The sequence below is a fragment of the Mesoflavibacter profundi genome, assembly GCF_014764305.1.
Taxonomy (GTDB): Bacteria; Bacteroidota; Bacteroidia; order Flavobacteriales; family Flavobacteriaceae; genus Mesoflavibacter; species Mesoflavibacter profundi.
The window spans coordinates 2,337,501-2,395,171 of sequence record NZ_CP061703.1 but is presented as its reverse complement, the minus strand read 5'-3'; the positions used below and the strand labels follow the sequence as shown (position 1 = coordinate 2,395,171).

The window sequence follows — 57,671 nt, the reverse complement described above, 5'->3', positions numbered from 1 at the left end:
ATCCAAATCCAGTCGCAAAACTCGTCATAACTAAAGTCTTTAATAGACTTGTACTCTGCTCTATTTTTAGAAAGATTAGTAACCGTAACAATTACATCTTCTTTTGTGGCTCTAATTTTATCGTATTCGTCTTTAGTAAAATTCTCTTTAATATGCTTTCTTAAGTTTTTACTTTCACCAAAAGTTCGTTTTCGTTTAATAAATTGTAAAACCGTATTAAAGTAATTAATAGACACGTATTCTCTATCACCTTTCTTCTTGACTACAAAAGGATTGATATTAAAAATAGAATGCTGATTAACATGCGTATAAATATCATACAGCTTACCAATATCATGTGCTGCCAAATGCGGAATTAACAAACTACCGGTAGATGTGCCCAAATACATATCGTAATCTCTACCTTCTTGCTCTATCAAATATTGTGCAACGCCACCTGCAAATGCACCTTTACTTCCGCCACCAGAAATTACTAAAGCTTTCAAATTTAATCTTGTATTGGGTTACTATTATTTTGCAAATTACTAATTATTGATTGATATCTATCGTCTTCAGACAAGTTTTCTAACAGTGATTTTGCAAAACTTTTAAATCGCCAATTATGATGTTTTGTAGCTTCAATTAAGTGTTTTAAAGCCTCTTCATTAAACACACCAATACTAGACAAATAACCAAATGCATTTTGACGCAAACTAAACGGTTGCTTTGGATTGGTATAACTCACCAATTCCTCAAAAAAATCTTGTTTTTTATCTGTTTGAAAGTCTTGTGTTGCCAACGCCAATGTTAACCATAACGTACGAACATTGTAATCGTTAAACCCAAAAACAGATTGAGTTTGCTCTAAATATTCATTTCGCTTTCGCGGAAAATTTGCCCAAAGGTTATACAAAGCAGTTTCAATAGTGACGTACGATTGATCCTTTAACAAGGTTTCATAATCCTGCTGAAAGTCTTCCGGAATTTCAGACATGTTTAAAGCTAATGTTTGCCTTAAATGAAGATTTTTAGACGCAAACGCTTCTTTTACCAAATCGTTGTAAGTTGGGTATTCTGATGTAGACAACGCCTCTTTTAATACTGCAACTTGTATTGGGTAAAATCCTTCTGGTAATTGCGTTACCAAACTTGATGGTATATAATTATCATCAGCATCGGTTCTGTATGTTAAATACGGATGTTCTTCAATAGTTAATAAAAATGCAGATGTTTCGTTAGATTGTAAAGCCTCTTTCATCTCTTTTATTGGTAACGCTTTATTTTTTAACCAAACTTGTACAAAATTAGACAAGTCCATTTTGGAAGCTTTTTCAACTTCACTTATAAAATCATTAGTCTCTACATTATCATAAGCATGTTTATTTAAATAGCGTTTTACAGCTGTTTTAAACGCCTTATCACCTACTTTTTCTCTTAGCACATGCAAAACCCAAGCACCTTTTTTATAAAACGTCGTACTGCTAGATTTTGGATCTAGTAACGCTGTACTTTGTTCTGCTTGTTCTTGTGCTTCTAATTCTTTAAAATATTGGTACAATTGCCAATAGTAATAATCGTTACCAAAAATATCGCGTTCTGCTAACAGCGCGTAATACGTAGCAAAACCTTCTTGTAGCCAATGGTGCGTCCCAGAAGTTTCGGTAACCAAATCGCCAAACCATTGGTGAGCTAACTCGTGCGCATTAACATTAACGTAGTTTTTATCTACAAAACTAATGGCATCAATCATAAAATCGTCTGAAAAAATCGTACAGCTTGTGTTTTCCATACCAGAATACAAAAAGTCTTTTACAGGAACTTGTTTGTAGTTTTGCCAAGGATATGGTACGCCAATTTCTTCCTCTAAAAAATCAATCATCTGTTTCGTGTAACGGTAAGTTGGCTCTACTTTTGCAGAATCTTCTGGATAGTAATACAATTGGATAGGAATACCGCTTTTTGAAGTGATTTCTTTTTTATCGTATTTGCCTATAGCCAAAGCAACAAGGTAACTTGACATTGGCTGTTGCATATCGTAATGCCAAGTAATTGTTGATTCGTTGATTTGTTTTTCTGTTAGTTTTCCATTAGCAACAACGGTATAATCTTTATCATAAGTTATGTTTAAATCAAACTCAATTTTATCATTCATATCATCAATACTTGGCAACCAATTGCTAGTATATTTACCTTGTCCTTGTGTCCAGATTTGATTAGAGTTTTCTTTTTCGACAAAATACATAGTTTTTTTAGGATTTGACTTATAACTTAACGAAAGCTCATTATCTACCGAAACACCAAGTTTTTTCTTAATTATTAAATGATTTGATGTTAAATTAAACTCAACTTTACTACCATTAACAGACACATCTTCAAACTCGATGTTTTTTGCATCAACATAAAAAGAGTCTATTGGTTTTAAAACAGTAAAATAGTAAGTAACCAAACCAAAAATTGATTTATCCTCTGTCTGTACAGTAATATTTACTTCTGCTCTTTTAAAATCAACAACATCGGTTTGTTGGGCAGTTACAAGACAACTAAAAAATGTAAAAAGAAGTAATAGGTAATATCTCATAGTTTGTTTTTATCAAGGACTAGACCAAAATACATAAAATTTAGAGTTTCATCTTTCAAGTTAAAGATTTATCTTCGTTGCTTATGAGTACCAACTTACAAACTCCTATAGATTATTTAAAAGGCGTAGGACCAAATCGCGCAGATTTACTACGTAAAGAGTTAGGTATTCATACATATCAAGATCTAATCAATCTGTTTCCTAATCGGTATTTAGACCGCACACAGTACTATAAAATTAATCAGTTACAACCTAATGCTAGCGAAGTTCAAATTGTTGGTAAAATTATCAAGTTTGAAGAAGTTGCGCAAAAAAGAGGCAAACGATTAGTCGCTACATTTAAAGACGACACTGGTACTATGGAACTGGTTTGGTTTAGAGGTCAAAAATGGATTAGAGAAAGTTTAAAACTAAATACACCTTACGTTATTTTTGGTAAAACAAATTTGTTTGCAAACAAGTTTAGTATGCCTCATCCGGACATCGAATTATTGTCCGAACATCAGGCAAATTTGCGTAGCAATATGCAAGCCATTTATCCGTCTACAGAGAAACTTTCTAACAAAGGAATTAGCAATCGTGTAATGACAAAAATCATGCAAAATTTGTTCTTAGAAACGAAGGGAAAATTTGCCGAAACTTTGTCTAAAAATTTGCTAAAAGAAAACCAATTAATTTCCAAATCTGAAGCTTTATTCAATATCCATTTTCCGCAAAATCAAGAGGCACTTTCAAAAGCAAAATTTAGGTTAAAATTTGAAGAATTATTTTACATTCAACTGCAATTAATTTTAAAAAATTTAATCAATAAAAAGAAGATAAAAGGACTGCCTTTTGAAAAAGTTGGAGAACACTTTAACAACTTTTACAAACACCATTTACCGTTCGAATTAACCAATGCACAAAAACGTGTGTTGAAAGAAATTCGTTCAGATTTAGGTAGTCATGCGCAAATGAACCGCTTATTACAAGGTGATGTTGGCTCTGGAAAGACCATAGTCGCGCTAATGTCAATATTAATGGCGCTTGACAACGGTTACCAAGCCTGTCTAATGGCGCCAACTGAAATTTTGTCAGTCCAGCACTACAACGGATTAGCTGAACTATGTAAGGAGTTGAAAATCAGAATAAAACTACTTACTGGTTCAAGTAAAACTTCAGAACGAAAAGAAATTCATAATTTACTAGAAAATGGCGAATTAGACCTCTTAATTGGCACACATGCATTGCTTGAAGATAAGGTAAAATTTAAAAATTTAGGACTCGCCATTATTGACGAGCAACATCGATTTGGAGTTAAGCAACGTTCAAAATTATGGAAAAAAGGTCCGTCCATAATTTTAGAAAATGGCGAACAATCTGCTCCTATTCCACCGCATATTTTGGTGATGACAGCAACACCAATTCCGCGTACTTTAGCCATGTCAATTTATGGTGATTTAGACATCTCGATTATCGACGAATTACCACCTGGTAGACAAGCCATAAAAACCGTTCATCGATACGATAATAATCGACTAAAAGTGTTCCGATTTATACGTGATGAAATTGCCAAAGGAAGACAAGTTTATATCGTCTATCCTTTGATACAAGAAAGTGCTCAAATGGACTATAAAGATCTAATGGATGGATACGAAAGTATCGCTCGAGATTTCCCTGCGCCTAAGTATCAAATTTCAATTGTTCATGGACAAATGAAACCTGCCGATAAGGATTTTGAAATGCAACGTTTTGCTAAAGGCGAAACTCAAATTATGGTTGCTACAACGGTGATAGAAGTTGGCGTAAATGTGCCAAACGCTTCTGTAATGATTATTGAAAGTGCCGAGCGTTTTGGTTTATCGCAATTACATCAATTACGTGGTCGTGTTGGTCGTGGCGCAGCACAAAGTTATTGTATCCTAATGACTAGCCACAAACTATCAGAAAACAGTAAAACACGCATCCAAACCATGTGTCAAACCAACGATGGTTTTGAAATTGCCGAAGTGGACTTAAAACTTCGTGGTCCAGGAGATATTATGGGTACACAACAAAGCGGCGTACTTAACTTGCGTATTGCAGACGTGGTAAAAGACAGCAACATTTTACAACACGCACGTTATTGGGCTAAACAAGTTTTAACAAAAGATCCAAGCTTATCACATCCAGAAAACGCGGTTATTTTAAACACTTATCGCCAAATGGCTAAGTTTAAAAATATCTGGAATTACATATCCTAACATCAATCCACTTAATAAACTGCTGTAAATTTCGTATTTTTAAAGTAAAAAAACTATGAAAACTCTAATCTTAACTTTAACCCTATTTACTTTTATGACTTCAATTACAATTTTTCAGTTTAGTAACACCAGTAATTTAGATGACTGGCAAATTGTAGATGATGTTGTTATGGGTGGAAAATCTAACGGAAAATTCAATTTAAACAAATATGGCAACGCTGTTTTTAGTGGCAACGTGTCTTTAGAAAATAATGGCGGATTTAGTTCTGTGCAGTATAAATTTAAGCCTATTGCAATTCAAAATTCAAAAGCTATAAACATTAAATTAAAAGGCGACGGTAATAGCTATCAGTTTAGACTAAAAAAAGACCAAAACGACTATTATTCTTATAAAAAGGAATTCAACACCAATGGAGATTGGCAAACCATTACGCTACAATTATCAGATTTTGCACCAACCTTTAGAGGCAGAATTTTAGATATTCCAAATTTTAATAGCGATGTATTAGCTCAAATTTCATTTTTAATCGCCAATAAACAACCACAAAATTTCAAATTAGAAATTTCTAAAATCTGGTTAGACTAATTTTTTTTTGATAAAAATCTGTAACAAACCTTAAAGTGTTGTTACATATAAAGCACATCAATCAAAAATCAAAAACCTTATGAAGTATTTAAAAGTACTAATCCTAGCATTGGTTTGCTGGTCTTGTAATGCGCAAACCGACAATTCTAACCTATTAATTAGCAAAACAAAGTTTACCAACTACGCAAAACTTCCGTTTTATAAAAAGCTAACTACAACTAACAATGGTGCAACCGTTTGGAAAGACCAATACAAATATCTAGACAGCATAGATATTTACAGCATTAAATACAAAAGCGATAACCTAATCGTTACAGGTTTAATGGTTACACCAAAAGCAACTGGAAAATATCCTAGCATCATTTTTAATCGTGGCGGAAATCAAGATTTTGGCAAATTGGTTATGGGTCATGCCATATATACCTTTGGGGAATTAGCTAAAGAAGGCTACGTTGTAATTGCTAGTAACTATCGTGGTAATGGCGGTAGCGAAGGTAAAGAAGAGTTTGGCGGTAAAGACGTTAACGACGTGATTAACCTTATAGACGTACTTAAAGAAGTAGAACAAGCCGATACCGATAATATTGGCATGTACGGTTGGAGTCGTGGCGGCATGATGACGTATCGCGCCTTAACCCAAACCAACAAAATTAAAGCAGCAGTTGTTGGTGGCGCAATCTCCGATCAATTTGAATCTTTAAAAGACCGACCAAAAATGGAAACTGGTGTTTTAGCGCAGCTTGTGCCAAATTATTACGACAATAAAGAAGCCGAACTTACCAAACGATCTGCAGTAAAATGGGCAGACCAATTCCCAAAAGACACGCCAATACTGTTATTACACGGTACATCAGATTGGCGCGTAAAACCAGAACACAGCTTAAAAATGGCTTTAGAATTTGAAAAACACCGCATACCCTACCGTTTAATTATGTTTGAAGGTGGCGATCATGGTATAACCGAACACAAAGACGAAGTTAACCAACAAGTCCTTAACTGGTTTAACAAATACCTAAAACACAACCAACCGTTACCAAATATGGAATATCACGGTAAATAATCTAATAATCAATAGTTTTTAAACCAAAATCTCGGTACGATTAAACAATTGTATCGAGATTTTTTTATGCAATAATATGCTTTAACGTTAGTTAATATGGATTTTTTGACTGTATATCGAATGAATTTTCGTGTTAGGTATTGAAAGTATAACTTTATAAAAGTTGAATTTTATATAAAAAAAATAATATTAATTCTACAGACATTTTATAAATATTAAATTTGCAAAATGTTTTATAGAAGAAAAATAATATTATCATTACTCCAACTTTGTAATGGAAGAGTTGAAAAAACCAAATTACAAAAGTTACTATTTTTATATAGTCAAAGAAAAAGAGAATCAGAGTATGACTTCATTCCATATAAATATGGATGCTACTCCTATTCAGCTAATGCTGACTTAGTAACTATGGTGAAAAAAGAATTCTTACTTGAGTCTGAAGAAGGTTATACAAAGATTGACACAAAGGATTATTTAATTACTCTTAAAACAAAAGATAGAGAGTTATTAACCGAAACTATTGAGCGTTATGGCAATATGAGAAACGAAACCTTAATAAAGCACACTTATATAAATTTTCCTTATTATGCAATTAATAGTTCAATTGCTAAAAGAATTTTGAACGAAGAGTATTACAAAAAGGTTTTAAATAATATTCCAAATGATAATAAAAAAATAGTCTTTACAATTGGATATGAAGGAATCAGTTTAGAGAAATATTTAAATAAACTTGTAAAAAACAACATCAAACTTTTAGTTGATGTTAGAAAAAACCCATTAAGCATGAAGTATGGATTTAGTAAAACTCTATTAAAAAGATTTTGCGAAAGTTTAGATATTAAATATATACATATTCCAGAAGTTGGAATAAATTCTAATCAAAGACAAACTTTAGATAAGCAAGAAGATTACGACATCCTTTTTGAGACTTACAAAAACACAACATTGAAAGAAACATCAACTCAACAACAGGAAATAATAAATCTTTTAAACGACAATAATAGAATTGCACTTACTTGCTTCGAATCTAACATCTGTCAGTGTCATAGATTACCATTGGCAGAATCATTAAAGTCCTTTGAATCTAATTTGGTTGTTGAACATTTATAATTTATGGCGAAAACAAAGGTTCTCATTACAGTTAAAACATATCCAGCAATTTCTGGAAAATATGATGAGCTTGTATGTACAGCGGGATTTACCGAAGATGGTAAATTAATCAGAATTTACCCTGTTCCTTTCAGAAAGAAAGATTATTCTCAACAATACAGAAAATATGAATGGATTGAACTTGATTTAGTTAAAAATACAAGTGATTTTAGACCTGAAAGCTATAGACCTTATTCAATGGATAGCGAAATAAAAATACTTGAACATATCGATACCGCTGGAAATTGGTATTTGCGAAAGAAAATAGTTCTTAATAATGTTTATAAAAATCTTTCAGAATTAATTTCTGAAGCCAAAGACAATAAAATCTGTACTTCACTCGCTGTTTTTAAACCAACAAAGATAAAAGACTTTATTACTAAAGAAGTTGATAGAAACTGGGATAAAAAGAAAATTGCAAAATTAAAAGCTCAAAGAGAGCAAGGAAATTTATTTGAACATCCTGAAGACCCATTTGAAGTTGTAAATAAATTACCTTACAAATTCACTTATGTCATTGAAGACAATCAAGGTAAAGAAAGCCGAATGATGATTGAAGATTGGGAAATTGGAGCTCTATATTGGAGACAGTTAGCAAAACACGAAGGAAATGAATCTAAAGCAGTAGAAGATGTAAGAAAAAAATATTTTGATGACTTTGCCTTAAAAAAAGACTTGTATTTATTTTTAGGGACTTCACAAGTTCATCATTATGTATCACATAATCCATTTATGATTATCGGAACTTTTCATCCAAAAATTGACAATCAAACAAAACTCTTTTAAAAGCAATGCAACTGGAAAAGATATGTACTAATTGAACAACACAATTAAAAAGACAACAAATCTTTCATCTCCTGATAAATAAACTCAAAAAACTTTTCATCTTTTATTAGTGAATTAAAACATATTTTAATTTACATACTTAACCTGTTAAATAATCTCATTTCACCTTAATTGCTATTAGTTTTATTAAATTAGCTAACTACTAACTAAAACTTAATTAATGAGACTAACATCGCTTTTGGTATTGGTGTTGTTGTGCTGCGTGGCGTGCCAACAAGACCAAACAGAATTACCAGTATCTAACCCTAATTTATCTTTAGCAGATTATGCCAACCCATTAATGGGTACAGACTCTAAATACAGCTTATCTAACGGTAACACCTATCCTGCAATTGCAACACCTTGGGGAATGAATTTTTGGACACCAATGACCTCTAAAATGGGCGATGGTTGGACCTACAATTACGACGATAATAAAATACGTGGTATCAAACAAACGCACCAACCAAGTCCATGGATTAACGATTATGCGGCGTTTTCTTTAATGCCAGTTACTGGTGCCTTAAAATTTAAAGAAGACGAGCGTGCATCTTGGTTTTCGCATAAAGCAGAAACCGTAAAACCGTACCATTACAAAGTGTACTTAGCAGATTATGATGTTAACGTGCAATTAGCTCCAACAGAACGCGCTGCGCATTTTGAGTTTACCTTTCCTGAAAAAGATAGTTCTTACGTGGTTTTAGATGCGTTTGATAAAGGATCTATGGTAAAAATTATCCCCGAAGAACGCAAAATTATTGGTTACTGTCGTAATAATCGTGGCGGCGTACCAGAGAATTTTCATAACTATTTTGTGGTTCAGTTTGATAAAGAATTTGAAGTCACGCATACGTGGACAGACAACTGGCAATTACAAAAAAACACATTATCTAGCGAAGGTGATCACGTTGGTAGCATTATTGGTTTTAAAACTAAAAAAGGCGAAAAAGTGACTGCAAAAGTAGCATCGTCTTTTATTAGCTTAGAACAAGCACAACTTAACTTAGACAGAGAAATTGGTAACGATACGTTTAAAACTACTAAAGACAAAGCAAAATCCCTTTGGAATACCGAATTTAACCGCATAAAAATAACCGATAACAACACCGATAACATCAAAACATTTTACTCGTGTTTGTACCGTTTGTTATTGTTTCCGCGTAAGTTTTACGAGATAGATAAAGACGATAACGTTGTGCATTACAGTCCGTACAACGGAAAAGTGTTACCAGGTTACATGTTTACCGACAACGGATTTTGGGATACGTTTAGAGCAGTTTATCCATTTTTTAATATGATGTATCCAGAGTTAAATGCACAAATTATGGAAGGTCTTGCAAACACCTATAAAGAATCGGGTTGGTTACCAGAATGGGCAAGTCCAGGACATAGAGATTGTATGGTTGGCTCAAATTCGTCACCAATTATTGTCGACGCCTTTTTAAAAGGAAATGTAAACGAAAAAGATGTGCAAACGCTTTTTGATGCAGTACTTAAAAATGCAAATATTGAAGCCGATAGACCTGCAAGTTCTGTTGGTCGCGAAGGTTTGATCTATTACAACAAACTCGGCTATGTACCGTACAATGTTGGTATTAACGAAAACGCAGCACGTACTTTAGAATACGCTTACGCCGATTTTACCATCGCAAAAATGGCTGAAAAATTAGGTAAAACCGATTTGGCTAATCGTTTTTATGACCAATCGTTAAATTATAAAAATCTGTTTGATCCATCAACTAACTTAATGCGTGGTAAAAATGAAGATGGTACGTTTCAGTCGCCATTTAATCCTTTAAAATGGGGCGACGCTTTTACCGAAGGTAACAGTTTACACTACACTTGGTCGGTATTTCATGACGTGCAAGGGTTGATAGATTTAATGCAAGGCGAAGATCAATTTGTAAAACAATTAGACCAAGTGTTTGATATGCCACCAGATTTTGACGATTCGTATTACGGTGGAACTATTCACGAAATTAGAGAAATGCAAATCGTAAATATGGGTAATTATGCACATGGTAATCAGCCAATACAACACATGATTTATCTGTATAATTATGCTAACGCGTCGTACAAAGCACAAGAAAAAGTAAGAGATGTATTAACCAAATTATACAGCGCAACACCAGATGGATATTGCGGTGATGAAGATAACGGACAAACCTCAGCGTGGTATGTGTTTAGCGCAATGGGCTTTTATCCTGTAACGCCAGGAGTTGATCAATACATTATTGGCAGTCCGTTGTTTGACCAAGTCGAATTACACTTAGAAAACGGAAATACGTTTAAAATTTCATCTAGAAATAACGGCAAAGACCATTTTTATATTGATTCTATGGAATTGAACGGTAAAGACTATCAAAATACCTTTATCAATTACGATGACATTCAAAATGGTGGCGAAATCATCTTCAACATGAGCGCAACACCAAACACTAACTTAGGCACAAAAGCTGAAAACAAACCATACTCACTAAGCACTGAAAACACCAAGAAATAAATCCATGAAAAAACTAATTATATTAAGTTTAAGTGTATTTACTGTACTGTCTTGCAATGACAAGAAAGCAAACTCAGAAACAACCCAACAAACAAAAGATTACACACAATTTGTAAATCCTATGATTGGAACAAGCAAAATGGGACACGTATTTCCTGGAGCAACAACACCGTTTGGAATGGTGCAATTAAGTCCGCAAACCAACTTTCAAAAAATGTTTAAAGAAGATGGTAATTACAACTCAGAAACTTATGAGTATTGTGCAGGTTACCAGCATAAAGACTCGACTATTATTGGCTTTACGCATACCAACTTTAGCGGTACAGGACATTCCGATTTAGGCGATTTTTTAGTAATGCCAACAACAGGCGATTTGGTTTTAGAGCCTTTAAAAACTGCTGATGGCGGCAAAGGATTTTATTCTATCTTTTCGCATGACAACGAAACAACTTCACCAGGTTATTACGCGGTAAACTTAGATAGTTACAACATTAAAGCAGAATTAACCGCTAGTGATCGTGTTGGATTTCATCAATATACATTTCCAAAATCGGATAATGCACACATTGTATTAGATATGGTTTACAATGTGTACCATCATGATAATAAAAATGTTTGGTCGTCTATTAGAGTTGAAAATGATACGCTAATTACAGGCTACCGACAAACCAAAGGTTGGGCAAGAGACCGCAAAGTATTTTTCGCTATGACGTTTTCTAAACCTATTAAAAGTTACGGTCATAAAAAGTACGACAATGTCAAGTATGATGGCTTTTACAGACGTTTTAATCAAGCTGAAAATTTCCCGGAAATGGCAGGACATGATATCAGAGCCTATTTCAATTTTGATACAGAAGCAGACGAAGTTATCAAAGTAAAAATGGCGTTGTCTTCGGTAAGTTCTGCTGGTGCTTTAAAGAATTTAAATGCTGAAATTCCGCATTGGGATTTCGATAAAACAAAAGCTGAAGCTAAAGAAAAATGGAATCAAGAACTCTCTAAAATTGAAGTCAACACATTAACCGAAAATGATAAAATTAATTTTTACACAGCGATGTATCACGCCTCATTATCACCAGTCATTTACGAAGATGTTGATGGGCAATATCGCGGATTGGATCAAAATATTCATACTTCAGAAGGATTTACAAACTACACCATTTTCTCACTTTGGGATACGTACCGAGCGTTACATCCTTTATACAACATTACGCAACCAAAGCGCAATAACGATATGATAAAGTCGATGTTAGCGCATCACGACCAAAGCGTACATAATATGCTACCTATTTGGAGTCATTATGCGAACGAAAACTGGTGTATGATTGGTTATCATGCCACTTCAGTTATTGCAGATGCGATGGTGAAAAACGTTGGCGATTTTGATAAAAGTCATGCGTTACAAGCTTCAATAAACACTGCAAACGTGCGTTATTTTGATGGTTTAGGAGATTACATCGATTATAAATATGTGCCAGATGATAAGAGTCATTCTTCTGTATCAAAAACTTTAGAATATGCGTATAACGATTGGTGTATTTTACAAATGGCAAAACAAGTTAAAAACAGTGAAACTGAAACCGTTTTTGAAGAACGTGCCAACTATTTCACTAATGTTTACGATCCTAAAATAGGCTTTATGCGTCCTAAATTATCTACAGGTGAATTTAGAGAAAACTTTGACCCAATGGATACTCATGGACAAGGTTTTATTGAAGGAAATGCTTGGAATTACGGTTTGTACGTTCCACAAAACATAGATAAAATGATAGAAATGATGCACGGTAAAGAACGTTTTACGCAGCATTTAGATTCGTTATTTACAATGGAAATCGAAGACAAATACATTGAAAAGCATGAAGACATCACTCGCGACGGTATTATTGGAAATTACGTGCATGGTAACGAACCTGGACATCATATTCCGTATTTATACAATTGGACAGGTCATCCAGAAAAAACGCAATCTAGAGTACGCATGATTTTAAACACCATGTATGCGCCAAAAGTTAACGGTTTATGTGGTAATGATGATGCAGGACAAATGAGCGCTTGGTATATTTTTAGTAGTTTAGGGTTTTATCCTGTAACGCCAGGATCTGCAAATTACGCATTAGGAAGTCCGTTAGTGAAAGATGCAATCATTCATTTAGAAAATGGAAACACATTAACCATTAAGGCAAATAACCAAAGTGAAGCTAATGTGTACGTAAAAAGTGTGACTATTAACGGAAAAGCTTTAAAAAACAATACCATCACTCATGATGATATTGTAAATGGTGGCGAATTAATTTTTGAAATGAGTAATTCGTATTAATTACTCGTTAATCAGCATGTTCATAAATGTGGTAAATTCATCTTTAAACTCGATGAATTTATCACCAGTTGCTGGTCCATTAAAACCTGTGTGTATTTTACGCACTTTACCAGTTTTATCAACAAATATAGATGTTGGATAACTTAATACGTGGTTAAGCATTGGCAATTTTTCGTTGGCTTTACTTTTGCTAGTTGTACCGGTTTGTGCTAATACAATTGGGTAGTTAATCCCTACTCTATCTTTAAGACGTTTTATGTTTTTAAACGCCGTTTCTTCAGTTTTTGCATACTCAAACGCTAGCGCTACAAACTCGATGTCTTTGTCTTTAATGTCTTTGTAATATTGTGCGTAGTAATTGCTTTCATCTAAACAATTTGGACACCAAGTTCCCATAATTTGAACAACAACGACTTTGTCTTTAAATCGGTCATCGGTTAAGGAGATTAGGTTTCCATTTTCATCAGGAAATGAAAAAGCTAAAGTCTCGTAACCATCTTTTAAATAGGTTAAAGAATCGGCAGCTTTCAATTCAAAGTTTTCATTTTTAAAAGCTGTAAAAGGCTCTTTCCAATGGTTACCAGAGTAAAATGCACCGTTTAATGTACTATCAGTCACGGTTGCAGTAAATAAAAATGCATGTGCGCCATCAAAGGTAGACAGTTGCATTTGGTCACCGTTAATTACGCCATCTAGATAACGGTAATCTCCAGTTTCGGTTCTAAAAGTACCTGTAACGGTATTTCCATTTTGGGTAAATATCCCTTTTGCCTTGTAGCTATCGTCTGTATTTGGGCTAAAAGTGGTTTCCCAACTACCTGTAATGTTAGTGTTAGGCTTCTTGGTTGTTTCAAATCTTGTTTTTGCTGGTGCTGCGGTAAATGGTACGCTACGGTCTTTACCTTCGGTTATATATTGACCTGTTAATTTACGGTCTTTTATTTTGGCTTTGATATAACTTTCAAAAACAGGCATTTGTATAAACACAGAGTCGTTTTTGTATTCAATTTCATCTACAGTAATGACTTCTTCAGCATTATAAATTTCTAACGTATTTGCGTCTTTCACCTTAAATACAAACGGTAAAGTTGTTATATCGTCTACTTGTAAATTAGCTCTGTAAGTTCCAAAATATAAAAACTCGGTAGTATCTTGATGACAAGATATGGCAAGGACAGAAATTATAATAATAAAGATTCTTTTCATGAGATGTAATTTGAGGCTAAAAATAACCATATAGTTTAGTGAAACCAAAAAGAATAGCGCCATTATCATATTTATAACATAAATAGATAAAAAAGCTATACTTAGGATTTCTATTACTACTTAGTATTATTATATTTGTGCACTTAATTAGTATATAAATAATGAAGATTTCTTACAACTGGATAAAACAGTTTATAAAAACCGATTGGTCACCAGAACAAACTAGCGAATTATTGACAGACTTAGGTCTAGAAGTAGAAGGTTTAGAACTTTATCAAAGTGTAAAAGGTGGTTTAGAAGGCGTTGTAGTTGGTGAAGTATTAACTTGCGAACAACACAGCAATGCGGATAAGTTAAAGGTAACAACTGTAAATATTGGTTTAGAACAACCTGTACAAATTGTTTGTGGCGCACCAAATGTTGCTGCAGGACAAAAGGTACCAGTTGCTACAATTGGCACTACTTTATATACTGAAGAAGGCGAAGCTTGGACTATTAAAAAAGGTAAAATAAGAGGTGAAGAATCTCACGGAATGATTTGCGCCGAAGACGAGCTTGGTTTAGGTAAATCTCATGATGGTATTATGGTTTTGCCAGAAGATACTGTTGTTGGAACACCTTGCGCCGATTTATTTGATGTAGAAAATGATCAAGTTTTTGAAATTGGTCTTACACCAAACCGTGCAGATGCTATGAGCCATTACGGTACAGCTAGAGATCTAAGAGCTGGACTTTTACAAAAAGGCATACAACTAGAATTAATTACACCAAGTGTAAGTTCTTACCATGTAGATAATCGTACATTAAAAATAGATGTAGATGTTAAAGACTACGATTTAGCTCCAAGATATTGTGGTGTAACAATTTCTGGATTAAAAGTCAACGACTCTCCAGAATGGTTACAAAACCGATTAAAAGCAATAGGTTTATCACCAATTAATAATGTTGTAGATGCAACCAACTATGTGTTACACGAGTTAGGTCAACCTTTACATGCTTTTGATGCAAGTAAAATTACAGGTCATAAAATTGAAGTTAAAACTGTTACTGCTGGTACCAAATTTACCACGTTAGATGGTATAGAACGTGAGTTACATGAAGATGATTTAATGATATGTAATGCAGAACAACCAATGTGTATCGCTGGTGTTTTTGGTGGTATTGATAGTGGCGTAACTAATCAAACTACAGCAATATTCTTAGAAAGTGCTTATTTTAATCCTGTAAGTGTACGTAAAACTGCAAAAAGACACGGACTTAATACAGATGCCTCTTTTAGATTTGAACGTGGTATCGATCCAAACATCACAGAATATGCTTTAAAACGCGCAGTTCTTTTAATCCAAGAATTAGCTGGTGGAGAAATTACTAGTGATATTGTAGATTACTATCCTAAAAAGATAGAAGACTTTCAAGTGACTTTAAGTTTTGATAAAATTAATAGACTTGTTGGTCAAAACATACCTAAAGAAGATATTAAATCTATACTTACCTCTTTAGATATTAAGATTAATAGTGTTACCGAAACTAACTTAGGACTTACAATTCCTGCTTATCGTAATGACGTAACAAGAGAAGCAGATGTTATAGAAGAAATATTAAGAGTTTACGGTTATAACAATATAGAAACTAGTACAAAATTAAATGCATCTATAGCAAACAGCTCTAGATTTGAAGATTATAAATTACAAAATATTGTAGGTAATCTATTAGCTGCTCAAGGTTGGTTTGAAATCATGTCAAACTCTTTAACCAATGCAAAATACAACGCGTTAAGTGAGCAATTAAAAGAAGACTATAATGTACAAATGTTAAACCCATTAAGTCAAGACCTTGGTGTAATGAGACAAAGTATGTTATTTTCTGGATTAGAAGCATTAAGCCACAATATTAACAGAAGACAATCTAATTTAAAGTTTTTTGAATTTGGTAAAACCTACCACGATTACAACACTAGCAGAGAAGAACACAAACACTTATCGCTTTTTGTAACAGGATTTAAAAACGAAGAAAGTTGGACAAATGCACCTCAAGAAAAAACTAACTTTTTCTATTTAAAAGGAAGCATCACTTCTATATTAACTAGATTAGGTATCTCTAGATTTCAAGAAAGCGAATCTAAAAACGATGTGTTTAGCGAAGGATTACAACTAAGCATTGGTCGTGATATGTTGGTAAATTTTGGAGTATTAAAAAGTAAAATCGCTAAGCATTTTGATATTAATCAAGACGTATTTTACGCAGATTTTAATTGGGACACAATAATTGAAGTTGCAAAACGCAATAAAATTAAATTTACACCAATTCCAAAATACCCAGAAGTAAGACGTGATTTTGCCTTACTACTTAATAATGATGTAACTTTTGAAAGCATTACTAAAATAGCTAAGAAAACAGAAAAGCAACTTTTAAAAGACATTAACCTTTTTGATGTTTACCAAGGTAAAAACTTACCAAACGGTAAGAAAAGTTACGCGGTTAGCTTTACGTTTTTAGATGAAAATAAAACACTTACAGACAAAGTTGTAGATAAAGTAATGAACAAACTTCAAAATAATTTTGAACGTGAATTAGGCGCAGAATTAAGATAATGGAAAATCAAGAAAAAAACAGATATAGCACAACATTAAACTTAGTTTTAGGAATATTTTTCCTTTTATTTGGTTGCTATAGAGTTTACAAATATTTAAATAACGAAGTAAATACTGTTAGGTTAATTTTAGGACTAGGTTTTATTGGCTACAGTATATTTATACTCTATAAATATTTTAAACATAAAAACGATTAATAAAAAAACGCCTTTTAAAAGGCGTTTTTTATTTGCAAATGTTAAATCCTTGTAATTAAGCTTAATATCAATTATTTTTATATAAAAATTGAAAAAGCTATGTTACTATCTCCTACAAACATTAAAGAGAAGCTTAAAAAGGAACAAAAAAAAGCTTTTACCACTACTGAAATTTTAGATCAAGTTAAAAGCATTTTAAACGATTATTCTAGCCAAGAAGCTTCAATTAAAAACAATTTAAAAGAATCAGAATCCATCAATGCAAATGCATTTAATTTTGAATTATTAGAAACCGAAAATATTTTTCATATTAATGCCATAAAAAACACATGTATTGATTATAGGTTAAGATTTTTAGACACCAAATATTTTAAAAGCGACTATCCGCAAGACGCTATTAATAAAATTAAAGCTTTAGAAAAAGCTCATAATACAACTATTAAAGGGTTTAAAATAATGGCTCCATCTAAATTATTTAAATTAGAAAATCCAGACGATCCATTGTTATTTGCTCCAATAGGAAATGATTACTATTATTTAATACATAAATGGGGAAACGACTTAAATCCACTAAGAAAATTAAGAGTGCTTCCATTTAAAACCTATGAAAATTTATTAGTTTTTGCATTAATAGTAAGCTTTACCTTAACGTTTTTATTCAACTCTAATTTACCAAAAGAACAATTTAATAGCTATTTCTTTTTGCTATTTCTATTTATGTTTAAATCTGTAATTGGTGTTGTTATTTTCTACGCGATATCACAAGGTAAAAATGTAAATTCTGCAATTTGGAACAATAAATACAATAAATAATCTGTTATTTTTTTTAGTATATTTAGTAGAAGCAATACTATAATTATGGAATCAGAATATGTAAAGATTTTTACGGGAGATTTTTTAACCTCACAAAGAATACAACAAGAACTAGAAGACATTGGGATTAATGCAGTAGTTAAAAATAAAGACGAATCTGCTAGATTAGCTGGTTTTGCAAATCCTGTTCCTAATGTATTAGATGTCTATGTTCACGAAAGTGAAGTACAAAAAGCACTACCAATTGTAGAAGGTGCAAAAGCATAAATAAACAAAAAGCCTCTTCAAAATAAATAGAAGAGGCTTTTCTGACTTAGTTATAAATAACACTTACACAAAATTTTAAGACTTAGGTAATAATACAGTGTCTATAACATGTATCACACCATTAGATTGGTTTACGTCTGCGATAGTTACCATTGCAGAGTTTCCGTTTTCATCGGTTACATAAACATTATCACCTTTAGTCCATGCAGTTAGTGTACCACCAGAAACAGTTTTAATCATTGCTTTACCTTTACCATCTTTTATAAGTTTAGCAATAGCTTTAGCATTCCATTTTCCTGCTACTACATGATACTTTAATATAGTTTGTAAAGTAGCTTTGTTTTCTGGCTTTACTAAAGTAGCAACTGTACCTTCTGGTAATTTATCGAAAGCTGCATTTGTTGGCGCAAATACAGTAAATGGTCCTTCACTTTGTAACACATCTACTAATTCTGCTGCTTTTACTGCTGCAACTAACGTGGTATGATCTTTAGAATTAACTGCATTTTCTACAATGTTTTTTGAAGGATACATTGCTGCTCCACCAACCATTTTAGTATCTTCTTTTTCCATGGAGTTTTGAGCAAACATTATAGATGAAGATAACATTACAGTTAAAGCTAGGATTGATTTAAATAAATTTTTCTTTTTCATAACAATTATTTTTGGTTTTCAATTTCTAATACCTACGCAATAATTATAATTGTGGTTTTATTTTCTTTTAAAAAATTTGAAATTATTGTAAAAAAAAAGCTCTTAGAACAACTAAGAGCTTCATAATATGAGTTTTAACACAAATTACACTTGATACATTTTTTCGCGTAATTCTTTAATTTTTTTGTCTTCCATATACTCATCAAAAGTAGTATATCTATCTATTACACCATTTGGAGTAAGCTCTACTACTCTATTTGCTACAGTTTGCGCAAACTCGTGATCATGTGTAGTAAATAAAACAGTGCCTTTAAAGTTTTTAAGTGAATTGTTAAATGCTGTAATACTTTCTAGGTCTAAATGGTTTGTTGGTTCGTCTAACATTAACACATTAGCTCTTGTCATCATCATTCTAGATAGCATACAACGTACTTTTTCTCCTCCAGAAAGCACATTAGATTTTTTAAGCGCTTCTTCACCAGAGAATATCATTTTACCTAAAAATCCTCTAATATGAACTTCTTCTCTTTCTTCTTCTGTTTTTGCCCATTGACGTAACCAATCTACTAAGGTTAAATCGTTTTCAAAAAACTTGCTATTATCTAATGGTAAATAAGATTGTGTTGTAGTTACGCCCCAAGAAAACTCGCCTGCATCTGGTTTTTGATTGTTATTTAAAACCTCGTAAAATGCAGTTGTAGCTCTAGAGTCTCTAGAGAATACTACTACTTTATCTCCTTTTTGTAAGTTTAAATCTATGTCTTTAAATAATAAATCACCATCTAAAGATGCTGCTAAACCTTCTACATTCAAAATTTGATCACCAGCTTCTCTTTCTCTTTCAAAAATTATAGCTGGATAACGTCTTGATGTTGGTCTAATCTCGTCTACATTTAACTTCTCTATCATCTTTTTTCTAGACGTTGCTTGCTTACTTTTTGCTACGTTAGCAGAAAAACGACGAATAAATTCTTCTAATTCTTTTTTCTTCTCTTCGGCTTTTTTGTTTTGTTGTGCACGTTGTCTTGCTGCTAATTGAGACGACTCGTACCAGAACGTATAGTTACCAGAGAAGTGATTTATTTTTCCAAAATCTATATCGCTAATATGTGTACAAACTGCATCTAAAAAGTGACGGTCGTGAGAGACTACTATTACACAGTTATCGTAATTTGCTAAGAAATTTTCTAACCAAGATATAGTTTCGTAATCCAAATCGTTGGTAGGCTCATCCATGATTAACACATCAGGATTACCAAATAATGCTTGTGCTAATAATACTCGTACTTTTTGCTTACCATCTAAATCTGCCATTAAGGTATAATGCAAATCTTCTTTTATACCAAGGTTAGATAACATAGCTGCAGCATCACTATCTGCATTCCAACCATTCATTTCTTCAAACTGTACTTGAAGCTCGCCTATTTTTTCAGCATTTTCATCTGTATAATCTGCGTAAAGCGTATCAATTTCAGTTTTAATTTTATATAAAGGTTTGTTTCCTTTTAAAACAGTATCCAACACAGTATCTTCGTCATGTTTGTTATGATTTTGTTCTAAAACAGACATACGCTTTCCTGCTTCTAAACTTACGTGTCCAGATGTTGGCTCCATCTTTCCTGATAGAATTTTTAAAAACGTAGATTTTCCTGCTCCATTAGCACCGATAATTCCGTAACAGTTTCCGTTATTAAAAGTAGTATTAACCTCATCAAACAGAACGCGTTTACCAAATTGAACCGATAAATTAGATACTGATAACATAAATTAAATTTTAAATTTTTGCAAAAGTAGAAAATTAGAAGTAAAAATCACTATATATTGTGTTATTATAAGTTTTAACAACGCCTTAACATTAAGACTGTTTTGATAAACATATTTTTGTTAGGTAAATGCATTTAGCCCTATACAGATAATGAATTGTAAACCCATACTTTTTTTAATAGCTGTTACTTGCTGCTTTTTTTCTTGTCAAGAGGAAAAAAAGGCTAATCTTAATGGTAATGCCTTTTTTGGAGGAGAAATTGTAAATCCTAATTCTCCTTACGTAGTTATCTTAAAAAACAATACAGTAGTTGATAGCCTTTATTTAGATAAAGACAATAGATTTTCTTACACCTTTAAAGATTTTGAACCTGGATTATTTCATTTTTATGATGGCAGAGAAGTACAATCTGTTTTAATCCAACCTAACGATAGTTTAATGTTTAGACTTAATACTATGGATTTTGATGAGTCTTTAGTATTTACTGGAATTGGTGAAAAGGAAAACAACTTTTTAATCGATTTATTTTTACTTAATGATAAATTACAAGATTCGGTTTTAAAAATAAGTCAGTTAGAACCAGATGAATTTGAAGAACAGCTTAACCAGATTAAACAAATTAAACAAGATAAGTTAGACGCCTTTAAAAGTAAATATCAAACCACAGCGCTTTTTGACAAACTTGCTCAAGCCAAAATTAATTATAATTATTACTACAGTAAAGAGGCGTATCCTTTTATAAATTATAGAGAAAATGAACGTCAGATTTTTGATGAATTGTCTGACGACTTTTATAGCTATAGAGACAATGTTAATTATAACGATAATGATTTAAAAGAATACAGACCTTATGTTTCTTTTTTAAGGGTTCATTTTAATAACATTGCTTTACAACAGCATTTTGAGCATTCTAAAGATAGTGAATACAACAATCAAAATATTGATTATAACATTGATAAACTTAATCTTATAGATCAAAAAGTATCTGATACTTTTACTAAAAACAAACTGCTTTATTATAATATGGTAAAGTTTATTAATGGTTCTCAAAACGATGAAGATTTTGATAAACTACTTAACCTTTTTAAACAAAAAAGCACTAATCAAGATCATATAAATAAAGCGGAAACGCTTGTTAACACATACAAACGATTAAAACCTGGTAAAACTTTACCAGAAGTCACTGTAATAGATAAGAATGATAATTTTGTGCTTTTAAATAAACTAATTAAAGACAAAAGTGTTATTTATTTTTGGGATACTTCTAAACGATCTCATTTAAGAGATGTTCATTTAAAAGCAAACGATTTAAAATCTAAATATCCAGAGATAGAGTTTATTGCAATTAATGTAAACGATATTAGTACAAGAGAACAATTTGATATTTTACAAAGAAACGGTTTAAAACACACAAACGAATATCACTTTAAAAAGCCAAACGAAGCATTAGATTTATTAGCTATTAGACCAATAAACAAAGTATTTTTAGTAGATAAAAATGGTGTTATAATAAATCCTAAAGGCAACTTATTTGATATAAAATTTGAAAACGAATTACTTGGTTTAATTAATCAGTAACATTTACACATCAACCAAAAAAGCCAGCATATTTGCTGGCTTTTTTACTTTATAAATTTTGAATTAATTTTTGTGTGCTTCGTGTACATGCGGATCACGATACTTACAACAAGCATTTACCTTATTATAGGCTTCGTTTGTTGCTTTAATTGCTTTTGTATCATGTCCTGCAGCTGCAATATTTTTTTGAATGCTATCTATATTTGTTTTACGTTCGTCAAAAATTAATTTAAGCTCATGTGTTTGTACATCCCAATTAGCACTTTTAACGCCTTTTGTTTGATAAGACGCTTTTTCTATTCGTGCTTTACACATACCACAAACACCATCTACTTCTAAAGTAGCTTTTTTGTTTTTGTCTTGAGCAAATACAGTAGTAGTTACTGTCATTAATAAAATAATTACTAGTTTTTTCATCTTTATATTTTTTAGTTTAATTTAAATCTTAATCCAGTATAATACATACTTCCAAAAATTGGGCCATATACAAAATTAGTATCAAAATTTGGTCCAAAAGGATTATCTGCGCTTAGTATTGGATTACTTTGTTTGTTATTTGTAATATTTTCTCCTCCTAAATATACTTCAAATTTATCTGAAAATACTTTAGTGATTTGAGCGTTTAAAGTCGCTACAGTTGGAGTAAAATCTCCTAATTGATATTGCGAAGGATTATTTATTGTTGAAGAAAACCTTTGTTTACCTAACCAGTTATATGTAGCATCAAACTTCCATTGGCTGTTATTTTTTATTTCGGTTTCGTAAGCTGCATTTACAAAAACTCTGTGTTTAGGCGTTAATGGCTTAGATAGTTTACCTGTTAAATACTGTGTTTTTACATCATAATACTTATAGGCTGTTCTTAAGTCAAAGTTTTTAAACGCTTCGTAATTTACTTCTACTTGAAAACTATTTGCATAACTATCGCCTTCTAAATTATAAAAATTTACTTGTTGTGCATTTTCTAAATCTACAACAACTTGATTTTTAAAGTCTGTTCTATAAAAATCGAAAGTGATGTCTGACTTGTTTCCAAATAAATTAAACCCTTGTAAATAAGACACGCCATAATTCCAAGCAATTTCTGGATCTAAACCATAAATAGTTCCGTTTGTATTTAAAATTGAAAACTGTCTTGAAGAGGCAAATAAGTTTTGGTTTTCGGCAAAAATATTCGCACTTCGTTTTCCGCGACCAATCGAAGCTCTAAACGCCGATTTTCCCCAAGGAGAGTATCGTAAATGTAGTCTTGGTGTGACAAATTCACCTAATAAATTATGCGTATCAAAACGTAATCCAGCGGTAAGATTAAACTTTTTTAAGTTATCAAAAGAGTATTCAAAAAAACCACCAAAAGAGCGTTCTACTCTATCAAAATCTGTGTTTAATGCAAACTCGTCATAGTTATCATAAGTAAAATTAACTCCTGTTTTTATTTTGTGTCTAGAATCACTAATAATAGAATTATAAATTACATTAGAGTACACACTTGTATGCTCTATATTGTATTGGTTTAACCCAAAATAAGAGTCTTGTTTATGATTACTTAACGCCATTTGTACGCCAACACTTTGCCAAGGTATATCAGGATTAACGTAACCAAATTTAGTAGATAACTCGTAACGCTTAGTATCTATTTCGCTTCCCCAAAAATTAGTAGTTAATTTATCGGTATCTGGATTAAAATTTAATTGACCTGACTGTTTAGTATCGTCTAAATATTTAAGATTTAGAAAAGTAACAATACCTTTTTCTGGATTAGTGTATTGCCAACGATTCATCACGTTAATTTGATTAAACTTTGGCATATCTAAAAAGCCATCATTATTACGATCATGATCTTCTTGATGCGTATTACCATGCAGATAAACACCAGTACTTATATATTTAGAAACTTTTGTATTAAAATGAGTATTAAGTTCTAATCTCTCGTTTGACGCTGCATAAGCATTAACAAAAAGTTTATGATCTGTTGTAGGCTTTTGTAGTTCGGCATTAATTTGTCCAGATATACTCTCGTAACCATTAACAACGCTTCCTGCTCCTTTTGTAATTTGGATACTTTCTACCCATGTTCCTGGTATAAAACTTAATCCGTAAGCTTGTGATGCGCCTCTTACTGACGGAATATTTTCGGTAGCAATTAAAATATATGGACTAGATAAGCCTAACATTTTGATCTGTTTTGTACCTGTTACAGCATCACTAAAATTAACATCTATAGATGGATTAGTTTCAAAACTTTCAGATAGATTACAACAAGCAGCTTTTAACAGCTCGTCACTACTTACATATTGTATGTTTTGCGTTTGAAGATAGGATCTTGTTGTTCCTTTTACTTCAGATTGTATAACTACTTCATCTAAGTCTGTAGTTGGTTGTAACCAATGTTTAATTTGTTTTTGGTTTTGTATAGTTACCGTATCTGTTTTAAATCCTACATAACTTATTACTAACTTATTAGTTGTAGCATTAAATGGTAAACTAAAACTACCATCAAATTGTGTAGATGTACCAACTGTTGTATTTAACCAAACTAAATTTGCGCCTGGTAATGGATTTTGGTCTTGGTTTTCGTTTGCTTCATACACATAACCTGTAAGTTGGTCTTGTGCAAAAATGGTTAATGGTAAAAAGCAAATTAGAAGTATAATTAACTTTTTCATATTATCCATAAATTTTAATTAACATGACAATAGCCATAACTATCATTATAGAGTTTTCTATAAAAGTAGCTTTGGTCATTGGTAATTTTAAAGCTGTTCCTAGACAAGCACATTGGATTGTTTTTTTATCTAATAAAGATTTTGTAACTCCAATTGTTGTTATTCCTAAAATAACAAGTGTAATTAGTAATGCTAATGGTATTTGAATACGCATTAAAAATAAAAGTCCAAGCGCTAATTCTATAAATGGATAAATCCAACCATAAGCAGGAATTGCTTTAGCTAACGGATCGTACATTTTAAAACTTTCTGGAAATCCTTTTAAATCTAAAAACTTAAAAAAGCTAAAAACAATGTAAAATAATCCCATAAAATCTAACATAAAGTTTGAAAGATTAAAGGGTTTAAAATTTAATAAAAATGAAGCCGCAATAATATATCCAAATATTAAAAAAAGTGGAAACAATTGTTTTACCAACGGTTTTTCTTCTTCTAAAGAAGTTGCACTAGCAAATACATTTTTAGTTTGCGTCTTTGCTTGAATTGTGTATTTACTTGATAATGCGTCTTGTAGTTGTTGTGTTGAAATATGTTTAGACATGGTTAAAGTAGCTTCGGCGTTTTCTAAATCTACCGAAACATTTATAACATGATCTATTGCTTGTAAAGCTTTTTCAACAGAAGCCTTACAACCATTACAGGTCATTCCTGTAACTGTATATGTATGTGTCATGAATGTTAAATTTGATTATACGATTATTAATTTCCGCGTAAGCGAAATAACTTAAAAACCTATAAATCAAATGATATAAACATCGTGAAGTACCTGCAAATCTACAACGAGCTTTGGTGGCGAATAATATTGATGCGGAATATTTTGCTTTGGTAAGCATACTGCTTGAGAAATATAAGCATACAAATATGCTGTAAATACAAACTGCGTATTAAAGTCTAAATCATCTAATGTGTTAACTTTTAATTGATCTTGACCTTTAACAACTTCTACATCATCTTTACAACAAGAATCTGCTACAACTTCTGTATCGTAACATCTTATAACTTCTGTAAAGATTGCTGTATCTACCAATTTATTGCCACAATAATGTTTTTCAACAGTAAAAGAAAATGTTGAAAACAGCACTAAAAATGCCATTAAAATTGAAAAAATACTATGCATGATTTTTGTTCTCACCTTGCAAAATTATAAAATAATCTTATTAAGAATTCGTTTTATAGCTGATTTAACATTTCATTAAATTATTATAAAGTAATTTTCGGCACAATTAATGTTAAGTTTTATATTTGAAATTTAATATTAGACTCTATTAAAAATTAAACATCATATAATGAAACACATACTAACTGCTATTTGTTCTTTATTACTTGTAACTAGTACAATAGGACAAAATAATAATGCTTTTAAAGCAGGTGAAAAATTAACGTTTTCTGCGTCATACAATATGTCTGGAATCTTAACAGATATTGCTGAAGTAAAAATGGAAACTAGTGCTGTAAACACTAATGGTACAACGCTTTATAGATTAAAATGTAGCGCAGCAACCTACTCCAACTTTGATAGCTTTTTTAAAATTAGAGATCTTTATGAAAGTTATGTAAACCCTAAAACAGTTGCGCCATACTTATACCAAAGAGATATTAGTGAAGGTGGTTATTATAAATTTGTAAAGTATAAGTACAATTACAAAACTAACTCTGTAAAAAGTTTAATTAGAAAGAAAACTAAAGCTAATGCTTCTGGGTTTTGGGATCAAAATAAAAATGTAAAAATTAATTCTGGTACAAGAGATATAGTATCTACAATATATAAACTAAGAACTTTAGATATTCACAAAGCGCCAACTGGAGCTAGCGATACATTTACTGTGCTGTTTGATAATAAAGAAACCAAATGCAGATTTACATTATTAGGTAAAGAAACTATTAATACAGCAATTGGTAAAAAAGAATGTTATAAAATAGCCATTAGCGTTGTAAACAGTGATGTTTTAAAAGGTAGTAACAACAACATACTTTGGCTTACTGCAGACGAAAACAAAATACCTGTTTATGCAAAATTTAAAATTGCAGTTGGAAGTGGCGAATTAAAAATAAAATCTGCAACTGGATTAAAAAACTAACTAAACTATGAGAAAAGCAACCTTAATTTTGGCCTTAATTTGCTCGGTTTTTGCAATAATTTTAGCCATTTTACCATTATATAAATTAGCCTTTATTCCAGCAATTTTAGCCTTTGTGTTTGGAATAATTTCCTTCATAAAATCTAGAAAAGACAATCAATCAACGCATGTTATCCAAGTAGCGTTTTTATTAGTAATTATCACATTAGCATTATCTACTTACAAAACTTTATTTACCGTTCAAGAAATTGGTGATGTAGAAGAATTAGAGCAAAGAGATAAAGAAAACGAAGAAAAAGCGTTAGAAGAACTTGAAGATTTAGACTTAGATATTAGTATAGAATAAGATACACTTTTTAGAATGTAAGAAAAATAGGGCGCAAACCCTATTTTTTTTATATTTACCGATTGAATAATCAATATTAAAATGAAATCACTAATCGTTCTTTCTGCTTTAACATTAGTTGGCGCTTGTGCCAACACCAAATATTCTAAACGGTTAGAACAACTACAAGATAATATAGTCGTAAAAGACAGTACAACTGTAGCAAAATTTGCAAATACAATAACCTTAGAAGAACTTAAAGATCAGCTTTACAAAATATCTTCACAAGATTTTGAAGGTCGTAAAGTAGGAACCAAAGGTCAAAAATTAGCTGCAAATTACATTAAAAGCTTTTACATAGATAATAACATACAAGCTGCAGGAGACAATTCTAGTTATTTTCAGGAAATTCCAAAATCATTTTTACCAAAAGACTACGAAACATCCGAAAATGTTCTAGCCTATATAAAAGGTACAACAAACCAAACCATCATAATTTCTGGACATTTTGATCACTTAGGCATAGAACATGGCGAGATTAATTATGGTGCAGACGATAATGGTTCTGGTACAGTAGCAATAATGCAGATAGCACAAGCATTTAAAATTGCAGAACAACAAGGCTTTAAACCTAAAAATAACATACTATTTTTACATCTCACAGCAGAAGAAATTGGTCTACAAGGCTCATTATATTACACCAAAAATCCTAAATTTAATTTAACAAATACCATAGCTAATTTAAATATAGATATGATTGGTCGCGTAGACGATGCACACGCAAATAACCCAAATTATATTTATTTAATTGGTGCAGACAGAATTAGTAAAGAATTGCATTTTATTTCTGAAAAAGTAAATAAAACCTCAACAAACCTTACTCTTGACTATAAGTATAATGATGAAGACGATCCTAATCATTATTACTACAGAAGTGACCATTATAATTTTGCACAAAAGCAAATACCTGTAATTTTTTATTTTAATGGCACGCATAAAGACTACCATAAACCATCAGATACACCAGAAAAAATTAACTACCAATTATTAACCAAACGCACAAAATTAATTTTTTCAACTGCTTGGTATTTAGCAAACATGGATAGACCACTTATATTAAATGAAGATATTTGATAAAAAAATACGGTAAAAATTTCTTAATTATCAATTTTAACAACATTTAAGCTAGATTTTTGTAGTATTTTTGAAGGACAAAAAGCTCTCAAAAATTTTAATTTAAATGAAATCATTATTTTCTTTAGCAAGCTTAAGTTTACTATTTGTAGCTTGCGGTAGTCAGTATAAAAAAGCTGAAGACTCAAAAAACACAACAACCCAAACTGTTAATCCAACTACATACGCCGAAACTATTACAGAAGCCGAGTTAAAAGATATGTTATACACATATGCTTCAGATGAATTTGCAGGTAGAGAAACAGGTACAGAAGGCGAAACTAAAGCTATAAATTACCTTAAAGCGCACTACATGTCTAATAATGTTGCTGCTGCAAAAGGCAATAATGATTATTTTCAAAATGTACCGTTAGAAGAATTAGCTACACCTAACGTGACTTTAACAGCCAATGGTAAAGCGTTAAAAAATTTAGAAGATATTGTATCTATCACACCAATGCCAACTAGTAAGTTTAGCGCAAGTCAAGTGATTGATTTAGGCTACGGAATAGAATCTGAAACGTATTCTAATTACAAAAACGTAGACATTAAAGATAAAGTAGTTTTAATACGTTCTGGAGAACCAAAAAATGAAGATGGTACTTACCTAATTACTGGTACAGAAGAAGCTTCTAAATGGTCAAATTTTAGACAAGAATTTGCTACAAAAAGAGACTTAGCTAAAGATAAAGGTGCTAAAGCTGTATTATATTACAATCCAAACGTTTTTGCTATGGCGGCTATGCGATATGGTAGCTCTAGCGGACGTATGGTTTTAAGTGGTAATGACAACAAAATGTACTATATCTTATTAAATGACAATGCTGCAAATGCAATTTTAAATAGCAACACAACGATAGACAATACATTTACAAACAAAACTATAAATGCTACAATAAATATAGATTACACGAATAACTCTAAGCCATTAAAAGCTAATAATGTTGTTGCTGTAATCGAAGGATCTGAAAAACCAGAAGAGTACATCGTTATATCTGCTCACTTAGATCATATAGGTATTCACGATGGCGAAATTAATAATGGTGCAGACGATGATGGTTCTGGTACAGTTGCAGTTTTAGAAATTGCCGAAGCTTTTGCTAAAGCTAAAAAAGATGGTCATGGTCCTAAAAGATCTATTGTCTTTTTAAATGTAACTGGTGAAGAAAAAGGACTTTTAGGAAGTAGCTATTACGCAGATCAAGATCCAATTTTTCCATTAAGCCAAACGGTTGCTAACTTAAATATAGATATGATTGGTCGTACAGATCCTAAACGTGAAGGTGATAGAAATTATGTTTACCTAATTGGAAGCGACAAGTTAAGTACAGATTTACACAATATTTCTGAAGAGGTTAATACCAAATACAGTAACATAGAATTAGATTACACTTATAATGACGAGAATGATCCAAACCGTTTTTACTACAGAAGTGACCATTACAACTTTGCAAAAAACAATATTCCTGTAATCTTTTATTTTAATGGTACTCATGACGATTACCATAGACCAAGTGATACACCAGATAAAATAGAATACGATTTACTGCAAAACAGAGCAAGATTAGTATTTTATACCGCTTGGGAATTAGCCAATAGAGAACAAAGAATTATTGTTGATAAAGCAGAATAATAAACTTTGAAAAACTATTCAACTAAATATCAGATAAATTAAACTCACCTATTTATCTGATATTTTTTTTTTAAAATTAATCCAAATACATAAAATGAAAGCTATCTCTCCATTCATCTTTTTAATTTTTACATTACTATTATTTAATTGTAATACCGAAAATAAAAAACAAACAACAGCTACTACTATAGAAGCAACACAAACCAAAGACACATTAACAAAACACCTAAAACCTTTTAATCCAGAACTTCCAACCATTGGATTGTTAATGTATAACGGTGTTTTACAAAGTGAAGTTGTAGCGACATCAGATGTGTTTGCAAAACCAACAGAAGATGGTAAACCATTATTTAATGTCATGACCATAGCACAAACAAATGCGCCAATTACTACAGAAGAAGGCTTGCATCTTGTACCGGATTACACGTTTAATAATTGTCCGCAACTTAAAGCACTATTTATACCTAGTGCTTACGATATGTATGCACAAGTGCATAATAATAAAATCGTAGATTTTATAAAATCTAAAAACAATACGACAGATTATATAGTAAGTAATTGTGCAGGCGCACAATTAGTTGGTGCTTCTGGAATTGCCGATGGAAAAAAAATTGTGACTTGGATTGGTGGCGGCAAACAATTACAAAAAGATTACCCAAAACTTTTGGTACAAAACGATAGCCTTGTGACTTATGTAGAAGACGGAAAGTTTAGCTCTTCAAACGGTAATTTGGCAAGTTATATTTCGGCATTACAATTATTAGAAAAATTAACTTCAAAATCTCACAGAGCGTTTGTAGAAAGTTATTTATACTTAGATAGATTAAAAAATTGGGATAACAACTAAATGATAGCAAATACACCAAAAGCACCATATTACGCCGTTATATTTACAAGTATAAGAACAGATAAAGGCGAAAAAGAATATACCAAAATGGCTGAGCTAATACTTAATTTAGCTAAACAACAAGAAGGATTTCTAGGAGAAGAAAGCGCTAGAAATACTATTGGTATTACTGTGTCTTATTGGAAAAATTTAGAATCTATTAAAGCATGGAAACAACATACCGATCATAAAATAGCTCAACAAAAAGGTAAGCAAGATTGGTACAAACACTATAAAACCAGAATTTGTAAAGTAGAACGTGATTATGAGTTTGAACTATAAGTGTTTACAGATGCCGTATCACAAATAGACTTTGCTCAACATAAACATCTCATCCATTATTTTTTTTTAAAGCATGGAGTACAAAAAAAGCCTTTCATTTCTGAAAGGCTTTTATTTTTTTGGGTGGAAGATTGGTCTCACTTCGACTACGCTCAGTATAAACTTCTCGACCTTAAGTCGATTCTTAAAAATATAATGCACAAAAAAAGTCTCTCATTTCTGAAAGACTTTTACTTTTGGGTGGAAGATCGGTCTCGAACCGACGACCTCCTGAACCACAATCAGGCGCTCTAACCAACTGAGCTACAACCACCATTTTAAACGCATATTTAAATGCGTGTGCAAATGTAATTTATTTCCTTTTTATCACAAAAGGTTTTTTCAAAATTTTTAAACTATTTTAAATCAAAAAGACTATTTACTGCTACAAAACGCTCTACAGTAAATCCTTCGGCATAGTCTGCATTTATTAATCTTCCTAAATCTCTTGCTCTATAAATTATACTATCTGTAAAGTTTTTACTAGATATTGGTGTTTCTGGCTCTTCACTATTTGGATTGTAAAACTGTGTTTTATAAGCCAATACACTTTTCATTTTAATATCTATAAAATCTGAAACGTCTACTACAAAATCAGGTTCGATATTTTTCCATTGTATGTAATGATATACTTGTTTTGGTCTCCATTTTTCTTGTGTTTGACCATTTATTTCGGTTTCAATTTTAATTAATCCGCTTAAAAAACAAGCATCACTAACCAGTTTGCTTGCCTTGCCATGATCAATATGTCTATCATCTATAGCATTACACAGTACAATTTCTGGTTGATATTTACGTATCATTTTAATAATCTCTAGTTGGTGTTGCTTATCATTAGTAAAAAAACCATCTGCAAATCCTAGATTTTCTCTTGCTGTAACACCAAGTATATTTTTAGCGTCTTCAGCTTCTGCTTTACGTGTATGTTCTGTACCACGCGTACCTAATTCGCCTTTTGTTAAATCTATTATTGCTACTTTTTTTCCGTTAGCAACTTCTTTTGCTATGGTCGCTCCAGCGCCTAATTCGATATCGTCAGGATGCGCTCCAAAAGCTAATATATCTACTTTCATTTTAAGTTTTTTCTTAATTTAATTGATTTCTAAAAATGTCCAAGCGACTACTCTACTCTTTTTATTTCCTATTTGAATTGGTAGTGTTTTAATTTGTTTAGCTTCTAATTTTTCTAAAGAGGCATACATTGATTTTAAATTGGCTTTGTTAGAAACCAAAATTGTATACCAACTACATTGAGTTTTAAACAAACTACTTTCGTATAAAAAGTTATGCAAAAATGCTTTTTCTCCACCATTATACCACAATTCTGTTGCTTGTCCTGCAAAATTACGCGAAACAGAATTGGCTGGTTGTTTTAATCCTATTTGTTTTTGTAGTGTCGCTTGATTGGCTTCTGTTTCATTTTTATAAAAAGGAGGATTACACATGGCAACAGTAAATTTACTATCTGCGTCTAAAATTCCTTTAAATATTGAAGATCTATTATTTTGTTTTAAAATGCTTATTTGTCTGTTTAGTTTATTTTTAGCAATTATACTTTTAGCATATTTTAGTGATGTATTACAAACATCTGTTGCAGTAAATATCCAATTATATATAGCTTGTCCTAATAAAGGATATATGCAATTTGCACCTGTACCTATATCTAATACGTTTACTTTTTCTGTTATTTTGCTAGTTTGTATTAAATCGTTAATTAGATGAATATATTCTGCACGACTTGGTATTGCAGGTGTTAAATTTTGTTCAGGAAATTGCCAAAACGCTATGTTATAGTAAGTTTTTAATAAAGCTCTATTTAATTCTCTAACAGCTTTAGGATTAGAAAAATCTATAGTTTGCTTATCGTTTTTTAAAATAACAAATGGTTTTAGATTTGGGTTGTTTATAGATAAAACCTCTAAATCGTAACCATTTTTATGTATATTTTTTGTGTGCAAATGCTGTTATTTAATGTGTTTTAACGCTTGTTTTATATCTGCTTTTAAGTCCTTTACATTCTCTATTCCGACAGAAAATCTAATTAATCCATCATGTATGCCTAATGCTTTTCTTTGAGAAGCTGTTAATAACGAATGAGAAGTCTGACTTGGTGATAACACTGTACTTTCTACACCAGCCAAACTCATTGAAGGTTTTATTAGTTTTAATGCTTTTTGGAATGCTTCAGGATTCAAATTATCTTTTAATTCGAATGAAAGCATGCCGCCAAAACCTTTCATTTGCTTTTTAGCTAATTGATGCTCTGGATGACTTTTTAATCCTGGATAGTAAACGTGTTTAACTGCTTCTAATTTATTTAACCATTTTGCTAGTTTAAGTGCATTTTTAGATTGTGCTTTTACCCTTAAACCCATTGTTTTCATACTACGTTCTAGCATCCAAACAGTAAAATCACTTAAACTTCCGCCAAGATTTTTAGAGACGTTCCAGATGCGTTCCATATGTACATCACTTCCTGCAACTGCGCCTGCACAAATATCACTATGTCCACCAAAATATTTAGTAGCAGAATGCATAATTAAATCTATACCTAATAACGCTGGATTTTGATTTACTGGACTTGCAAATGTATTATCGATACTTGTTACAATACCTTTATCCTTACCTAACTTTGCAATTGCTTTTATGTCTGTAATTGTTAGTAAAGGATTTGAAGGTGTTTCTATATGAATTAATTTAGTATTGGGTTGTATTGCAGCTTCAAAATCTTCAATACTATACCCATTGGTAAAAGTAAATTCTATATTTAACTTTGGGAACTCTTCTCTTATAAAATTAGTCGTTCCGCCATAAATAGTATTTTGTACAACAATATGATCTCCTGCTTTTAAAAATGCTAAAAACATATGACTGATAGCTGCCATACCAGAACCAAAAATCATAGCAGATTCTGTAAATTCTAACGCTGCAATTTTTTTAGACAAATACTCTTGATTTGGCGTATTAAAATATCTAGGATAACGCTTAACATCTACATCCATAAATTGATAAGAAGATGATAAATATATTGGAGATACAGCACCTTTAAATTGCTCATCTTGAATTTCTCCAACATGTGTACAAACTGTATTAAGGCCTAAATTTTTCTTTTTCATTTACAGTAAAATTATATTGTACTAAATTACAAAATAAGCCGTAAAATTGGCAAGCTAACTTAATTATTTAAAACACTGATTTTTAAGTTTTAACAGTCTTTTAACCCTGTAAATCCTCTATTTTTTGTATAATAAGGATTATGGTAACAATAGATAAAAAAGAACACACAGACATTTTAGAACAATCAATTAAGCACCTTAAGTACCTTGGATTTGAAAACATAAAAGCAGATCTTGAAGGCTATGAATCTCCTAATTCGTTCACGAAAAAAAACGGAGAAATTACTATTACTCCAGATATCACAGCTTTTAAACGAAGTAGGAAATATTTTTTCGAGTTAGGTATAAAAAGTAAAAAACCTAATTTGTTAAAGACGAAATGGCGACTTATAGACGTGGTTTCTAGAATGAAAAATAGTAGATTTAAGATAATTACTACACGTGGTCATTATAGTTTTACCAATAAAATTTTAGACGATTTAAATTTAGATAAAACCTTAATTAAAATATAAAAAGAAACGCCAATGAATATTTCACTGGCGTTTTTTTTATTTATCTGAATTTGTTTTCAAAAGTTCGTTTTGTTCTTCCATTAAATCGGAAAGTTTACTTAACAACTCTATATCTTTAGGTGTTGTTACAGTTTTATCTTTGGTATCGTGTGAACGAGTTCTTAACTTATTCATGCCTTTTACTACGATAAAGACTGTTAGACCAACAATTAAAAAATCTAAAAAAGCTTCTAATAACTCACCATAATACACAGCAACTTCTTGTGTGGTAATCTCTCCAGAAGCATTTGTAACAGCTTCTCTTAAAATGTATTTTTTATTCTGAAAGTTTAGTCCGTCAGTCATTAAAGATAATGGCGGCATAAATACTTTTTTTACCAAAACGTCTATAACTTTATTAAATGAAGCACCAATGATGATACCTATTGCCATATCCATCATGTTACCTTTAACGGCAAATTCTTTAAATTCTTTAATAAATTTCATAGTGTTACAGTTGGTTACTTTTTATAATACTTTGCATACTTTCTGTATGAAAAGACTCCTAAAATGGCTATTAAAATTGCAGATATACCTATGTAAAGAAAACTTATATCTTGTCCAGATTGGTAAGAGTGTAATCCAGATAAATAAAAGTTTACCCCAAAATAGGTAAATATAATACTTGATATTGCAATTACAGACCAAAGATTAAAGGTCCATCTTCCTCTTAATCCAGGTACAAGTCGCATATGTATTACAAACGCATAAACCATAATACTAATTAAAGCCCAAGTTTCTTTTGGATCCCATCCCCAATATCTTCCCCAACTTTCGTTAGCCCATTGACCACCTAAAAAGTTTCCAATTGTAAGCATAACTAAACCAACGGTAAGCGACATTTCTGTAATAATAGTTAATTCTTTTATACTTAAATCTAACTTTACTTTGTTGTTTTGGTTTGTAAAAGCCATCAAAAATAAACTTACTAATCCTAAGATAAATCCTAAAGTAAAAGGACCATAACTAGCTACAATGACTGCAACATGAATTTTTAACCAATAACTATTTAAAACAGGCTGAAGATTTGCTATTGCAGGATCCATCCAACTTAAATGCGCAACCATTAAGAGCATAGATACGACAAAGGATGTAGATGCTACGGTAAGTTCGCTTTTTCTTCCAAAAGCTAAACCAAAAAACATAGTTGCCCAAGCCACATAGATCATTGACTCGTAACCATTACTCCATGGTGCATGACCAGAAATATACCATCTAGCAATTAAACCTAAGGTATGAATTACAAAAAGTAATATTATTACGACTTTAAGCGCTGTTATCGTTTTATTTAACCATTGACTATCTATTTTAAATATCTTCCAAATTAATAAGGCTAATAAAACAATACCTGCTAATAGATAATAAATAAATAGCTTTTTAAACACATCATATTTATTGTACAGTATTTCAGCTTCTATTTTATTATCGCTTGGCATTACTGTTGCTCCTACTTTAGACTGCGAAGTTTTAAATGCTTTTAATAGTTTTTCTGGTTGTTCAAAATTCCCTGTTTTTTTTGCTTCGTTTAATGCATATAAATACCAATCAAAACCTGAGCTAATAAAACTTCCGTAGGTTGAATCTTTTATTTTTTGATTGTAACCTTCATTTTTATATTCGAAAGGAGAAATCCATTTATTGTTTTCGTCTTCTGGAACAGGAAATATCTTTAACGATCGTCCTTCTATTGCGTTGCTTAAAAGGTTAACACGATTATTTACTTCTATAAATTCTTTTTGAATAGCTGTTTTTACTTGCGTTTCATAAGCTTCTTCTAAATAACTATCTAATTTATAGTTAAAATCGTCTCCGAAAAAGTCTAATAATTTTGCGTATTCTTGGTCTTTAGGGATTCCAATTATGCTTCTTATTGAATCACCTTTTCTAGGTTTAATGTAAATTATAGGAACATTATACCAAAGCATTGGACTTTCTTGTATACTTAAGAAAATTTGATTGGCAGACATACCTTCATACTGGTCATATTTACTTAATTTTCTTAGTAATTCTGATGCATACGTATCTATTGGCATCATACGACCATCCAAATCTTGCACTACTAATTTAGAAAATTGTTCGGCATGTGTTTTTGGTGCTACATTTGCTTTTAAAACAGAATCTATTTGCGATTTTGTTGGCGCTTGTCTTTCTTTGGTTGTTGCATGATCATGTCCATCGTCTGGAGAATGAGTTTCGGTTTGCGCATTTACTTGTACTGCAAACATTAAACAAAGCAAGGTTGTAAGCGTCGCTTTTTTACGTTTTACTTTATCTAACATGTTTTTTAAATCTCCAAATCTTGTGTTTTTATCAAACAGAATAGCCATTAAGCCTATATAAAGTAAGAAGTAGCCAATATAGGTTACCCAAGTACCATAAAAATCATGATTTACAGATAGTTTAGTTCCTTTTTCGTCTGGATCAAAACCTGCTTGAAAAAAACGATATCCTTTATGATCTAACACGTGATTCATGTAAATATGATAATCAAAATCACCGGTTTCTTTATCTAGAATGGTTACTTTACTTTCAAAAGTAGCGTAGCTTTTTTCGGTTCCTGGATATTTTTCGGCAATAAAATCGTTTAGCTTAACACTAAAAGGAAGTTTGTGCACTTTTGCACCGTATTTAAGATTTATATCTAAATTACCTAAAGTAATTGTCTTAAAAGGATTATTTGTGCCTTGTCCACCTAATAGGCCTATTCGTTCTGTTTTTCCGTTTGCAGTAACATCTAAAACGACTGCATCTTCGTCAAACTTTAAAAGTTTAGATTTTTTTCCTACGCCTATTTTACCTTTTACTATTGGATTAGGTACTACAAATTGCATATTACCAATGATATACCTTGATCTTAACATAAAAGGTTGAATGCTGTCTTTTACTAATTTACCTTGGCTCATTGTAGCCATTTGTAAATATTCTCCATCAAAAGGAGAGTTTATAGAAATTCCGTTTTCTGTTTGTGTTAAATTTATTGCGCCTTCTGTAGGTGTATTTAATGCAAACAAGACGTTATGTATGCTTTGTACTTCGCCTTCTTTTAAAAAGTGATTATGTGGTGCGCCTTGTCCAGCTTCTACTATTTTTAGATAATTCACTCCGTTTTCATCTGGAATTACAACTTCTTCTGCGCCTTTTATAAATTCAACTAATTCAAAACTTACGGGTTGGTTATTGTAAGCAGTATTTAAATTAAAGCTGTTTTTCATTCTACCAGAAAAATCTACTTCTTCTTCTATTGGTAATCGTTGTGCAACGCCATCAATCATATAATCACCATCAATGTACGCTGTGATGTATGTTTTTTGTGAAAGAAATGCGTTACTGGTTTCGCCTTCACGAATAGGCATCATACCTTCAAAACTGAAATATCTTGTTATTCCTGCGCCTATTATTATTAAAATAAATGCTAAATGTAATAACAAGGTTGCCCATTTTTCTTTTCTAAGTAGTCTATATCTGGATATGTTACCTATAAAATTTATTAAAAATAAAACCATGATTGCTTCAAACCACCAAGCGTTGTAAATAAGATTACGAGTATAAGGTGTTGGAGATGTCTCCATGTTTGCATCTAAAAATGTACCTATTGCCATAGCTAAGGCAAAAACAATAAATAATATAGCGGTTAGTCGTGTAGAGAATAGGATTTTTGCGAGTTTATTCTGCATAAGTTAAGCCTTTTTTTGCTCGTGCAAAGATAGTTGTTTTTGTTGGTTAAAAATTGCTAATTTGCGTTAAAAAGTTAAGTATTTTTAGGTCTAGCTTCAAAGATTTTTAAATGAATAAACGTAGCCATTTTACGTGCTCTGCGTTTTGCTAGCTCGGTAATTTCGCCTTCAAAATAAAAATCTAAGGTTTGTATCCAGTAGTTTAACCAAATACCAAAGTGCATTTCAGTAATTTGATTTTGATTTTCTTCATCTACTTTAACATGTACTTCTATTGGATTTCCTTTATATTTTTTAATTAATGGTTTACCCATAAACAAACTACTTTCCCAAAACGTGGTTAAGTGATTTAAATGCTTATCCCAATCTTTAATAGCCTGATTAAAAATAGGTCCTAAGACATGATCTAATCTAATTTTTTCGTAAAACTTAGTTACAAGTAAAGCAACGTCTTCCCTATTATTAATATCTTTTTTTATCATCATTACAAAGATACGTTAATGTGACTTTTTATAGATATTTTCTTATTATTTTTGCGCCATGACAAAAATAGTTTTACTTGGCGCAGGTAATGTTGCCTCGCATTTATATAAAGCGTTTAAACACTGTAAAAATACTAATGTTGTACAATGGTATAACCGAAGTATAAACAGTATAAAACCTTTTGAAAATGAAGTTAATATTACAGATCAACTTGATCAATTAATTGAAGCAGATGTTTACATAGTATGTGTAAGTGATGATGCAATAGAAACTTTAACATCTGCATTACCTTTTAAAGACAGATTAGTAGTACATACTTCTGGTAGCGCAAGTCTTTACGATATTGACAAAAAATTATTTAGAGGTGTTTTTTATCCTTTACAAACCTTTAGTAAATCTGTAAATTTAGATTTTACAACTGTTCCTATTTGTATCGAAACTTTAAGAAAACAAGATTATAAACTACTACAAACTTTGGGCGAAAATTTAGGCTGTAAAACCTATAAAGTTAATCCAGATCAACGTCCTGCATTGCATTTGGCTGCTGTTTTTGTAAATAATTTTACAAACCAAATTTATAGAATTGCTCATGAGATTACCGAGCGTCATGGTGCAGAATTTGACATTTTAAAGCCTTTAATTACTGAAACAGCTAGAAAAATTCAAGATGTATCACCTTATATGGCTCAAACTGGTCCAGCTAAGCGCAACGATAAAAAAACAATTAAAAGACACCTTAAATTATTAGATAATGAGCATCACGAGGCAATTTATAAATTAATGACCTCATCAATTAAAAAAACTCATAATGGAAGATAAAAGCTATAAAGAATACTTACACCAAATTAACACCTTTATTTTTGATGTAGATGGCGTTTTAACTAACGGAATGGTTACTATTACTACTTCTGGAGAAATGATTAGACATATGAATGTTAAAGATGGTTATGCTATAAAACAAGCCTTAAATCATGGGTTTAATATCTGCATCATTTCTGGTGGAACTAACGAAGGTGTTAGAGTACGATTACAACATTTAGGCATTAAAGATGTTTATTTAGGTGCTCATCAAAAACTTATTCCTTTTAACGAATTTATTACTAACAACAATATCAATCCAGAACATGTATTATATATGGGTGATGATATTCCTGATGTACCTGTGCTAAAACAAGTAGGTTTGGCTACTTGTCCACAAGATGCTGTTCCAGAAGTTAAAGATATTTGTAAGTACGTTTCTCATAAATTAGGTGGCGAAGGTTGTGCAAGAGACGTAATACAACAAGTATTAAAAGTACAAGGTAAATGGGATAGCGATTTTGATGCGCAAACCTTTTAATTCAATATAAATTGAAATAACAAAAAACTAAAAAACCAACAACTAGTGAAAATTATTAATCTAATTAGATATAAAAACTTAATATTAATTGCTTTAGTACAAGTATTAATAAAATACACGATGTTTCCTGCCTTTAATGTAGATACGTCGTTAACTACATTTCAATTTATCATATTAGTCGTATCTACACTTTGTATTGCTGCTGGCGGCTATATAATTAACGATATTTTTGATGTAGAAACAGATGCAATTAATAAACCTAACAAACAAATAGTTGGTAAAACTATTACAAAAGATAACGCTTACAATTATTACATGGCGTTTACTTTTGTTGGTGTAATTTTAGGGTTTTACTTAGCAAATGATGTTAATCGCAGTACCTTCTTTGGTATTTTTGTTATAATTGCTGCACTACTTTACATTTACGCATCGTTTTTAAAACCAATGCTTCTTGTTGGTAACATTGTAATTAGTGGTCTTGTAGCATTAAGTCTTATTGTTGTTGGTATTTTCGATTTATTACCAACCATAAACATGCAAAACAAATTTATACAATCTTCTATGTTTGAAGTTATTGTAGATTATGCTGTTTTTGCATTTTTAATCACCTTTATTAGAGAAATTGTAAAAGATATTCAAGATATAGATGGCGACTACAACGCACAGATGAAAACATTACCTATTGTAATAGGAAAAAGTAGAGCTGCCAAAGTTGCATTTGCTTTAACTGTATTTGCAATTTTAATTCTTGCCTACTATTTAAATGCATATCTTTATATGCAAACCATTGCAATTATTTACTTTTTAATTGCAGTTATAGCACCTTTAATTTTTATTGCTATAAAATTATTTGGTGCTGAAACTAAATCGGATTTTAAATTAATAAGTAGGCTTCTTAAAATTGTAATGCTTTTAGGTATGCTATCTATGATTGTCTATTATTTTATCATTTAATATGCTTAAAGAAAAACTAAAAAACAGACATATAATTTTAGCTTCTGGATCACCAAGAAGGCAACAGTTTTTTAGAGACTTAGGATTAGATTTTGAAGTCCGATTAAAAGACACAAAAGAAGATTACCCTAATCGTTTAAAGCATTTTGAAATTAGCGACTATCTTGCGCAATTAAAGTCTTTACCTTTTTTAGACGAACTTAAAGAACACGAAATTTTAGTTACTAGCGACACCATTGTTTGGCATAAAGGCGTAGCATTAGGCAAACCTAGAAACAACGACGAAGCATTTGCAATGCTTAAATCTTTAAGCGATAATACTCACGAAGTAATCACATCTGTATGTGTACGTACTAAAATCTTTCAAAAAACGGTAAATGCAACTACAAAAGTGACATTTAAAGCGTTTACAGATGAAGAAATTTGGCATTACATTAAAACCTATTCGCCTTTAGACAAAGCTGGCGCTTATGGTATACAAGAATGGATTGGACAAATTGGTGTCACCAGTATTGAAGGTTCTTTTTTTAACGTTGTTGGTATGCCAACTCATCTTGTTTACAAAACGTTAAATACCATTGCAGAAGAGTTTTAAGATTGTAAATTTATACTACAATTTCTTACAACCATGCGATTAAAACTAACCACAATTTTACTTTTTTGTTTGTTTATTTTTGCTTGTAAAGAACAAAAACAAACTACACAAACGCCTGTAAAAATTTCGACTAAAAAAGAAGAAAAAAAGCTATCGCCAGCCTATAAACCTAACCAACAATTTAAAGATTATTGGTATGCTGGAAAAGCTGAAATTACTTCTTACAAACTAGAACAAGCGCGTTATGGCGAAATACATGACGGAAAAGCTGTTTTAGTTTACGTTACCGAACCTTTTTTACCAAATGTTCAAGTAAAAGCAGACCAGAAAAACCCTGAAAATGTTAGTGTTTTAAAATTGAATGCCACTAAAAAATTTAATACTGGTATTTATCCGTACAGCATAATGCAAAGCACATTTTATCCCGTTGCAAACAATCAGCACGCTTTAAAAGTTAGTGCTTCTATACAAGAATGGTACGGACAAGTATACACGCAAATTAATAACAGAGAGCAATTTGAAGTTACATCACATTCTTATTTTGAAGGTGAAGCTGATCAAAATTTCAACTTAGAAAAAACTGTTTTAGAAAACGAAATTTGGACGCAACTTCGTATTGATCCAAACAGTCTTCCTACAGGTGATTTTAAAATTATTCCAAGCTTAGAATACATTCGTTTAAAACATAAACCTTTAAAAGCTTATAACGCTTTCGCGGAACTATCTAAAGGAAAATACACGCTTTTAATTGAAGAATTGAATAAAACACTTACCATTAACTTCGAAAATAATTTTCCTTTCACCATTACAAGTTGGGAAGAAACTATTGACGGATTAACCACAAAAGCGACAAAACTTAATACAATAAATACAGCGTATTGGAATCAAAATAGCAATACAGATTTACCGTTAAGAAAATCATTGCAACTAGATTAACAATTCAGTTTTAAATCTATATTTACCAAAAATTTAATATATGTTTCAGCATTTACAAGACGAAATCTTAAAAACACTAGTCCTTCTAATTATTTTTATAATCATAAGATCTATTTTAAAAGTTTCAATTAAAAAAATAGGTCAAAAAAGTGGTATAAACGATGCTAGAATTGGATTAATTTCTAGATATTCTACCTTTACACTTATACTACTGTTTTTACTATTTCTTTCTTATATATTTGGCGCTACGTTAGAGAACTTAACTTTAGTTTTCTCATCTGTATTTGCTGTAATTGGTATTGGCTTATTTGCCATTTGGTCAATTTTAAGTAACATTACTTCTGGAATAATCATGTTTTTCTCGTTTCCTTATAAGGTTGGAGATAAAATAAAAATCCACGATAAAGATTCGCCTTTAGAAGGTATCATAGAAGATATTCGTGCGTTTCAGCTTCATTTAAGATTAGATAATGGCGACTTAGTGACGTATCCAAACAACTTAATTCTTCAAAAAGCTGTAACTTTAGTTCAGAAAGACGCAATTGAAGATTTTGGAGATTTCCATTAATTATGGCAAAAAAAAGACAAAAAAAACGCACGCAAAACTATAAAAAGCATTTAGGGCAAATTCCTGGAGCATTAGTATATACTGGTCAAAAAGAAGATACTAAATTACATTTACATGCTTTTGATTATACCGTAGATGATGTTCATGAAAAAGACCTTTCTAATATAGAAGAAGCGTTTGTTTTTAAAGACACACAATCGGTTACATGGATTAACTTAAATGGGTTAAATAACATAAACGAAATTGAAACTATTGGTAGTTATTACCAACTTCATCCTTTACTTTTAGAAGATATTGTAAACACATCGCAACGTCCAAAAATTGACGAGTATAAAAGCTACATCTTTATCGTTTTAAAAATGATGTATTACGATGATAATGAAACTATTATTTCTGAACAAGTTAGTTTTGTATTAGGTAAAAACTATGTATTAACTTTTCAAGAAGCCGAAGGTGATGTTTTTGAAAATGTTAGAGATCGCATAAGACACAAAAAAGGACGTATTAGAAATGAAGGATCGGATTACTTATTATACGCCTTAATAGATGCTATTGTAGACCATTATTATGCGATTATAGAAACTATGGGAAATAAAATTGAAGATCTTGAAGACGATCTTTTTAATGGAATTTCTCAAGAAGAAATCTCTCATCAAATTCAAGATTTAAAACGCGAAGTACTTAAAGTACGACGTGCTATTTTTCCGCTTCGCGAAATTATTGGACGTATAGAAAAAGATCCAAACAATTTAATAGACGAACAAACAACGCATTTTTTTAGAGACGTTTACGACCATATTATACAAGTCACAGAAAACTTAGATATTTATCGCGAAATGATTTGGAGTTTAATGGATATGTACATGACAACCATAAGCAACAAAATGAACGAAGTCATGAAGGTATTAACCATTATCGCAACCATTTTTATCCCATTAACTTTTATTGCTGGTATCTACGGGATGAACTTTGTTAACATGCCAGAACTACAATACAAATATGGTTATTATGTGGTTTGGGCTGTAATGATTCTTATTTTCTTAGCAATGTTGTACTACTTTAAACGTAAAAAGTGGCTTTAGGTTAGCTTTTAGCAAACGTAAATTATTTGTGACAATTCGTGTAATTCGTGTCAAAAAGAATAAAAGTTTTAGACATAATAATTAGCTTCAATTTTTAAATTTCTCACTTAAAAATAACGTTAAAAAAGGCTTAAAACAACTATTCCGCCAAGGCTATTATGTATATTTACCACAAACATAATTAACCTTAAACATGCTAAAAAAACTAGCTTCGCTCCTATTTATTTTTGTTTTGGCCTTGCCTTTACAAGCGCAACAACCCAAAAAACTTAATGCATCACAAATTCACGATGCTGTAAAAAAACTTAACTTTTTAGGTACTGTTTTATATGTAGCAGCTCATCCTGATGATGAGAATACACGTCTTATTTCTTACATGTCTAACCAAGTAAAAGCACGTACTGCTTACCTATCTTTAACTCGTGGTGATGGCGGACAAAACCTTATTGGTCCAGAAATTAGAGAATTATTAGGTGTTATACGTACACAAGAATTATTAGCTGCAAGAAGCGTAGATGGTGGCGAGCAACGTTTTAGTAGAGCAAACGATTTTGGTTACTCAAAACATCCTGAAGAGACTTTAGATATTTGGGACAAAGACCAAGTATTAAGCGATGTTATTTTAGCGATCAGACAATTTAAACCAGATATTATCATCAACCGTTTTGACCATCGTACACCTGGCACAACTCACGGTCATCACACAACTTCTGCGATGTTAAGCGTAGAAGCTTTTGATTTGGCAAATAACCCAAACATATATCCTGAACAAGCTAAAACTTACGGAACTTGGCAACCAAAACGCCAATTTTTTAATACCAGCTGGTGGTTTTATGGTAGTGAAGAAAATTTTGAAAAAGCAGACAAAAGCAAACTTTTAAATTTTGATATTGGCGTGTATTATCCTTCAAAAGGGTTATCAAATAACGAGATTGCAGCACTTTCTAGAAGTAAACATTTGTGTCAAGGATTTGGTGCTTTAACACAACGTGGATCGCAAACCGAATATATCGAACTTATTAATGGCGATTTACCAAACGACAAAAACAACCTTTTTGAAGGTATAGACACAAGCTGGAATCGCGTTAAAGGCGGAAAAACTATTGGAGATATATTAAAGAAAGTTGAGAAAAATTTCAATTTTGAAAATCCTTCAACACATATTAAAGACTTATTAATAGCAAGACAATTAATCCAACAATTAGATAATGAGTATTGGAAAAATTACAAAACTCAAGAAATTGAAGCTATAATTGAAGCTTGTTTAGGTCTTTATTTAGAAGCATCTGCTAGTACGCCAACTGCTTCTGCAGGAGAAACTATTACATTGAATATTGAAGCTGTAAACCGTAGCCCAATTAATATGGAATTAGTGTCTTATCAACTTTCTACGGACAAAATTGCGACTTTAAAAGCGCTTCCTTTAAAAAATAATGATAAGCAAAATGTAGAACAATCACTTACTATTCCTAAAAATATGCAACCATCTTCACCATATTGGCTGAATAAAAAAGGAACTTTAGGTATGTATAAAGTTGAAGATAAAAATTTAATAGGAAAGCCAGAAACACCAAGACCAATAAGCGTGACTTTCAATTTAACGATTAATAATCAACCGTTTTCTGTAACTAAACCTATTGTTTACAGGTACTCTAAACCAGATAAAGGTGAATTATATCGTCCGTTTGAAATCATTCCTGAAGCATCTGCAAAAATTTCAGAGAAAGTCATCATTTTTGATTCAGATCAACAAAAAGACATTTCGGTAATTGTAAAAGCTGGTCGTGATAATTTAAACGGTTTTGTTCAAATCGCACATCCAAACAATTGGTCTGTTTTTCCTGAAAAACAAAACATAGATATTAAATATAAAGGTGAAACACAAACACTGACGTTTACTGTTATTCCTCCAAAAAATCAAAACGAAGGACTGATAACGCCAATGGTTCATGTTGGTGAAGACGTTTACACGAAAGAATTAGTTGAAATTGATTACGAACACATTCCTTATCAAACCGTTGTACTTCCAAGCGAAAGCAAAGTGGTACGCTTAGACATAAAAAAACGAGGCGAAAACATTGCATATATTGAAGGTGCAGGCGATGTTGTACCAGAAAGTTTAAGACAAATTGGTTACAATGTCATGGTTTTAAAACCAGAAGACATCACTACTGAAAAATTAAGCGCTTTTGATGCTGTAGTTGTTGGAATTAGAGCGTATAACATCTTAGACGAACTTAAATTTAAACAGCAAATTTTATTCGATTTTGTAGAAAATGGTGGTAATATGATTGTGCAATACAATACAAGTCATCGACTAAAAGTAGATCAATTAGCGCCTTACACGTTACAATTATCCAGAGATCGTGTTACCGATGAGAATGCCGAAATCACTCTTTTAGCTAAAGATCATCCAGTTTTAAATTATCCAAACCAAATTACAAAAGCAGATTTTGAAGGTTGGACGCAAGAACGCGGTTTATATTTTCCAAACCAATGGTCTAACGAATTTACACCAATTTTATCCATGCACGATAAAGGCGAAACCGAAAAACAAGGTAGTTTGTTAGTCGCAAAACACGGTAAAGGCTATTATATTTATACAGGTCTTAGCTTTTTTAGAGAATTTCCTGCTGGTGTTTCTGGTGCGTACAGATTATTTGCTAATATGCTAAGTATAGGAAAAGACAATTTAAATAATAAAGAACAGTTTAAGGATTAAAGCGTCACCTCGAGCGCAGTCGAGAGGTCAAAAATATTTTAAATGAAAAAAAGCATTTTTATACTATTCTTTTTAGTTATTAAAATAAGTGCTGGATACAGTCAAACAAAAGCTGTTGTAATAGATAGTACCACTTCTAAAACTGTTCCTTATGTTAACATTTGGGTTGAAAATGAAAATAACGGTACTACATCTAATGATTATGGAGAATTTATTATAAATGAAACCGATTCAACAAAAAACATAGTTTTTTCTGCTATTGGATACAAAAGAAAAACAGTTCAAATTAGCCAAATAAAAAACATAATTTATCTTAAACCTGAAACTACAGTTTTAGAAGAAGTTGTTGTAACTAAAAAGAAAGAGTCTAAAAAAATAGTTATTGATAAATTCAAAAAATCAAAAATTCATTTTTATTATGGCTCAGGTAAAACACCATGGATGGTTGGAAAATACTTTCCTAATGAAGATAAATACTTAGACACTCCTTTTATAAAGGAATTTGCTTTTTTAACAAATTCAGAAATCGAAAACGCTAAATTCAATATTAGATTGTACGAATACGACAGTTTAAATTTTATCGGAAATTCTGTTTATGATAAAAACATAATCTCTTCAGTAAAAAAAGGAAAGAAAACAACAATTATTGATATTTCAGATTTAAATATAAAAATTCCTCAAAAAGGTCTAGTAGTTATTGTTGAGTGGTTAATTATAGAAGATAATAAAAGAGAGTTTACCGTAATCTCTGAAGGAAAAAGAAAAATGAAAATAGCTTACGCACCTATGTTTGGTGCTGTTGCTAAAAACACAAATAAACATGCAATGATTTATAGAGGTGAATGGATGAATTCATATAAAAATCCAAGTCAATCTATAAAAAATTATAAAGATAAATACAGTGAACTTGCTGTTTCTTTAACATTAACAAACTAAAAATGCAAAACCAACCAAAATACCAATGGAAACCAATGTACACCTTAGTACTATTGGCTAATATTTTATATTTAATCGCTTTTTATTTAATCACGTTATATTTTTAAAAAATGCAAACATTAGATTGGATTATTTTAATAAGTACATTACTAATCATAGTTATTTATGGTACGTACCAAACTAAAGGCAGTAAAAATGTTCAAGATTACTTAAAAGGCGGTAATACAACACCTTGGTGGACAATAGGTTTATCGGTTATGGCAACACAAGCCAGCGCAATTACGTTTTTAAGTACGCCAGGACAAGCATTCCATTCGGGTATGGGATTTGTGCAATTTTACTTCGGATTGCCTATTGCAATGGTTGTGATTTGTATGGTGTTTATCCCGTTATATCACAGATTAAAAGTCTATACGGCTTACGAGTTTTTAGAAAATCGTTTTGATAAAAAAACCAGAACACTTACTGCAATTTTATTTTTAATTCAACGTGGTTTAGCTGCTGGAATTACCATTTTTGCGCCTGCTATTATTCTATCGGCTGTATTAGGTTGGAATTTATTACTCCTAAACATCATTATTGGCGTTTTGGTAATTATATACACTGTTTCTGGCGGAACAAAAGCTGTAAACGTTACTCAAAAACACCAAATGGTTGTAATTTTTACAGGAATGATCATTGCGTTTGTTTTAATTATTAATCAACTTCCTAATGATATTACTTTTTCTAAAGCGCTTCAAATAGCTGGTGCAAGCGGTAAAATGGATGTTTTAGACTTTTCTTTCGATTTAAATAATAGATACACCGTTTGGAGTGGATTAATTGGTGGTACCTTTTTAATGTTGTCTTATTTTGGTACCGATCAAAGTCAAGTACAGCGTTATTTATCAGGTAAATCTGTAAAAGAAATGCAATTAGGTTTACTATTTAACGGACTTTTAAAAGTACCAATGCAGTTTTTTATTCTGCTAGTTGGTGTAATGGTTTTTGTGTTTTATCAGTTTAATGAATCGCCAATAAATTTTAATCCAACAGCAACCGAAGTCGTTTTAAACAGCGAATATTCTCAGGACTATCAAACACTTCAAAAGCAACAAAACGAATTATTTACTAAAAAACAACAAGCTATTTTCAATTATGTAAAAACTGAAAATAATGTAACTGCCAAAACTATTTCAGAATATAACACTAAAAGTGATGTTTTAAGAAGTGAAGCCCAAAAACTAATTGAAAAAGCTGGCGAATCAAAGAATTTAAAAGTAGAAAGTAATGATAAGGATTACGTTTTTATTCACTTTATATTAAACAATTTACCTAAAGGATTAATCGGATTATTATTAGCGGTAATTTTAAGTGCAGCAATGTCTAGTACCGCTAGCGAACTTAACGCTTTAGCAAGTACAACAACCATAGATTTATACAAACAACGTGTTGGAGAAAAATCTGAAAACGATATGGTAAAAGCTTCTAAAGGATTTACTTTACTTTGGGGAATTTTAGCAATTGGTGTTGCCTGCGTTGCCAATCTTGCCGAAAATTTAATTCAGTTAGTTAACATTATTGGTTCTATTTTTTACGGTAATGTTCTTGGTATTTTCTTGTTAGCATTTTTCTTCAAATCTATTAAAGCAAACGCTGTATTTATAGCAGCATTAATCACACAAGTTTTGGTCATTGGTTTATTCTTTTTAAATCAATTTGAAATTATCAACTTGCCATTTTTATGGTTAAATTTTGTTGGTTGCTTAATTGTTATGGTTATTGCTTTTATTATTCAATCCTTAATAAAACAAAAAACTTAATAATTAAATCATTTGTTTTTTTTAAGATTTTAAACTAACTTAAAGACAATTAATAAGTTAAAACCTTTGCAGCATGGAAAAATCTTTAATAATTGTATTTGCATTAGTCATCTTTTCGGCAATAGGTTTTGCGTATTCTGTATTCTTAAAAAGTTATGTCAAAACTTCGTTTGGCGAAAAATGGCTTCACCTTTGGAGTAACAAACTTTACTTTTGGCAAAGCACCATTTTTGTTAGTGCAGCGTTTACCTTTTTAATCATGTATCTTTTAAAATGGATTGATGTTTTGAATTTTTAGAATATCTTTGCTACCCATTTTAGCAAAGCCATGAGAATAGATATCATCACTGTTTTACCAGAATTACTTAAAAGTCCGTTTGAAGCATCCATTTTAAAACGTGCTATAGTAGCAGATTTGGTAGAAGTACATTTTCATAATTTAAGAGATTATACTACAGATAATTACAAAACCATTGACGATTATCAATTTGGTGGCGGCGCTGGCATGGTAATGCTTATAGAGCCTATAGATAAATGCATAAGCAAATTAAAATCGCAGCGTCAATATGACGAGGTTATTTATATGACACCAGATGGAGAAACCTTAAATCAAGGTATTGCCAACACCTTATCATTAAAAGAAAATATCATTATCCTTTGCGGACATTATAAAGGTGTAGACCAACGTGTACGCGATATGTTTGTTACTAAAGAAATATCTATTGGTGATTATGTGTTATCTGGCGGAGAACTTGGTGCGGCAGTACTTTGTGATACTGTAATACGATTAATTCCTGGTGTTTTAGGTAACGAAACATCGGCGTTAACAGACAGTTTTCAAGATAATTTATTAGCACCACCTATTTACACGAGACCACGTGATTACAATGGACATAAAGTACCAGAAGTCCTTTTTAGCGGTAATTTTCCAGAAATTGAAAAATGGCGAGAAGAACAAGCTTACAAACGTACAAAAGAACGAAGACCAGATTTATTAGATGAATAATGATTAATTATTTAATTGTGTAGTGAATCAAGAAAAAATATATCGAGAATTTTAAATAATCTTCAGTCATACATCATCTAACTTCAAACATTTTTCAACTTTTTACTTTTAACAAATAACTTTTTGCTTATATTTGCACCCAATTTCGGATTAACCTCTGGCGAAATACGTGAATGTTGTTCTGAATCAAACACTTAAACTTAAAATAAAGATGGAATCTTTAGTAAAATTTGTACAAGACGAATTTGTAACAAGAAACGATTTACCAGAATTTTCAGCTGGTGATACAATTACTGTTTATTACGAAATTAAAGAAGGTGCTAAAACTCGTACTCAGTTTTTTAGAGGTGTAGTTTTACAAAGAAGAGGTACTGGTACTTCAGAAACTTTTACAATTAGAAAAATGTCTGGAACAATTGGTGTAGAGCGTATCTTCCCAATTAACCTACCAGCATTACAAAAAATTGAAGTTAACAAAAGAGGTAAAGTTAGAAGAGCAAGAATCTTTTACTTTAGAGGTCTTACAGGTAAAAAAGCTAGAATTAAAGAAGCTAGAAGAAAGTAATTTACCACTTCAAATATTATATAAAAAGCCTAAACTTAATCGTTTAGGCTTTTTTAGTTATTAACTTTTGTTAATAACTCTGGTTTATAAACGGTTGATATCTAATTAGTTAAAAAGTTTGCAAACTTCCAAAAAAGATATACTTTAGTAAAACAATTAATAACAATATTAATTATTGGTTTCAATAAAATTGAATTTGATTTAGTTGTATTGTTTTTTGAGGTTTTGAAAATTACATGTGTAGTCGTGTAGATTGTAAAAATCATGAGATTTTAATTAGTACTTTATGTGAAAGCAGAAAGCAACTATTAAAATTGAAAGTTTTAAGTAATATAAAGATGCGAAAGCAAATTTAGAATGAACAAAGCAATGTTTTACGACAGTAATTTCATGAAAATTGAAATTAAAACAGTAAAACATCAAAAAAAACAATTACTATGTACATTTTGTAACAGGTCAATACATTTTGAAAGTTACCCAAATGTACTATTGATTTAACAAGTGCGAAGACAGAAAAGATGTAAAACGTAGTTTTGGATCGATTTAATGAAAATTAAATAAGTTAACGCCAAAAGTTATTTCAAAAAAGCCATAGCAATTATAGTTTAATCTATAGTGTTATGGCTTTTGTTTTTTGTATTATTACATTTATAAAACTTAAAAAACAATGCCTCTACCCTATATTGCAGACCAAGAATATAAAAATACAGACTTTACAATTGACCAAATAGAAAAAGCAGAATACGATAATTGCACATTTATAAATTGTAATTTTGAAAGCTGCTACCTATCTACTATTAGTTTTTTAGACTGTACATTTGAAGATTGTAATCTAAGCAATATAAAAGTAAAAGATACTACATTTAAAGATGTTACATTTTTAAACTGTAAAATGCTTGGCGTATTATTTTCAGACTGTAATCAGTTATTATTTTCTGCAAGTTTTATAGATTGTGTTTTAAGCTTTTCTTCATTTTATAAAATCAAATTAATTTCAGGAACATTTAAAAGCTGTAATTTTGATCAAGTAGACTTTACAGACGCAAATTTATCAAAAAGTAATTTTGATGATTGCGACTTTATTAACGCCGTTTTTTATAATACCAACTTAGAACAAGCTAATTTTACAACTGCAATAAATTATACAATTCATCCAGAGCAAAATAAAATTAAAGGTGCTAAATTTTCAAAAGCGCAAATAGAAGGTCTCTTACGTAGTTACAAAATTAAGATTTCTTAAAAATCACTCATTTTTTTATCAATTTCGTAATATTATAAAGCTCTAAATATCATCGTTATAATAAAACGTTAAGAGCAAAATTTCACTTTAAAAAACCTCTTGTTTTTCGTATATTCGTCAAGCTTAAAAATTAACTAACATACAAACTGTTTTTATGTCAAATTCACCAAAAATTATATATACAATAACAGATGAAGCGCCAGCTTTAGCAACACGCTCTTTTTTACCAATCGTTAAAGCTTTTACTGCCTCTTCTGGTGTAGAAGTAGAAACTAGAGATATATCTTTAGCTGCCAGAATATTAGCTGTTTTTCCTGATTTTTTAACCGAAGCACAACGTGTGTCTGATGATCTTGCTTTTTTAGGCGAATTAGCAAAAACACCAGAAGCTAATATTATAAAATTACCAAATATTAGTGCTTCTATTCCTCAATTAAAAGCAGCGATTAAAGAACTTCAAGCAAAAGGGTATGCAGTACCTAATTATCCTGAAGAAGCAACAACTGCAGAAGAAAAAGACGCAAAACAACGTTACGATAAAATAAAAGGTAGTGCTGTAAATCCAGTGTTACGTGAAGGTAACTCTGATAGACGTGCGCCAAAAGCTGTAAAAAACTACGCTAAGAAAAACCCACATTCTATGGGCGCATGGCGTAAAGATTCTAAGTCGCATGTTGCTACAATGACTGAAGGTGATTTTGCACACAACGAGCAATCTACAACGTTTAGTAAAGCAACTACTGTAAAAATACAACATACAGATACAAATGGTAACACTACCATTTTAAAAGATAATTTACCAGTGCTTGAAGGCGAAATTATGGACGCAACTGTAATGAGCAAAAAGGCATTATTAGAATTTTTAGATGCGCAAGTAAAAGATGCAAAAGATAATGGTATTCTTTTCTCTTTACACATGAAAGCAACTATGATGAAAGTTTCTGACCCAATTATATTTGGTCATGCAGTAAGAGTATTTTTTAAAGATGTTTTTGCTAAACATGGTGAAACTTTTGAAAAAATAGGTGTAGATGTAAATAACGGATTTGGTAACTTATTAAGTAACTTATCTGAATTACCTGAAGACAAACAAAAAGAAATTTTAGCCGATATTGATTCTGCGTTTGCTAATAATCCAGACTTAGCAATGGTAGATAGTGATAGAGGCATTACAAACCTACATGTACCTAGTGATGTAATTATAGATGCATCTATGCCTGCTATGATTAGAAACTCTGGTCAAATGTGGAATAAAGCAGGAAAATCTCAAGATACAAAAGCTGTTATACCTGATAGTAGTTATGCAGGAATTTATACAGCAACAATAGATTTTTGTAAAGAAAATGGTGCATTTGATCCAACAACAATGGGTACAGTTCCAAATGTTGGTTTAATGGCTCAAAAAGCAGAAGAATATGGATCACATGATAAAACTTTTGAGATTTCTTCTAACGGTAAAGTAGAAATAATCGATGCCGATGGTAACACAGTTACTAGTCACGATGTAGAAGCTGGAGATATTTGGAGAGCTTGTCAAGTTAAAGATTTACCTATTCAAGACTGGGTTAAATTAGCAGTAACTCGCGCAAGAGCTACAGGTTGGCCAGCAGTATTTTGGTTAGACGAAAACAGAGCTCATGATGCACAATTAATTAAAAAAGTAAATACGTATTTAAAAGATCACGATACAGACGGATTAGAAATTCATATCCTTTCTCCAATTAAAGCAACAGAATTTACTTTAAAAAGAGTAAAAGCTGGAAAAGACACCATATCTGTAACAGGTAACGTATTACGTGATTACTTAACAGATTTATTCCCTATTTTAGAACTTGGTACTTCTGCAAAAATGTTATCTATCGTACCATTAATGAATGGTGGTGGATTATTTGAAACTGGAGCTGGTGGATCTGCACCAAAACACGTACAACAATTTGTAGAAGAAAACCATTTACGTTGGGATAGTTTAGGTGAATTTTTAGCACTTGCTGTATCTTTAGATCACTTTAGTGAAGTAAACAATAATCCTAAAGCAAAAGTTTTAGGTGACGCATTAGATGTAGCTACAGAAAAACTTTTAGAAAACAAAAAAGGACCTTCTAGAAAAGCTGGTGAAATTGATAACCGTGGTAGTCATTTTTACTTAGCAATGTATTGGGCAGAAGCTTTAGCTAATCAAGATAAAGATGCGAGTTTAAAAGCTCAATTTGAGCCAGTTGCTTTAACATTTAAAGCCGAAGAAAATACAATTATAAAAGCATTAAATGACATTCAAGGTAAAGCTGTAGAAATTGGTGGTTACTACGAACCTACAGACGAACTTGCTGATGCAGCAATGCGCCCAATCAAATTATTTAATAATATTTTGAAAGAAATATAATTACTTAATACAAAATAATAAATTGATAAAAGCTCCTATTACAGGAGCTTTTTCTTTATTTTTACTTAAAAAATTGAAATGAATTTAAAGCTAATACTTACCATAGCATTTTTTATTCAATTATCACTGCAAGCTTTTGCTCAAGAAAAATTCACATTAAGCGGAACTATATCTGATTTCAATACTAACGAGTCTTTAATTTCAGTAAACATTATTATTCCTGAATTAAACACAGGAACAACTACTAACGAGTATGGTTTCTACTCTATCACATTACCAAAAGGTAATTACAATGTGATTATTTCTTATTTGGGTTATGCTGAAACTTCAGAAACTATTAATCTTAATGAGGATATAATTAAGAATTTCAGTCTAACAGAATCTGTAGAAAATTTAGACGAAGTTATTATCACCGAAAATATAGAACGACTAAATATTAGAAAACCGCAAATGAGTGTTAACGCTCTTAAAGCGTCTACAATTAAAGAAATACCTGTTGTACTTGGTGAACCTGATGTTATAAAAGCCATAACTTTATTACCTGGTGTTACAAATGCTGGTGAAGGTAGTTCTGGATTTAATGTTCGTGGTGGCGCTGCAGATCAAAATTTAATTTTATTAGATGAAGCTACTGTGTTTAATTCGTCGCATTTATTTGGATTTTTCTCTGTATTTAATCCAGATGCAATCAAGGATATAAAACTATATAAAGGTGGTATTCCTGCAAGATATGGCGGAAGAGTTTCTTCTGTTTTAGATATTTACCAAAAAGAAGGTAATAGTAAAGCGTTTCATGCAAATGGTGGTATTGGTATCGTGGCTAGTAGATTATTAGCCGAAGGTCCTTTAAAAAAAGATAAAGGTGCCTTTTTATTTGGTGGTAGAAGTAGTTATGCCCATTTATTTTTACCGCTTTTTGATTTAGATAACGTAGCCTATTTTTATGATTTAAATACCAAACTTAATTATAAATTAAACGACAATAATAATATTTATCTTTCTGGATATTTTGGTAGAGATGTTTTTAGAATTTCTGATAGCTTTGATAATACCTATGGAAACACGGTTTTAAATTTTAGATGGAATCACTTATTCTCTGATAAGTTATTTTCTAATATGTCATTGATCTATTCGGATTATTATTACGGACTTAACCTAAATTTTGTCGAATTTAATTGGGATTCGGGCATTAAAAATTTCAATTTTAAATACGATTTCAAACATTACATCTCAAATAATTTTAAACTTCAATATGGATTAAATAGTATTTATTATAAGTTTAATCCTGGAGATATTAAGCCTTCTACACCTACTTCTGGTATAAACCCATTTAAATTAACAGATAAATTTGCATTTGAAAATGCGATATATATTGATGCTGAACATGACCTATCGGAAAAACTATCTGTAAATTATGGTTTAAGACTTAGTTCTTTTTTGCGTTTAGGCCAAAATGAATTAAATATTTACGAAAATAATCAAGCTGTAATATTTAATGAAGATTTTCAAATTTATGAAAAAGCAGATCCAATTGGTACAGAAAATTTTAGTAAAAGTGATGTAATGAAATCATTTTTAAATTTAGAACCAAGATTAGCTATAGCCTACCAATTGGATAAAAACACATCAGTTAAAGCAAGTTATAATAGAATGTCGCAGTATTTACACTTACTTTCCAATACTACATCTCCAACGCCTTTAGATGTTTGGACACCAAGTGGCAGTTATGTAAAACCTCAATTATTAGATCAATTTGCGATAGGTTATTTTAAATTATTAAAAGAAAATAATTACTCATTAGAAATAGAAGGTTTTTATAAAACAATTAAAAACCGAATTGATTATATAGACGGCGCAGATTTAATTGCAAATAATGCAATTGAACAAATAATTTTAAATGGTAAAGCTAGAGCTTATGGTTTAGAACTACTATTAAAAAAAAATGAAGGAAAATTAAAAGGTTGGATAGCTTATACTTTATCAAAATCTGAACAAAAAACACCTGGTAGAACACCTACCGAAACTGGAATTAACAACGGTAATTGGTATAATACAGCTTATGATAAAACACATGATTTATCTTTAGTAGGAAGTTTTGATTTAAATGAAAAATGGACTTTAAACGGAAATTTTATTTTTCAAACAGGTCAACCAGCTACATTTCCTAATGGACAGTATCAATATTCTGGATTAACCATACCAAGTTATAATAATAGAAATTCCGACAGATTACCTAATTATCATAGAATTGATATTGCTGCAAATTACACACCAAAACCAAATAAGAATA

At 31.2% G+C, this 57,671-nt stretch carries 50 protein-coding genes and 1 tRNA gene (2 of these 51 cut by a window edge); 35 read left to right on the top strand and 16 right to left on the bottom strand.

The features are described 5' to 3' along the window. Positions 1-485 carry the 5' portion of a patatin-like phospholipase family protein gene (locus tag IFB02_RS10805; RefSeq protein ID WP_106688366.1) on the bottom strand. 451 nt of this gene lie to the left of the window's left edge, so 485 of the gene's 936 nt are visible here — the first part of the coding sequence; its start codon is at positions 483-485; its stop codon lies beyond the left edge, outside the window. Positions 486-487: 2 nt separating this feature from the next. Next, positions 488-2,557, bottom strand: a complete 2,070-nt coding sequence (locus IFB02_RS10800; protein WP_191072755.1) for a M1 family metallopeptidase — start codon at positions 2,555-2,557, stop codon at positions 488-490. 83 nt (positions 2,558-2,640) lie between these two features. Here IFB02_RS10800 and recG point away from each other — a divergent pair, with 83 nt between their 5' ends. The 7 genes from recG to IFB02_RS10765 all read left to right on the top strand — a co-directional run bounded on the left by recG (position 2,641) and on the right by IFB02_RS10765 (position 13,219). After that, complete coding sequence (gene recG / locus IFB02_RS10795) at positions 2,641-4,779, top strand: ATP-dependent DNA helicase RecG (protein WP_191072754.1); 2,139 nt, start codon at positions 2,641-2,643, stop codon at positions 4,777-4,779. A gap of 55 nt (positions 4,780-4,834) precedes the next feature. Continuing rightward, positions 4,835-5,365, top strand: a complete 531-nt coding sequence (locus tag IFB02_RS10790) for a CIA30 family protein (RefSeq protein WP_223878835.1) — start codon at positions 4,835-4,837, stop codon at positions 5,363-5,365. A 79-nt stretch (positions 5,366-5,444) separates the two neighbouring features. Next, positions 5,445-6,425, top strand: a complete 981-nt coding sequence (locus IFB02_RS10785) for an alpha/beta hydrolase family protein (RefSeq protein ID WP_191072753.1) — start codon at positions 5,445-5,447, stop codon at positions 6,423-6,425. Positions 6,426-6,653: 228 nt separating this feature from the next. After that, positions 6,654-7,535 carry a DUF488 domain-containing protein gene (locus tag IFB02_RS10780; protein WP_106688361.1) on the top strand — a complete coding sequence of 294 codons (882 nt, stop codon included), beginning with the start codon at positions 6,654-6,656 and terminating at the stop codon, positions 7,533-7,535. A gap of 3 nt (positions 7,536-7,538) precedes the next feature. After that, the gene (locus tag IFB02_RS10775) at positions 7,539-8,360 is read left to right on the top strand and encodes a hypothetical protein (protein ID WP_106688360.1); all 822 of its coding nucleotides are present in this window, start codon (positions 7,539-7,541) and stop codon (positions 8,358-8,360) included. 220 nt (positions 8,361-8,580) lie between these two features. Then, complete coding sequence (locus IFB02_RS10770; protein ID WP_106688359.1) at positions 8,581-10,902, top strand: GH92 family glycosyl hydrolase; 2,322 nt, start codon at positions 8,581-8,583, stop codon at positions 10,900-10,902. 4 nt (positions 10,903-10,906) lie between these two features. Beyond that, positions 10,907-13,219: a GH92 family glycosyl hydrolase gene (locus IFB02_RS10765; protein ID WP_106688358.1), complete on the top strand. Its 2,313-nt coding sequence runs from the start codon at positions 10,907-10,909 to the stop codon at positions 13,217-13,219. On the opposite strand, the gene IFB02_RS10760 is transcribed toward IFB02_RS10765, so the two are convergent. After that, positions 13,220-14,425, bottom strand: a complete 1,206-nt coding sequence (locus tag IFB02_RS10760; protein WP_191072752.1) for a peroxiredoxin family protein — start codon at positions 14,423-14,425, stop codon at positions 13,220-13,222. Positions 14,426-14,586: 161 nt separating this feature from the next. Between IFB02_RS10760 and pheT the strand changes: the two genes are divergently transcribed. From pheT to IFB02_RS10740, 4 genes are all read left to right on the top strand, one after another. Beyond that, positions 14,587-17,016 carry a phenylalanine--tRNA ligase subunit beta gene (gene pheT / locus IFB02_RS10755; RefSeq protein WP_191072751.1) on the top strand — a complete coding sequence of 810 codons (2,430 nt, stop codon included), beginning with the start codon at positions 14,587-14,589 and terminating at the stop codon, positions 17,014-17,016. Then, positions 17,016-17,213 (top strand): hypothetical protein, encoded by a 198-nt coding sequence (locus tag IFB02_RS10750; RefSeq protein ID WP_106688355.1) that lies wholly within the window; start codon positions 17,016-17,018, stop codon positions 17,211-17,213. The genes pheT and IFB02_RS10750 overlap by 1 nt, the downstream gene beginning before the upstream one ends. A gap of 99 nt (positions 17,214-17,312) precedes the next feature. Further along, complete coding sequence (locus IFB02_RS10745) at positions 17,313-18,026, top strand: hypothetical protein (RefSeq protein WP_106688354.1); 714 nt, start codon at positions 17,313-17,315, stop codon at positions 18,024-18,026. A 45-nt stretch (positions 18,027-18,071) separates the two neighbouring features. Then, positions 18,072-18,293, top strand: coding sequence for a putative signal transducing protein (locus IFB02_RS10740; RefSeq protein WP_106688353.1), 222 nt, complete (start codon positions 18,072-18,074; stop codon positions 18,291-18,293). Positions 18,294-18,368: 75 nt separating this feature from the next. Here IFB02_RS10740 and IFB02_RS10735 read toward each other — a convergent pair whose 3' ends face one another. Both IFB02_RS10735 and IFB02_RS10730 read right to left on the bottom strand, forming a co-directional pair. After that, complete coding sequence (locus IFB02_RS10735; protein WP_191072750.1) at positions 18,369-18,947, bottom strand: fasciclin domain-containing protein; 579 nt, start codon at positions 18,945-18,947, stop codon at positions 18,369-18,371. 144 nt (positions 18,948-19,091) lie between these two features. After that, complete coding sequence (locus IFB02_RS10730) at positions 19,092-20,711, bottom strand: ABC-F family ATP-binding cassette domain-containing protein (RefSeq protein WP_191072749.1); 1,620 nt, start codon at positions 20,709-20,711, stop codon at positions 19,092-19,094. A gap of 151 nt (positions 20,712-20,862) precedes the next feature. Here IFB02_RS10730 and IFB02_RS10725 point away from each other — a divergent pair, with 151 nt between their 5' ends. Beyond that, on the top strand, positions 20,863-22,290 hold the full coding sequence (locus tag IFB02_RS10725) for a TlpA family protein disulfide reductase (protein ID WP_191072748.1): 1,428 nt from the start codon (positions 20,863-20,865) through the stop codon (positions 22,288-22,290). Between the two features lie 63 nt (positions 22,291-22,353). Here the strand turns inward: IFB02_RS10725 and IFB02_RS10720 are convergent, their stop codons facing one another. The 4 genes from IFB02_RS10720 to IFB02_RS10705 form a co-directional block, all read right to left on the bottom strand. Continuing rightward, a complete protein-coding gene (locus IFB02_RS10720) occupies positions 22,354-22,707 on the bottom strand; it encodes a heavy-metal-associated domain-containing protein (RefSeq protein WP_106688349.1) in 354 nt (117 codons plus the stop codon). An 11-nt stretch (positions 22,708-22,718) separates the two neighbouring features. Next, positions 22,719-24,956 (bottom strand): TonB-dependent receptor, encoded by a 2,238-nt coding sequence (locus IFB02_RS10715; RefSeq protein ID WP_191072747.1) that lies wholly within the window; start codon positions 24,954-24,956, stop codon positions 22,719-22,721. Position 24,957: 1 nt separating this feature from the next. After that, positions 24,958-25,689, bottom strand: a complete 732-nt coding sequence (locus IFB02_RS10710) for a heavy metal translocating P-type ATPase (RefSeq protein WP_191072746.1) — start codon at positions 25,687-25,689, stop codon at positions 24,958-24,960. Positions 25,690-25,755: 66 nt separating this feature from the next. Then, a complete protein-coding gene (locus IFB02_RS10705; protein WP_223878834.1) occupies positions 25,756-26,148 on the bottom strand; it encodes an HYC_CC_PP family protein in 393 nt (130 codons plus the stop codon). Positions 26,149-26,302: 154 nt separating this feature from the next. On the opposite strand from IFB02_RS10705, the gene IFB02_RS10700 reads away from it, so the two are divergent. The 6 genes from IFB02_RS10700 (at position 26,303) to IFB02_RS10675 (ending at position 31,393) form a co-directional block, all read left to right on the top strand. Then, positions 26,303-27,094 (top strand): DUF3108 domain-containing protein, encoded by a 792-nt coding sequence (locus IFB02_RS10700; protein ID WP_106688347.1) that lies wholly within the window; start codon positions 26,303-26,305, stop codon positions 27,092-27,094. Between the two features lie 7 nt (positions 27,095-27,101). Then, positions 27,102-27,440, top strand: a complete 339-nt coding sequence (locus IFB02_RS10695; RefSeq protein ID WP_191072745.1) for an FUSC family protein — start codon at positions 27,102-27,104, stop codon at positions 27,438-27,440. Positions 27,441-27,521: 81 nt separating this feature from the next. Further along, positions 27,522-28,553 carry a M28 family peptidase gene (locus IFB02_RS10690; protein ID WP_191072744.1) on the top strand — a complete coding sequence of 344 codons (1,032 nt, stop codon included), beginning with the start codon at positions 27,522-27,524 and terminating at the stop codon, positions 28,551-28,553. 106 nt (positions 28,554-28,659) lie between these two features. Then, a complete protein-coding gene (locus tag IFB02_RS10685; RefSeq protein WP_191072743.1) occupies positions 28,660-30,225 on the top strand; it encodes a M28 family peptidase in 1,566 nt (521 codons plus the stop codon). 94 nt (positions 30,226-30,319) lie between these two features. Then, positions 30,320-31,072 (top strand): DJ-1/PfpI family protein, encoded by a 753-nt coding sequence (locus tag IFB02_RS10680; RefSeq protein ID WP_191072742.1) that lies wholly within the window; start codon positions 30,320-30,322, stop codon positions 31,070-31,072. Further along, a complete protein-coding gene (locus tag IFB02_RS10675) occupies positions 31,073-31,393 on the top strand; it encodes an antibiotic biosynthesis monooxygenase family protein (RefSeq protein ID WP_191072741.1) in 321 nt (106 codons plus the stop codon). A 238-nt stretch (positions 31,394-31,631) separates the two neighbouring features. On the opposite strand, the gene IFB02_RS10670 is transcribed toward IFB02_RS10675, so the two are convergent. The 4 genes from IFB02_RS10670 to IFB02_RS10655 all read right to left on the bottom strand — a co-directional run bounded on the left by IFB02_RS10670 (position 31,632) and on the right by IFB02_RS10655 (position 34,548). Beyond that, positions 31,632-31,707, bottom strand: a tRNA-His gene (locus IFB02_RS10670). 81 nt (positions 31,708-31,788) lie between these two features. Next, the gene (gene bshB1 / locus IFB02_RS10665; protein WP_191072740.1) at positions 31,789-32,505 is read right to left on the bottom strand and encodes a bacillithiol biosynthesis deacetylase BshB1; all 717 of its coding nucleotides are present in this window, start codon (positions 32,503-32,505) and stop codon (positions 31,789-31,791) included. 18 nt (positions 32,506-32,523) lie between these two features. Continuing rightward, entirely contained in the window at positions 32,524-33,390 is an 867-nt protein-coding gene (rlmF, locus tag IFB02_RS10660) for a 23S rRNA (adenine(1618)-N(6))-methyltransferase RlmF (RefSeq protein ID WP_191072739.1), read from the bottom strand. 6 nt (positions 33,391-33,396) lie between these two features. After that, on the bottom strand, positions 33,397-34,548 hold the full coding sequence (locus IFB02_RS10655; RefSeq protein ID WP_191072738.1) for a trans-sulfuration enzyme family protein: 1,152 nt from the start codon (positions 34,546-34,548) through the stop codon (positions 33,397-33,399). Between the two features lie 140 nt (positions 34,549-34,688). On the opposite strand from IFB02_RS10655, the gene IFB02_RS10650 reads away from it, so the two are divergent. Next, positions 34,689-35,060 (top strand): hypothetical protein, encoded by a 372-nt coding sequence (locus tag IFB02_RS10650; protein ID WP_106688338.1) that lies wholly within the window; start codon positions 34,689-34,691, stop codon positions 35,058-35,060. 36 nt (positions 35,061-35,096) lie between these two features. Here the strand turns inward: IFB02_RS10650 and mscL are convergent, their stop codons facing one another. The 3 genes from mscL to IFB02_RS10635 form a co-directional block, all read right to left on the bottom strand. Beyond that, positions 35,097-35,546, bottom strand: a complete 450-nt coding sequence (gene mscL, locus IFB02_RS10645) for a large conductance mechanosensitive channel protein MscL (protein WP_106688337.1) — start codon at positions 35,544-35,546, stop codon at positions 35,097-35,099. A gap of 14 nt (positions 35,547-35,560) precedes the next feature. After that, on the bottom strand, positions 35,561-38,773 hold the full coding sequence (gene ccsA / locus IFB02_RS10640; protein WP_191072737.1) for a cytochrome c biogenesis protein CcsA: 3,213 nt from the start codon (positions 38,771-38,773) through the stop codon (positions 35,561-35,563). 74 nt (positions 38,774-38,847) lie between these two features. Next, positions 38,848-39,258: a group III truncated hemoglobin gene (locus IFB02_RS10635; protein WP_370214034.1), complete on the bottom strand. Its 411-nt coding sequence runs from the start codon at positions 39,256-39,258 to the stop codon at positions 38,848-38,850. Between the two features lie 55 nt (positions 39,259-39,313). Here IFB02_RS10635 and IFB02_RS10630 point away from each other — a divergent pair, with 55 nt between their 5' ends. From IFB02_RS10630 to IFB02_RS10555, 16 genes are all read left to right on the top strand, one after another. Further along, entirely contained in the window at positions 39,314-40,075 is a 762-nt protein-coding gene (locus IFB02_RS10630; protein WP_106688334.1) for a Rossmann-like and DUF2520 domain-containing protein, read from the top strand. Beyond that, positions 40,065-40,595, top strand: coding sequence for a KdsC family phosphatase (locus IFB02_RS10625; RefSeq protein WP_106688333.1), 531 nt, complete (start codon positions 40,065-40,067; stop codon positions 40,593-40,595). Before IFB02_RS10630 ends, IFB02_RS10625 begins: the two co-directional genes overlap by 11 nt. Before the next feature lie 45 nt (positions 40,596-40,640). Then, entirely contained in the window at positions 40,641-41,549 is a 909-nt protein-coding gene (locus tag IFB02_RS10620; protein WP_106688332.1) for a geranylgeranylglycerol-phosphate geranylgeranyltransferase, read from the top strand. A gap of 1 nt (position 41,550) precedes the next feature. Continuing rightward, positions 41,551-42,144 (top strand): Maf family nucleotide pyrophosphatase, encoded by a 594-nt coding sequence (locus tag IFB02_RS10615; protein WP_106688574.1) that lies wholly within the window; start codon positions 41,551-41,553, stop codon positions 42,142-42,144. A gap of 33 nt (positions 42,145-42,177) precedes the next feature. Further along, positions 42,178-43,080: a septum formation inhibitor Maf gene (locus IFB02_RS10610; protein WP_106688331.1), complete on the top strand. Its 903-nt coding sequence runs from the start codon at positions 42,178-42,180 to the stop codon at positions 43,078-43,080. Positions 43,081-43,120: 40 nt separating this feature from the next. Continuing rightward, complete coding sequence (locus tag IFB02_RS10605; protein WP_191072736.1) at positions 43,121-43,648, top strand: mechanosensitive ion channel domain-containing protein; 528 nt, start codon at positions 43,121-43,123, stop codon at positions 43,646-43,648. Positions 43,649-43,650: 2 nt separating this feature from the next. After that, a complete protein-coding gene (gene corA, locus IFB02_RS10600) occupies positions 43,651-44,730 on the top strand; it encodes a magnesium/cobalt transporter CorA (RefSeq protein ID WP_106688329.1) in 1,080 nt (359 codons plus the stop codon). Positions 44,731-44,923: 193 nt separating this feature from the next. Continuing rightward, on the top strand, positions 44,924-47,452 hold the full coding sequence (locus IFB02_RS10595) for a PIG-L family deacetylase (protein ID WP_106688328.1): 2,529 nt from the start codon (positions 44,924-44,926) through the stop codon (positions 47,450-47,452). A gap of 42 nt (positions 47,453-47,494) precedes the next feature. Continuing rightward, entirely contained in the window at positions 47,495-48,388 is an 894-nt protein-coding gene (locus tag IFB02_RS10590; protein ID WP_106688327.1) for a carboxypeptidase-like regulatory domain-containing protein, read from the top strand. Positions 48,389-48,498: 110 nt separating this feature from the next. Next, the gene (locus IFB02_RS10585) at positions 48,499-50,190 is read left to right on the top strand and encodes a sodium:solute symporter (RefSeq protein WP_106688326.1); all 1,692 of its coding nucleotides are present in this window, start codon (positions 48,499-48,501) and stop codon (positions 50,188-50,190) included. 73 nt (positions 50,191-50,263) lie between these two features. Continuing rightward, entirely contained in the window at positions 50,264-50,488 is a 225-nt protein-coding gene (locus IFB02_RS10580) for a hypothetical protein (protein WP_106688325.1), read from the top strand. Between the two features lie 30 nt (positions 50,489-50,518). Further along, a complete protein-coding gene (gene trmD, locus IFB02_RS10575) occupies positions 50,519-51,196 on the top strand; it encodes a tRNA (guanosine(37)-N1)-methyltransferase TrmD (RefSeq protein ID WP_106688324.1) in 678 nt (225 codons plus the stop codon). Between the two features lie 211 nt (positions 51,197-51,407). Continuing rightward, positions 51,408-51,761, top strand: a complete 354-nt coding sequence (rplS, locus tag IFB02_RS10570; RefSeq protein WP_106688323.1) for a 50S ribosomal protein L19 — start codon at positions 51,408-51,410, stop codon at positions 51,759-51,761. A gap of 667 nt (positions 51,762-52,428) precedes the next feature. Next, the gene (locus IFB02_RS10565) at positions 52,429-53,001 is read left to right on the top strand and encodes a pentapeptide repeat-containing protein (protein ID WP_106688322.1); all 573 of its coding nucleotides are present in this window, start codon (positions 52,429-52,431) and stop codon (positions 52,999-53,001) included. Between the two features lie 154 nt (positions 53,002-53,155). Beyond that, positions 53,156-55,381: an NADP-dependent isocitrate dehydrogenase gene (locus IFB02_RS10560; protein WP_106688321.1), complete on the top strand. Its 2,226-nt coding sequence runs from the start codon at positions 53,156-53,158 to the stop codon at positions 55,379-55,381. 78 nt (positions 55,382-55,459) lie between these two features. Then, on the top strand, positions 55,460-57,671 hold the 5' portion of the coding sequence (locus tag IFB02_RS10555; RefSeq protein WP_106688320.1) for a TonB-dependent receptor. It continues 164 nt past the right edge of the window; the window shows 2,212 of its 2,376 coding nt (coding positions 1-2,212); it begins with the start codon at positions 55,460-55,462; the stop codon falls past the right edge of the window.

Excerpts from the sequence above, each read along its gene's own strand:
- IFB02_RS10715 (WP_191072747.1), bottom strand. The coding sequence starts at position 24,956 with ATGAAAAAGTTAATTATACTTCTAATTTGCTTTTTACCATTAACCATT.
- IFB02_RS10650 (WP_106688338.1), top strand. The coding sequence starts at position 34,689 with ATGGTAACAATAGATAAAAAAGAACACACAGACATTTTAGAACAATCA.
- IFB02_RS10765 (WP_106688358.1), top strand. The coding sequence starts at position 10,907 with ATGAAAAAACTAATTATATTAAGTTTAAGTGTATTTACTGTACTGTCT.
- IFB02_RS10735 (WP_191072750.1), bottom strand. The coding sequence starts at position 18,947 with ATGAAAAAGAAAAATTTATTTAAATCAATCCTAGCTTTAACTGTAATG.
- IFB02_RS10675 (WP_191072741.1), top strand. The coding sequence starts at position 31,073 with ATGATAGCAAATACACCAAAAGCACCATATTACGCCGTTATATTTACA.
- IFB02_RS10790 (WP_223878835.1), top strand. The coding sequence starts at position 4,835 with ATGAAAACTCTAATCTTAACTTTAACCCTATTTACTTTTATGACTTCA.
- IFB02_RS10785 (WP_191072753.1), top strand. The coding sequence starts at position 5,445 with ATGAAGTATTTAAAAGTACTAATCCTAGCATTGGTTTGCTGGTCTTGT.
- IFB02_RS10680 (WP_191072742.1), top strand. The coding sequence starts at position 30,320 with ATGAAAGCTATCTCTCCATTCATCTTTTTAATTTTTACATTACTATTA.
- IFB02_RS10695 (WP_191072745.1), top strand. The coding sequence starts at position 27,102 with ATGAGAAAAGCAACCTTAATTTTGGCCTTAATTTGCTCGGTTTTTGCA.
- IFB02_RS10750 (WP_106688355.1), top strand. The coding sequence starts at position 17,016 with ATGGAAAATCAAGAAAAAAACAGATATAGCACAACATTAAACTTAGTT.
- mscL (WP_106688337.1), bottom strand. The coding sequence starts at position 35,546 with ATGAAATTTATTAAAGAATTTAAAGAATTTGCCGTTAAAGGTAACATG.
- IFB02_RS10775 (WP_106688360.1), top strand. The coding sequence starts at position 7,539 with ATGGCGAAAACAAAGGTTCTCATTACAGTTAAAACATATCCAGCAATT.
- IFB02_RS10770 (WP_106688359.1), top strand. The coding sequence starts at position 8,581 with ATGAGACTAACATCGCTTTTGGTATTGGTGTTGTTGTGCTGCGTGGCG.
- IFB02_RS10700 (WP_106688347.1), top strand. The coding sequence starts at position 26,303 with ATGAAACACATACTAACTGCTATTTGTTCTTTATTACTTGTAACTAGT.
- trmD (WP_106688324.1), top strand. The coding sequence starts at position 50,519 with ATGAGAATAGATATCATCACTGTTTTACCAGAATTACTTAAAAGTCCG.
- ccsA (WP_191072737.1), bottom strand. The coding sequence starts at position 38,773 with ATGCAGAATAAACTCGCAAAAATCCTATTCTCTACACGACTAACCGCT.
- IFB02_RS10690 (WP_191072744.1), top strand. The coding sequence starts at position 27,522 with ATGAAATCACTAATCGTTCTTTCTGCTTTAACATTAGTTGGCGCTTGT.
- IFB02_RS10725 (WP_191072748.1), top strand. The coding sequence starts at position 20,863 with ATGAATTGTAAACCCATACTTTTTTTAATAGCTGTTACTTGCTGCTTT.
- rplS (WP_106688323.1), top strand. The coding sequence starts at position 51,408 with ATGGAATCTTTAGTAAAATTTGTACAAGACGAATTTGTAACAAGAAAC.
- IFB02_RS10610 (WP_106688331.1), top strand. The coding sequence starts at position 42,178 with ATGCGATTAAAACTAACCACAATTTTACTTTTTTGTTTGTTTATTTTT.
- bshB1 (WP_191072740.1), bottom strand. The coding sequence starts at position 32,505 with ATGAAAGTAGATATATTAGCTTTTGGAGCGCATCCTGACGATATCGAA.
- IFB02_RS10760 (WP_191072752.1), bottom strand. The coding sequence starts at position 14,425 with ATGAAAAGAATCTTTATTATTATAATTTCTGTCCTTGCCATATCTTGT.
- IFB02_RS10625 (WP_106688333.1), top strand. The coding sequence starts at position 40,065 with ATGGAAGATAAAAGCTATAAAGAATACTTACACCAAATTAACACCTTT.
- corA (WP_106688329.1), top strand. The coding sequence starts at position 43,651 with ATGGCAAAAAAAAGACAAAAAAAACGCACGCAAAACTATAAAAAGCAT.
- IFB02_RS10685 (WP_191072743.1), top strand. The coding sequence starts at position 28,660 with ATGAAATCATTATTTTCTTTAGCAAGCTTAAGTTTACTATTTGTAGCT.
- IFB02_RS10745 (WP_106688354.1), top strand. The coding sequence starts at position 17,313 with ATGTTACTATCTCCTACAAACATTAAAGAGAAGCTTAAAAAGGAACAA.
- IFB02_RS10630 (WP_106688334.1), top strand. The coding sequence starts at position 39,314 with ATGACAAAAATAGTTTTACTTGGCGCAGGTAATGTTGCCTCGCATTTA.
- IFB02_RS10565 (WP_106688322.1), top strand. The coding sequence starts at position 52,429 with ATGCCTCTACCCTATATTGCAGACCAAGAATATAAAAATACAGACTTT.
- IFB02_RS10740 (WP_106688353.1), top strand. The coding sequence starts at position 18,072 with ATGGAATCAGAATATGTAAAGATTTTTACGGGAGATTTTTTAACCTCA.
- IFB02_RS10800 (WP_191072755.1), bottom strand. The coding sequence starts at position 2,557 with ATGAGATATTACCTATTACTTCTTTTTACATTTTTTAGTTGTCTTGTA.
- IFB02_RS10780 (WP_106688361.1), top strand. The coding sequence starts at position 6,654 with ATGTTTTATAGAAGAAAAATAATATTATCATTACTCCAACTTTGTAAT.
- IFB02_RS10580 (WP_106688325.1), top strand. The coding sequence starts at position 50,264 with ATGGAAAAATCTTTAATAATTGTATTTGCATTAGTCATCTTTTCGGCA.
- IFB02_RS10560 (WP_106688321.1), top strand. The coding sequence starts at position 53,156 with ATGTCAAATTCACCAAAAATTATATATACAATAACAGATGAAGCGCCA.
- IFB02_RS10590 (WP_106688327.1), top strand. The coding sequence starts at position 47,495 with ATGAAAAAAAGCATTTTTATACTATTCTTTTTAGTTATTAAAATAAGT.
- IFB02_RS10605 (WP_191072736.1), top strand. The coding sequence starts at position 43,121 with ATGTTTCAGCATTTACAAGACGAAATCTTAAAAACACTAGTCCTTCTA.
- IFB02_RS10615 (WP_106688574.1), top strand. The coding sequence starts at position 41,551 with ATGCTTAAAGAAAAACTAAAAAACAGACATATAATTTTAGCTTCTGGA.
- IFB02_RS10585 (WP_106688326.1), top strand. The coding sequence starts at position 48,499 with ATGCAAACATTAGATTGGATTATTTTAATAAGTACATTACTAATCATA.
- IFB02_RS10720 (WP_106688349.1), bottom strand. The coding sequence starts at position 22,707 with ATGAAAAAACTAGTAATTATTTTATTAATGACAGTAACTACTACTGTA.
- IFB02_RS10710 (WP_191072746.1), bottom strand. The coding sequence starts at position 25,689 with ATGACACATACATATACAGTTACAGGAATGACCTGTAATGGTTGTAAG.
- IFB02_RS10635 (WP_370214034.1), bottom strand. The coding sequence starts at position 39,258 with ATGATGATAAAAAAAGATATTAATAATAGGGAAGACGTTGCTTTACTT.
- IFB02_RS10655 (WP_191072738.1), bottom strand. The coding sequence starts at position 34,548 with ATGAAAAAGAAAAATTTAGGCCTTAATACAGTTTGTACACATGTTGGA.
- IFB02_RS10730 (WP_191072749.1), bottom strand. The coding sequence starts at position 20,711 with ATGTTATCAGTATCTAATTTATCGGTTCAATTTGGTAAACGCGTTCTG.
- pheT (WP_191072751.1), top strand. The coding sequence starts at position 14,587 with ATGAAGATTTCTTACAACTGGATAAAACAGTTTATAAAAACCGATTGG.
- recG (WP_191072754.1), top strand. The coding sequence starts at position 2,641 with ATGAGTACCAACTTACAAACTCCTATAGATTATTTAAAAGGCGTAGGA.
- IFB02_RS10595 (WP_106688328.1), top strand. The coding sequence starts at position 44,924 with ATGCTAAAAAAACTAGCTTCGCTCCTATTTATTTTTGTTTTGGCCTTG.